General features: G+C 68.3%; 15 protein-coding genes (1 of these 15 running past the window's edge). 5 read left to right on the forward strand and 10 right to left on the reverse strand.

What is annotated here, in order from left to right; translation table 11 throughout:
- Positions 1-648: asparagine synthase-related protein (locus ACWDU4_RS13965; protein WP_450114505.1), on the forward strand; the 648-nt coding region annotated here is incomplete at its 5' end.
- Between the two features lie 74 nt (positions 649-722).
- Here ACWDU4_RS13965 and ACWDU4_RS13970 read toward each other — a convergent pair.
- From ACWDU4_RS13970 to ACWDU4_RS13995, 6 genes are all read right to left on the reverse strand, one after another.
- Positions 723-959, reverse strand: a complete 237-nt coding sequence (locus ACWDU4_RS13970; protein WP_450114506.1) for an MbtH family protein — start codon at positions 957-959, stop codon at positions 723-725.
- Positions 960-1,055: 96 nt separating this feature from the next.
- Positions 1,056-29,372: a non-ribosomal peptide synthase/polyketide synthase gene (locus tag ACWDU4_RS13975; RefSeq protein ID WP_450114507.1), complete on the reverse strand. Its 28,317-nt coding sequence runs from the start codon at positions 29,370-29,372 to the stop codon at positions 1,056-1,058.
- 173 nt (positions 29,373-29,545) lie between these two features.
- Complete coding sequence (locus ACWDU4_RS13980; RefSeq protein WP_450114508.1) at positions 29,546-47,242, reverse strand: non-ribosomal peptide synthase/polyketide synthase; 17,697 nt, start codon at positions 47,240-47,242, stop codon at positions 29,546-29,548.
- A 677-nt stretch (positions 47,243-47,919) separates the two neighbouring features.
- The gene (locus ACWDU4_RS13985; protein ID WP_450114509.1) at positions 47,920-48,660 is read right to left on the reverse strand and encodes an SDR family NAD(P)-dependent oxidoreductase; all 741 of its coding nucleotides are present in this window, start codon (positions 48,658-48,660) and stop codon (positions 47,920-47,922) included.
- Complete coding sequence (locus ACWDU4_RS13990; protein WP_450114565.1) at positions 48,657-49,664, reverse strand: phosphotransferase family protein; 1,008 nt, start codon at positions 49,662-49,664, stop codon at positions 48,657-48,659. The genes ACWDU4_RS13985 and ACWDU4_RS13990 overlap by 4 nt, the downstream gene beginning before the upstream one ends.
- Before the next feature lie 14 nt (positions 49,665-49,678).
- On the reverse strand, positions 49,679-50,884 hold the full coding sequence (locus ACWDU4_RS13995) for an acyl-CoA dehydrogenase family protein (protein ID WP_450114510.1): 1,206 nt from the start codon (positions 50,882-50,884) through the stop codon (positions 49,679-49,681).
- A 182-nt stretch (positions 50,885-51,066) separates the two neighbouring features.
- Between ACWDU4_RS13995 and ACWDU4_RS14000 the strand changes: the two genes are divergently transcribed.
- The gene (locus ACWDU4_RS14000; RefSeq protein WP_450114511.1) at positions 51,067-51,948 is read left to right on the forward strand and encodes a TetR family transcriptional regulator; all 882 of its coding nucleotides are present in this window, start codon (positions 51,067-51,069) and stop codon (positions 51,946-51,948) included.
- Between the two features lie 162 nt (positions 51,949-52,110).
- Here the strand turns inward: ACWDU4_RS14000 and ACWDU4_RS14005 are convergent, their stop codons facing one another.
- On the reverse strand, positions 52,111-53,004 hold the full coding sequence (locus ACWDU4_RS14005; protein WP_450114512.1) for an SDR family oxidoreductase: 894 nt from the start codon (positions 53,002-53,004) through the stop codon (positions 52,111-52,113).
- A gap of 196 nt (positions 53,005-53,200) precedes the next feature.
- Here ACWDU4_RS14005 and ACWDU4_RS14010 point away from each other — a divergent pair, with 196 nt between their 5' ends.
- The gene (locus tag ACWDU4_RS14010) at positions 53,201-53,485 is read left to right on the forward strand and encodes a DUF1496 domain-containing protein (protein ID WP_450114513.1); all 285 of its coding nucleotides are present in this window, start codon (positions 53,201-53,203) and stop codon (positions 53,483-53,485) included.
- A gap of 126 nt (positions 53,486-53,611) precedes the next feature.
- On the opposite strand, the gene ACWDU4_RS14015 is transcribed toward ACWDU4_RS14010, so the two are convergent.
- Positions 53,612-54,082, reverse strand: coding sequence for a MarR family winged helix-turn-helix transcriptional regulator (locus tag ACWDU4_RS14015; protein ID WP_450114514.1), 471 nt, complete (start codon positions 54,080-54,082; stop codon positions 53,612-53,614).
- Positions 54,083-54,154: 72 nt separating this feature from the next.
- Here ACWDU4_RS14015 and ACWDU4_RS14020 point away from each other — a divergent pair, with 72 nt between their 5' ends.
- Complete coding sequence (locus tag ACWDU4_RS14020; protein WP_450114515.1) at positions 54,155-55,657, forward strand: MFS transporter; 1,503 nt, start codon at positions 54,155-54,157, stop codon at positions 55,655-55,657.
- A 29-nt stretch (positions 55,658-55,686) separates the two neighbouring features.
- On the opposite strand, the gene ACWDU4_RS14025 is transcribed toward ACWDU4_RS14020, so the two are convergent.
- Entirely contained in the window at positions 55,687-56,436 is a 750-nt protein-coding gene (locus ACWDU4_RS14025; RefSeq protein ID WP_450114566.1) for an enoyl-CoA hydratase-related protein, read from the reverse strand.
- A 156-nt stretch (positions 56,437-56,592) separates the two neighbouring features.
- On the opposite strand from ACWDU4_RS14025, the gene ACWDU4_RS14030 reads away from it, so the two are divergent.
- Positions 56,593-57,645: a DUF6777 domain-containing protein gene (locus ACWDU4_RS14030; RefSeq protein WP_450114516.1), complete on the forward strand. Its 1,053-nt coding sequence runs from the start codon at positions 56,593-56,595 to the stop codon at positions 57,643-57,645.
- Positions 57,646-57,649: 4 nt separating this feature from the next.
- Here the strand turns inward: ACWDU4_RS14030 and ACWDU4_RS14035 are convergent, their stop codons facing one another.
- On the reverse strand, positions 57,650-57,671 hold the final stretch of the coding sequence (locus tag ACWDU4_RS14035) for a FadR/GntR family transcriptional regulator (RefSeq protein ID WP_450114517.1). Its footprint extends 734 nt past the window's final position; only the last 22 of its 756 coding nucleotides appear in the window; its start codon lies beyond the right edge, outside the window; it ends in the stop codon at positions 57,650-57,652.

Raw genomic sequence — 57,671 nt, forward strand, 5'->3', positions numbered from 1 at the left:
GGCGTGAAGATGGTCCTCTCCGGCGAGGGCGCCGACGAGATCTTCGGCGGCTACCTGTACTTCCACAAGGCGCCGTCGGCCGAGGCGTTCCACGAGGAGACGGTTCGCAAGATCGACGCCCTCCACTACTACGACTGCCTGCGCGCCAACAAGTCGATGATGGCCTGGGGCGTCGAGGCTCGCGTTCCGTTTCTCGACCTCGACTTCCTCGACACCGCAATGAGCGTGGACGCACGACACAAGATGGCCGGCGGCGGTCGCATCGAGAAGCACCTGATGCGCGAGGCCTTCGTCGGCGCCCTGCCCGACGAGATCCTCTGGCGACAGAAGGAACAGTTCAGCGACGGCGTCGGATACGGCTGGATCGACGGCCTCAAGGACCACGCCGAGATCATGGTGACCGACGAGGATTTCGCCACGGCCTCCGAACGCTTCCCCCACAACACCCCCGCCTCCAAGGAAGCGTTCCTCTACCGCACCATCTTCGAACGCCATTACGCCGGTGCCGCACCCGCCGCCACCGTCCCCGGCGGCAAGTCCATCGCCTGCTCCACCCCCGCAGCACTCGAATGGGACCCCGAGTTCGCAGCAATGGCCGACCCATCCGGACGCGCCGTCCGCGGCGTGCACGATCAGGCCCTCGCCTGACCACCCGGGGACCGTCAGCGAGAACGGGAAGGGGCTCCAGCCGAATGGCTGGAGCCCCTTCCCGTTCTCCGCGGTCAGCCGCCGAGGGCCACCTTGTCGGCATCGGCCGCCATCGCGGCGATCAGGCTCTTCGGACGCATGTCCGTCCAGTTGGCCTCGACATACTCGACACACGACTGGCGTGACGCCTCACCGTGCACGGTCGACCACCCCGCCGGCACGTCGGCGAACGCGGGCCACAGCGAATGCTGCCCCTCCTCGTTCACCAGCACGTAGAACGTTCCAGCCTCATCGTCGAACGGATTGCTCACTGCGGTACTGCCTTTCGTTTCACCGTACCGACTGTCGTGCCGGCACTGTCACGGTCTTCGCCCTCGTCACTTCACGATCCGCTACTGCGCCGGGCCTCACCCACGACCTTCGTCCGACGCCCACGTCTCGGTGAGAACAGCCGCGATCCGCGTCAACGCCGCCGGCGACGCCATCGTCCAGTGGGTGGTGTCGATGGGGTGATTGTGGATGCGACCACCGATCACCCGTTCCCAGGTCGACACCCCCCGCACTCCGGTCGGATCGTCCTGCATCGCGGTGAAGTACACGAGATCACCCTTGAACTGTGCGGGCTCGTAGGCCGCGGACAGCGCCATCGAGGTCTCCGCTGCCGCCATCGCCGCCGCAATCCGATCGGCGCCGAGCCCGTTGAAGGGCTCGGGCAGCCCGGCCACCAACTCCGCAACAGCGCCAGCGGTCAGGTCGCCCTCGACTGCGGGTCCGTCGAGGTCGACGCCCGGCAGCACCAGCGCAAACAGGTCCCGCGCGGTCGGGGCGGCCGGCTCGACGGCCGGATCCGCCTCGATCTCCGCGGCATGCTGGAGTCCCGCGGCAGCGAAGCTGTCCATCATCGACAGCAGGGCCACCTCCTCGCCCTCCGCCTGCAACTGCACCGCCATCGCGTGCGCGATGACGCCGCCGAGCGACCAACCGAGAATGTTGTACGGACCGGTCGGCTGCACCGCGCGGATCTCCCGGACGTACCGCTCCGCCCACGCCTCGATCGAATCGGGTACGGCTCCGTCGCCGCTCAGTGCGGGCGACTGCAGCCCGTAGACACCACGTGTCGGATCGAGGTTCTGCGCCAGCCCGGCGAAGGCCCACGAGAGGCCGACGACCGGATGGACGCAGAACAGCGGTCGATCGCGCCCCTCCCGGATCGGCAGCACGACTCCGAACGCATCCGCGCCGAGGAGCTCGATCTCGCCGGACCGCGCAGATGCGATTCGCGCCGCCAACGCTTCCGTCGTCGCCTCCGCGAACAGCCAGACCAGCGGCACCTCGAATCCGAGTTCCGAGGTCAGTCTGGACACGATCTTCGTGGCGATGAGCGAGTTGCCGCCGACGTCGAAGAAGTTGTCGTCGAGACCGACTCGCTCGATTCCCACGACCTCCGCGATCGCCGCGGCCACCAGCTGTTCCTCGGCGGTGGACGGTGCCCGGTACTCCGTCGCGACGAAGACCGGCGCCGGCAGCGCCTTCCGGTCCACCTTGCCGTTGGCGTTGAGCGGCAACTCGTCGAGAACCGTCACCACCGAGGGCACCATGTACGACGGCAACCGCGCGCCCATCCAGGACCGCAGGTCGAGTGCTTCGACCGCGACACCGGGCTCGGCGACGACATAGCCGACCAGCCGATCGCCGGTGTCGTCGCCGTGCACCAGAACGACGGCCCTGGCGACCGCGTCGTGAGCGAGCAGCACCGCCTCGATCTCGCCGAGCTCGATGCGCAGTCCACGCAGCTTCACCTGGAAGTCGGTGCGCCCGATGTACTCGAGTGCCCCTTCGCGGTTCCACCGCACCAGGTCACCGGTGCGGTACATCCGGTCGCCGGGCTCCCCGAACGGATTGGCGACGAATCGGTCGGATGTCAGGTCGAACCTTCCGCCGTAGCCGCGTCCGACGCCCACACCACCGACGTACAGCTCGCCCTCCACACCGGCCGGAACGATGTTCAACCGGCGATCGAGGACGAACAGGTCGAGGTTCGGCACCGGGCGTCCGATCGGTACTCCGGCAACATCGTCGACGGATGCGGCCTGGAACGACACCACGTCCGATGCCTCGGTGGGTCCGTAGCTGTTGACCACGCGCACACCGGATTCCATCAGTACCGCGAGTCTGCCGACGTTGATCGGCTCACCGCCGAGGAACACCACGTCGAGTGCCGCCAGCGCGCCGTCGGCATCTCCGTCGACGACCGCCTCGAAGGCACTGGGCGACATGTTCGCCACCCGGACACCGCCACCGGCGACGATCGCCAGGATCTCCCGGGGATCGAAACCGTCCGTGGCGAGATGCACCGACCGGCCTCCCGCCAGCGCCGCCCACACATTCTTCTGGGTCAGGTCGAAACTCGGCGACGACGCGATCAACAGTCCGCCCTCGGCGGGAAGCTCACCCTCGTACCACGCCACGGTGTTCTCGATACCCGCCATCGGAACGAGCGTCGGCTTCGGCTTGCCCGTCGAGCCCGACGTCGAGATGACGTAACCCAGCCGGCGGCCCGCGTGCTCGTCGCGCCACCGGTCGGTCGGGTGCGTCGCCGTGTGCCCGGTGACAGCGTCGGGTGCGATCACCGGAACCGCCAGTTCCCGATCGGCCGCGCCGATCACGCAGCGCGCCGCCGTGTCGATCAGGATCGACTCGACACGGTCTGCGGGGTGCGAGGGGTCGATCGGCGCGTAGGCTGCACCCGCCTTCCACACCGCGATCATCGACACGATCCACGACACCGACCTCGGCAGCATCACCCCGACGACGTCATCGACGCCGACGCCGCGTTCGATGAGCGTGCAGGCCAGCTCCGTCGAACGCCGGTCGAGCTCCGCGTAGGTGACCGACTCGTCGCCGCACACCACTGCCGCTGCGTCCGGAGCCACGTCGACCCGGGCGGCGAACCGCCCGAGCAGTGACGTCTCGGTCCCGGGGACACGGGGACCGCGCGACCACCCCAGAACCCGCTCGCGCTCGGCCTCGTCGAGCACCTCGACATCGCCGACCGCGGTGGACGTGTCCTCGACGATCGCCCGCAGGACCTGCTCGAACTGTTCCGCGAACGACGCGATCGTCGCCTCGTCGAACAGATCCGTCGCGTACGTGAACGCGGCACTCATGTCGCCCTCGCCGGCGCCCTCCACCAGCGTCAGCTGCAGGTCGAACTTCGCCAACGCGGCGTCGAAGTCGACCCCGGACATTGCCAGCCCCGGCAGTTCCAGACTCGTCGGCGCCAGGTTCTGGAAGGCCAGCATCACCTGGAACAGCGGATGGCGCGCCTGCGAACGAGCCGGGTTGAGCACCTCGACCAACCGTTCGAACGGCACGTCCGCGTGTGCGAACGCCTGCAGATCCGTGTCCCGGACCCGCGCCAGCAACCCGCCGAACGACTCCGCGGCGTCCACCTCGGTCCGCAGCACCAGCGTGTTCACGAACATGCCGACCACGTCGTCGAGTGCAGCGTCCGCTCGGCCGGCGATCGGCGTGCCGATCGCGATGTCGGATGTGCCGGACAGCCGCGCCAACAGCACCGCCAGCGCCGAGTGAACCACCATGAACAACGTCGACCGGTGCTCCCGGGCCACCCTGTTCAGTCCGGCCTCGACACTCGCGTCGATCGAGAACCCGTACGTCCGTCCGAGATTCGATGCGACGGCAGGCCGCGGCCGGTCGGCGGGCAGATCCAGCTGTTCGACAAGTCCGTCCAGCGCCCTCTGCCAGTGGGCGAGCTGCCGCGACACCTGCGACTCGGGGTCGTCCTCGGACCCGAGCACCTCACGCTGCCAGAGCGTGTAGTCGGCGTACTGCACCGCCAGGGGAGCCCATGCCGGCGCCTGCCCCGCGCTTCGCGCGGCGTACGCGACTGCGACGTCCCGGACCAGCGGCGCCACCGATGCGCCATCCGAGGCGATGTGGTGGACGACAACAACGAGGACGTAGTCGGCATCGTTTCCATCGCGCTGCGCGGTGCGCAGCAGCCTTGCACGGAACGGCACCTCGGTCGTGACGTCGAAGCCGACGGTCACCGTCTGGAGAACCTCCGCGAGCACCGCGTCATCGGCGACATCGACCGGAACGAGGTCGAGCGACACCCGGTCGGCAGGCAGCACGATCTGCTCCGGCCCGTCCACGCTGTCGGGATACACGGTGCGAAGCACCTCGTGCCTGCCGATGACGTCGGCGATCGCCGCCCCGAGGGCGTCGACGTCCAGCGCACCCGACAGCCGGATCGCCGCCGGAATGTTGTTGACCGCCGAGCCCGGTTCGAGTCGGTTGAGGAACCACATCCGTCGTTGCGCCAGCGACAGCGGAATCCGGTCGGGGCGGGGCCGCGCGATCAGCGCAACCCGCTGCCCCGCTCCCCCTCCGGCATCGATCCGCGCCGCAAGCGACTCGACCGCCGATGCCTCGAACAGCACGCGAAGCGGCACGGTGGCATCGAGCGCGACACCGAGCCGGGCGGTGACCTTCGCTGCGATCAGCGAGTTGCCGCCGAGGTCGAAGAAGTCGTCGTCGAGCCCGACCTGTTCGACTCCGAGGGTCTCGGCGAACACCATCGCGACGACGATCTCGGTCGTGGTGACCGGTGCCCGGAAGGTGCGCGCCTCGAACACCGGCTCCGGCAACGCCTTCCGGTCCAGCTTGCCCGACGAGTTCAGCGGGAACGCATCGAGGACGGTGAGCGCCGACGGAATCATGTAGGACGGCAGCGAGCGCGCGGCGTGGGTCTTGACCTCGTCGAGGTCGAGGGCCCCCTCCGGTGTGGGCACCAGATAGCCGACGAGGTGGTCGCCGTTCGGCGTCTCCACCACCGTCACGGCGGCCTGCAGGACCGACGGATGCGTCAGCAGCGCCGACTCGATGTCACCCAGCTCGATCCGCTGTCCGCGGAACTTCACCTGGAAGTCGGTGCGGCCGATGTAGCTCAGCGCACCGTCCTTGCCCCAGGCGACGAGGTCACCCGTCCGGTACATCCGCTCCCCCGCAGTGGAGAACGGGTTGGCCACGAACCGATCCGACGTCAGGTCCACCCGACCGTGGTAACCGCGTGCCAACTGGGCACCCGCCAGGTAGAGCTCACCCGGGACCCCGGCAGGTACCGGCTGCAGTCGCGAGTCGAGGACATACGTCTGCGAGTTCCACTGCGGACGACCGATCGACACCGCGCCGCCGGCCACCGTGTCGGTCACGTCGGCGTAGGTGATCGACACCGCGGCCTCCGTCGGGCCGTACAGGTTGTGGATGCGTGCCGACGACACCGCGGCGAAAGCGCGCACCGTTTCCGCGGGCAACGCCTCGCCGATGACGAACACGTCCCTCAGGGAACCGAGCGCGTCGGCAGGCGCGTACTCCGCGAAAACCGTCAGCATCGACGGCACGAAGTCGGTGAGTGTCACGCCGTGTCGGCCGATCGTCTCGGCCACGTACGCCGGATCGCGGTGTCCGTCATGGGTGGCGACGACCAGCGTGCCGCCCGCGCGGAGCGGCAGGAAGTAGCCCCACAACGACACGTCGAACGTCGTGGCCGTCTTCTGCAGGTACACGTCATCCGCGCACAGGCCGTATTCGGCTGCCATCCAGTGCATCTGGTTCACGATCGCACCGTGCGGGACCGCGACGCCCTTGGGCTTGCCCGTCGATCCCGAGGTGAAGATCACGTACGCCGGGTGGGTGGGCCACAGCGGCCGCACCCGGTCCACATCCGAAACCGGCGCATCCGACTCACCCGACACATCGACCGTGTCGATACACAGCACGGACCGGTCCCCCGCGACCGCGAACCCGTCCCTGGCGGTGGTCAGGACCACCACCGGATCCGCGGTGTCGAGGATGTGGCCGATCCGCTCCGCCGGGTGGTCCGGGTCGATCGGCACGTATGCGCCACCGGCCTCGACCACGGCGTACATTCCGACGACGAGGTCGAGCGACCGTCGGATTGCCAACGCCACAAGCGATTCCGGACCGACACCGGACGCGACCAGCCGGCGCGCGAGACGGTTGACGCGGCCTGCGAACTCGCCGTAGGTCAACGACTGTCCCTCGTACACGACCGCCACCGCGTCCGGAGTCGCCGCCGCCCGAGCACGGAACCGGTCGAGGAGCAGTTCATCGCCGGGCACCGCGTGCACCGAGTCGTTCCATTCCGTGATCACCTGTCGACGCTCGACCGCGTCGAGCATCTCGATATCGCCGACCACCACGTCCGGGTTCGCAACCACGGCCGTCAGCACCCGGACGAATCGGTCTGCGACGTCCTGCGCGGTCTCTCGGTCGAACAGCGCCGTCGCGTACGTCAGCGACGTCGTCATCCCATCCAGTTCACCGTCCGCTGCGCGCATGTCGGTCACCGACAGGTGCAGGTCGTACTGCGAGACCTCGACGTCGAACTCAACGGGGGCGATCCGCAGACCCGGCAAGGTGAACTCGCTCGCCGCCATGTTGTGGAACGAGAAGCCCACCTGGCAGAGCGGATGCCGCGCCGTGGACCGCGTCGGGTTGAGCACCTCCACGAGACGTTCGAACGGCACATCCGCATTGCCGAAGGCGCCGAGGTCCGTCTCGCGGACCTCCGAGAGCAGGTCGGTGAAGGCCGACGCCGGGTCGACGTGGGTCCGGAACACGAGGGTGTTTACGAACATGCCGATCAGGTCGTCGACTGCCGCCTCGTCACGACCGGCGAACGGGGTGCCGACGGCGATGTCCGAAGTCCCGGACAGTCGCGCCAGCAGCACCGCGAAGGCAGCGTGCACGACCATGAACATCGTCGAGCCGTGGGAGCGGGCGAGCTCGTCGAGAGCTCGGTGCAGTTCGGCGTCGACCGAGACCGTCACCCTCCCGCCCTGGTACGACTGCACCGACGGGCGCGGCCGGTCCGCCGGCAGGTCGAGCTGATCCGGCAACCCGTCGAGCGCCGACTTCCAGTAGTCGAGCTGCTGGTGCATCAGCGATTCCGGGTCGCTTTCCGCGCCCAGGACCCGATGCTGCCACAGCGCGTAGTCCGCGTACTGGATCGGAAGCGGCGCCCACTGCGGCGCCGATCCCGCGCTGCGCGCGAGGTAGGCAGTCATCAGGTCACGGGTCAGCGGCGCAACCGAGTAGCCGTCGCCGGAGATGTGGTGGATGGCGATGACGAGCACATGCTCGTCCTCCTCCACGCGATACAGACGCACCCGGATCGGGACAGTGGCGGTCACGTCGAACCCGGTCGACAGGAACTCGCCGACCGCCGGGATGACGTCCTCTTCGGAGAGCGGGACCGGATCGAGATCCGGAATCGCCTTGTCCGCGGGAAGGACCACCTGGACCGGGCCGTCGGCCGTGTCCGGGTACACCGTCCGCAGCACCTCGTGCCGAGCGATGAGATCGCCGACCGCGGCGCCGAGCAACTCGAGATCCAGTGCGCCGCTCAGCCGCAGCGCGATCGGGATGTTGTACGCGGCCGAGGAGGGGTCGAACCTGTTGAGGAACCACATCCGCTGCTGAGCCAGCGACAGCGGCACGGTCCGCTCCGAACGCGGCATCGCGACGAGCGCCTCCCGGCGCCCCGCGCCGCGGGCACGCTCGACCCGGGTGGCGAGACTTGCAACGGTCGGCGCATCGAACAGGTCACGCACCGACACCCGGCCGTCCACCCGTGCCGACAGCACGGACACCACCCGCATCGCGATGAGCGAGTTGCCTCCCAGCTCGAAGAAGTCGTCGTCCGCACCAACCCGACCGGCCTCGAGGACCTCCGTGAAGACCTCCGCGACCAGCTCCTCGGCCGGAGTCGCGGGGGCACGGAAGGCCCGGGTCTCGAAAATCGGAGCCGGCAGCTTCTTCCTGTCGAGCTTCCCACTGGTGTTGAGCGGGAACTCGGCGAGGACCATCACCGTCGACGGCACCATGTACGCGGGCAACGCCGCTGCCACCGCGGTCCGCAGGTCACCACCGACCAACTCGGCACCGGCGACCGGCACGACATACCCGACCAGCCGGTCGCCGGCCGAACCACTCGAGTCGAGCACCACCACGGCCTGCGAGACGCCGTCGATGCGTTCGAGCGCGGACTCGATCTCGCCCAGCTCGATCCGCTGACCACGCAGCTTCACCTGGAAGTCGGTGCGCCCCAGGTACTCCAGCTGTCCATCGCCGCGCCAGCGGGCGAGGTCACCGGTGCGGTACATCACCGAACCACCGTCACCGAACGGATTGGCGACGAACCGCTCCGCCGTCCGATCCGCCCGTCCGTGATAGCCGCGCGACACCTGGCCGCCGGCCAGGTACAACTCGCCGGCCACTCCGAGCGGAACCGGATGCAGACGCGTGTCCAGCACGTACGCCTGCATGTTCCACACCGGCACACCGATCGGCATCGTGTCCGACTCCGACCCGTCGCACCAATAGTGCACCGAAGTCAATGTCGTCTCCGCGGGACCGTACGCATTGTCGACCCCGACGCCCCACGCCTCGATCGTCCGGGCCGCCAGCTCCGGGCTCAACGCCTCACCGGCCAACTGCAGCGCCCGCACCGAGGGCGGCAGCGCGTTCTCACCGTCTGCCACCAACGCCGCCAGCATCGACGGCACGAACCCGAGGATCGTGACGCCGTACTCACGGCACACCTCGGTCAGGTACCGCGAGTCGCGGTGCCCGTCCGGCGCCGCGATCACCAGGTGTGCACCGGCGACGAACGGCACGAACAATTCCCACAGCGACGGGTCGAACACCACCGGAGTCTTCTGCAGCAGCACGTCGTCCGCGGTTACCCGGTACTCGTCGACGAACCAGCTCAACTGGTTCACGATCGCCGCGTGACTGACCGAAATACCCTTCGGCACACCGGTCGAACCGGACGTGAAGATCACGTACGCCGCATTCTCCGGCCGCAGCGGACCGACCCGCTCGGCATCGGTCACCACAGACCCGGCCCACGCGGACTCGACGAACCGATCCACCTCGACCACCGGGAGGCCGGGCGGCAGATCGACCGCGTCCCGCGCGGTGGTCAGCACACACACCGGTCGTGCGATGTCGAACACCGACTCGAGCCGTTCCACCGGCTGATCCGGATCCACCGGCACGTACGCCCCTCCGGCGGTCATCACCGCGTGCATCGCCACCAGCATCTCGGCCGAGCGCCGCGCCGCAACGACGACGGTGGACTCCGGACCGACACCGATCGAGATCAACTGCCGCGCGAGCGCGTTGACCCGACCGGAGAACTCCCCGAATGTCGCCGTCGCACCGTCGAAGGTCACTGCTGGCGCGTCCGCTCGGTCCTGCGCGGTCGCGACGAGCAGATCCACGAGAGTGCCCGCAGGCACCGCCGCATCCGTCGCGTTCCACGCCTCGAGCATCAACTCCGCATCCGCGGCCGGCACGATCTCGACATCACCGACCGGCAGGGCCGGATCGGCCGTCACCTGCCGCAGAATCTGCGCCAGCGCCTCCGCGAACCGCGCCGCGGTCGCCGCGTCGAACAGGTCCGTCGCGTACGTCAGCCGCGCACCGATCCCCGCGGGCCGACCGTCGTCGTAGGCGTCGGCGAACGCGAACTCGAGATCGAACCGGGCCGGAACCACATCGGGTTCCACCGGTGCGACCCGCAACCCGTCCAGCTCCAGCGCGCTGCCGCCGAGGTTCTGGAACGCCAGCGACACCTGGAACAACGGCGAGTGCGACTGCGAACGAACCGGATTGAGCGCCTCGACCAGCCGTTCGAACGGCACATCGGCGTTCGCGAACGCCGCCAGATCCGCCTCCCGCACCGAGTCGAGAACAGCCGTGAACGACTGCGCACCGTCGACCGGCGTCCGCAACACGAGAGTGTTGACGAACATGCCGACCAGGTCGTCGAGCGCCTGCTCACCACGGCCCGCGACCGGTGAACCGACGGCGATGTCACCGGTGCCGGTGAGCCGGGCCAGCAGCACCGCGACCGCGGCGTGCACCACCATGAACGCGGTGGCCCGCTGCTGCCGGGCGAGCGCATCCACCGCGGCGTGCAGCTCCCGGTCGATCTCGAAGTCGTGCACCGCACCCCGGTTCGACGCCAGCGCCGGCCGCGGACGATCCGTCGGCAACTCGAGCACATCGGGCAGATTGTCGAGCGCGTCCGTCCAGAACCCGAGCTGACGACTGATCAACGACGCGTCGTCGTCCTCGGAACCGAGCACCTCCCGCTGCCACAGCGCGTAGTCCGCGTACTGCACCGGCAGCGGATCCCAGCCCGGCGCCAGGCCGGCCTGTCGGGCCGCGTACGCCACCATCAGATCCTGCACCAGCAGCCTGGTAGACCAGCCGTCGGCACCGATGTGGTGCACCACCAGCGCCAACACGTGCTCGTCGCCGCCGAGCCGGTACAGCGCCACCCGCAGCGGCACCTCCGCCGTCAGGTCGAACGCCGTCCCGAACAGCCCGACGACCGCACCGAGCAGGTCCGCCTCGACCACATCGACCGGTTCCAACGCCACCGGGACCGACGAGACCGGCAGCACCACCTGGGTGCCGTTGCCCTCGAATTCCGGATACACCGTCCGCAACGCCTCGTGCCTCTCCAGCACGTCACCGATCGCAGACCGCAGTGCATCCACGTCCAGTGCCCCGGTCAACCGCACCGCCGCCGGAATGTTGTATGCCGACGACTCCGGGTCCAACTGTCCCAGGAACCACAACCGCTGCTGAGCCACCGACAACGGAATCCGCTCCGGCCGCGGACGCGCGACCAGCTCGACTCGGTCGCCGTCACCGGTCTCGGATTCGATTCGGGCGGCGAGGGTTTCGACGACCGGGGCCTCGAACAGCACCCGAACGTGCACCCGGGTGTCCAGTGCCGCGCTCAGCCGTGCGGCGACCTGCGTCGCGATCAGCGAGTTGCCACCCAGCTCGAAGAAGTCGTCGTCCAGGCCGACCCGGTCGACGCCGAGTACCTGCTCGATCACGGTGGCGACGACCGTCTCCGCCTCGGTCGACGGCGCCCGGTACTCCTTCGCCGCGAACTCCGGCGCCGGCAGTGCCCTCCGCTCCACCTTGCCGTTCACGCTCAACGGCATCGCGTCGAGCACCATCACCACCGCCGGCACCATGTACGACGGCACGGCGCCCGTGATCGCGCTGCGGATCTCGGATCCGTCGAGTCCGTCACCGACGACGTAGCCGACGAGCTGGGTGCCCCCGGGCGCGTCGTCCCGGGCCACCACGACCGCCTCGGTGACGCCGGGTCGGGCGCGGAGCGCGGACTCGATCTCCCCGAGCTCGATGCGGAATCCGCGCACCTTGACCTGGAAGTCGGCGCGCTCGAGGTACTCGAGGTTCCCGTCCGAGTTCCACCGCACGATGTCACCGGTGCGGTACATCCGCACGCCACCGGCGAACGGGTTGGCCACGAACCGATCCGAGGTCAGGTCGGGGCGGCCGAAGTAGCCGCGCGCGAGCTGCGCACCTGCCAGGTACAGCTCACCGGCGACGCCGGCCGGGACCGGGTGCAGCCGCGAATCGAGTACGAACACCTGGGTGTTCCACTCGGGGACACCGATCGGCACGGTGAGAGTGTCGGTTTCGCGAGTGCGATACGCGGTCACCGAGACCGCGGCCTCCGTCGGCCCGTACAGGTTGTCGAGCCGGGCACTGCTGGCCGCCCGGAGTCGCGCGGCGGTCTCCGCCGGCAACGCCTCGCCGATCGCCAGCACGCGGGTCACCGACTCGGGGAACCCGGCGCCGCTGTCGGACAACAGCATCGACAGCATCGACGGCACAGCGTGCAGGGTCGTCACCGACTCGCGGGTCATCAGATCGAGCAGGTAGCCCGGGTCCTGGTGTCCGTCGGGGCGGGCGATCACGAGCCGGGCACCGGTCTGCAGCGCCCACCAGAACTCCCACACCGACAGGTCGAAGGTGGCGGCGGTCTTGAGCAGCACCGCATCCTTCGTCCCGAGGGCGTATTCCGCCTGCTTCCACACCATCTGGTTGACGACGGCGGCGTGAGACACGGAGACGCCCTTGGGCCGTCCCGTCGAGCCCGACGTGAAGATCACGTACGCCGGGTTCCCGGTCCGCAACGGTGCGCGCCGGTCCGCGTCGGTGACCGGAGCCGCGTCGACGCCGGACAGGTCGACGGTGTCGATCGCGAGAGCCCGCACCTGCCCGGGCAGCGAGATCGCGTCCGCGGTGCGGGTGAGCACCACCGTCGGGGCTGCCGACTCGAGCACCAGCGCGATCCGGTCGGCCGGATGGTCGGGATCGATCGGCACATACGCGCCGCCGGCCTTGACGATGGCGTACATGCCGACCATCAGGTCGAACGACCGGCGCGCGGCCAGACCGACCAGAGATTCCGGGCCGACACCCTCACCTATCAACCTGCGCGCCAACCGGTTCACCCGCGCGTCGAACTGCGCGTAGGTCAGCGTCTCACCCTCGAACACCAACGCCGGAGCATCGGGCGTCCGCGCCACCTGGGCGTCGAACAACTCCACCAGGGACACATCCGGAACCGATTCGTCCGTCGCGTTCCAGTCTCCCAGCATCCGGCCGGACTCGGCCTCGTCGAGCAACTCGACGTCGCCGACCACCGCCGACGGATCAGCGACGATCGCCTCGAGTAGGCGGACGAACCGGGCCGCCAGCTTCTCGACCGTCTCCGGGTCGAACAGGGCTGTGGCGTAGGAGATACCGGCCGACATTCCCACCGGGCTCCCGGTGCCGTCGTACGCGTCGGCGACGATCAGGTGCAGATCGAACTGTGAGATCTCGGACTCGAAGTCGACCGCGGAGATGGACAGGCCCGGCAGTTCGAAACTCGTCGCGGCGATGTTCTGGAACGAGAAGCCCACCTGGCACAGCGGATGCCGTGCCGTGGACCGGGTCGGGTTGATCACCTCCACCAGACGCTCGAACGGCACGTCCGCGTTACCGAAGGCGCCCAGATCGGTGTCGCGGACACTCCCGAGCAGATCGGTGAACGTCATCGCCGCGTCCACCTCGGTGCGGAGGACGAGGGTGTTGACGAACATGCCGATCATCTCGTCGAGCGCGGCCTCGCCACGGCCGGCGAACGGGGTGCCGACCGCGATGTCACCGGTGCCGGAGACCCGGGCCAGCAGGGCCGCGTAGGCGGCGTGGACCACCATGAACAGCGTCGTGCCCTGGGTTCGGGCGAACTCGGCGAGCCGGCGATGCAGGTCCGCGTCGACGTCGAAGTGCACCCGGCCACCGTGATACGACTGCACCGGGGGCCGCGGCCGGTCCGTCGGCAGGTCGAGCTGGTCGGGCAGGCCGGCGAGCGCCGCCTTCCAGTAGTCCAGCTGGGTCGAGATCAGCGACTGCGGGTCCGATTCGGAGCCGAGTACGTCCCGCTGCCACAACGCGAAGTCCGCGTACTGCACCGGCAGCGGCGCCCACTCCGGGGCCTGCCCCGCCGAGTGGGCCGCGTAGGCCACCATCAGGTCCCGGGTGAAGGGCGCCATCGACGCGCCGTCCGCCGAGATGTGGTGGACCACCACCGCCAGCACGTGTTCGATCTCCGTGTCCGGACGATCGATCCGAAGCAGGAGCGCACGAACCGGCACGTCGGTGGTCACGTCGAACCCGCCCTGCAGGAACGCACCGACAACGGCGGTCACCTCGGACTCGGGCACGGTGACGGGAACCAGGTCCGGCATCGCGTCCGCTGCGGGGACGACCACCTGGACCGGCCCGTCGGCCGACTCGGGGTACACGGTGCGCAGCACCTCGTGCCGTGCGACCACGTCGGCGACAGCGGTGCGAAGCACATCCGCGTCCAACTCACCGGAGAGCCGGATCGCCGCAGGAATGTTGTACGCAGCGGAATCCGAATCGAACCGGTTGAGGAACCACATCCGGGACTGCGCGAGGGACAGCGGAATCCGCTCGGGGCGCTCCTGTGCGACCAGCTCCGGCCGACGACCTCGCCCGGCCAGATGCCCGACCCGAGCGGCCAGGCCGGCGACGGTGGCGTCGTCGAAGATCGCCCGAACCGGCACCGTGGTGTCGAGCGCGGCGCCGAGCCGCGAAGCGACCTGCATCGCGATCAGCGAGTTGCCGCCGAGGTCGAAGAAGTCGTCGTCGAGGCCGACCCGACCTGCGCCGAGCACGTCGGCGAACACGTCGGCGACGGTCTGTTCGACCGGTGTCGTCGGCGCCCTGAACTCCTTCGCTTCGAACGCCGGTGCGGGCAGCGCCTTCCGGTCGACCTTGCCGGACGAGTTCACGGGGAACTCGTCGAGAACCATGATCCGGGTCGGCACCATGTATGCAGGCAACTGTGCGGCCGCGGCGGCGGTCACCTCTGTGACGTCCACGTCGGAGCCGGGGGTCACCGTCACGTAGCCGACCAGATGCGTTCCCGCGGCGGTGTCGACCACTGCGGCGACGGACTGCCGCACGTCCGGATGCGCGGCGAGTGCGGCCTCGACCTCGCCCAGTTCGATCCGCAGGCCGTGCAGCTTGACCTGGAAGTCGGTGCGGCCCAGGAACTCCAGCTCACCCGACGGACTCCAGCGAACCAGGTCGCCGGTTCGGTACATCCGCTCACCGCCGCCGAACGGGCTCGCCACGAACCGCTCCGCGGTCAGGTCGGGGCGGGCCTCGTAGCCGCGGGCCAACTGGGCACCGGTCAGGTACAGCTCGCCCGGCACGCCCACCGGCACCGGATGCATGCGGGTGTCGAGCACGTACACCCGAGTGCCTTCGACGGGGCCGCCGATCGGCACGATCGCCGGGTCGCCGGCCTTCGCCTCACGACGGGTGACCTGCATGGCGGCCTCGGTCGGACCGTACAGGTTGTGCACCCGGGCACCGGTGACGCGGCTGAACTCGGCCGCGACGGTCGCCGGAAGCGGCTCGCCGCCCGCGAACAGGCGCCGCAGTGGCGACGTCCGGGACTCGGACAGCTCGGCGAGGACCATCGGAACCATCGACGGCACGAACTGGACGGTCGTCACCGACTGCTCGACCAGCACCCGCGCAAGGTACTGGGGGTCCCGGTGTCCGTCCGCGGTCGCCAGCACCAGCCGGGCACCGCTCTGCAACGGCCAGAAGAACTCCCACACCGAGGCGTCGAAGGTGGCCGGTGTCTTCTGCAGCACCGAATCGTGTTCGTCGAGAACGTATTCGCGCTGCATCGAGGCCAACTGATTGGCCGCCGCGGCGTGCGAGACGGCGACGCCCTTCGGCCTACCGGTCGACCCGGAGGTGAACAGCACGTACGCGGTGTTCTCCGCGTGGAGTTCGCCGATCCGATCCGCGTCGGTGACCGGGCGGTCGTCCGTGCCGTCGACGAGGCCCAACACCTCGATGACCGGGCCGGACCAGTCGACGGCGGTGTTCGGATCGACCAGGACGCACACCGGATCCACGGTGTCCAGGACGTACCGGATCCGTTCGGCGGGCTGGTCCGGATCGACCGGAACGCAGGCACCGCCGGCACGCACGATCGCGTACATCGCCGTCACCTGGTCGATGGAGCGGCGCACCGCGAGCGCCACCCGGGACTCCACCCCGACTCCCCGCCCGATCAGGTGCCGCGCGGCCGCGTTGACCCGGCTGTCGAACTCACGGTAGGTGAGGGTGTCGGTGCCGGAGACGATCGCCACGGCGTCCGGCGTCGCCGCGACCTGGGCCGCGAACATCGAGTCCAGCGTCGTGGACGACACCGGCGCCCCGGTGTCGTTCCAATCCACCAACATCCGGTCGCGCTCCGCCTCGCCGAGGAGGTCGATGTCACCGACCGGGGCGGCCGGGTCCGCGACCACGGCATGCAGGACCCGCAGCAGCGCCTCACCGAGTCGCTGTGCACCCGACTCGTCGTAGAGCGCGCGGGAGTAGGTCAGCACGCCGGTCATGCCCGCGGGCGTGCCCGCGTTGTCGTATGCGTCGACGAAGCCGAAGTTGAGGTCGAACTTGGCCGGCGACACGTCCGTCTCCACGGCGGCGATCGACAGCTCTCCGAGATCGATCTGCCCGCCGTCCTGGCTCTCGAACGACATCGCCACCTGGAACAGCGGCGAGTACGCCTGCGACCGAGCGGGATTGAGTGCCTCGACGATCTGCTCGAAGGGCACGTCCACATGACCGAACGCGCCCAGGTCGGTCTCCCTGGCCTGTGCCAGCACCTCGTCGAAGGAGTTTCCGCCGTCCACCGCGGTGCGCAGCGCCAGCGTGTTGACGAACATGCCCACCAGGTCGTCGAGCGCGGCGTCGCCGCGGCCCGCCACCGGCGTTCCGATCACGATGTCGCCGGTACCGGACAGCCGTGCGAGCAGGACCGCGAGTGCCGCGTGCATCGTCATGAACTGTGTCGCGCCGTGGCGTCGCGCCATGGCGTCGAGCGCCGCATGCAGTTCGGCGTCGATCGTGAATTCGTGCCGCGCACCGATATTCGACATCACCGCCGGCCGCGGCCGGTCGGTCGGCAACTCCAGGACATCGGGTACGCCACGCAGGGCGTCGACCCAGAAGTCCAGCTGCTTCGACATCAGCGACTGCGGATCACGCTCGGAGCCGAGCACCTCGCGCTGCCACAACGTGTAGTCGACGTACTGCACCGGAAGCGGATCCCACCCCGGCGCGGTACCGGCGCTGCGGGCTCCGTACGCCAGCATCATGTCGCGCATGAGCAGGCCTGCGGACCACCCGTCGGCGCTGATGTGGTGAACGACCAATGCCAACACGTGATCACCGTCGCCGAGGCGGTACAACGCCATTCGCAGCGGCACCTCGGCGGTCAGATCGAACGCCGTCCCGAACAACCCGACCACCGCACCGAGCAGGTCTGCCTCGGCCACATCGACCGGCTCCACCGCCACCGGCACCGAATCGGCAGGAAGGACCACCTGGGTGCCGTTGCCGTCGACATCCGGGAACACGGTCCGCAGCGACTCGTGCCGCTCGAGCACGTCACCGATGGCCAGGCGCAGCGCCTCCACGTCCAGTGCACCGGTCAACCGCACGGCCGCCGGAACGTTGTACGCGGTCGATTCCGGATCGAACCGGTTCAGGAACCACAGCCGCTGCTGCGCCACCGACAACGGAACCCGCTCCGGACGAGACCGAGCCACCAGAACCGGCCGCGCACCCGTACCCGCGATCCCCGCCACAGCCGATGCCAACGCAGCCACCGACGAGGCCTCGAACAGCACCCGCACAGGCACAGTCGCGTCGAGTGCGGCACCGATCCGGGCGACGACCTGCGTCGCGATCAGCGAGTTGCCACCCAACTCGAAGAAATCATCGTCCGCACCGACCCGATCCACACCGAGCACCTCGGCGAACACAGCCGCCACCGCCACCTCGACCGGAGTCGACGGCGCACGGAACGGCCGAGCCTCGAACACAGGCTCCGGCAACGCCTTCCGATCCAACTTGCCCACCGGCGTCCGCGGAATCGCATCCAACCGCATGATCGACGCAGGCACCATGTGCGACGGCAGCGACCCCGCCAGCGCCACCTTCAACACCGCAGGATCGAGCTCGATCCCATCCGCACCGAGCACGTACGACACCAACGACGTCGTCCCGCCCACACCGTCGTGCCCGACCGTGACCGCGAACTCCACCCCCGGCAACGCCGACAGCGCCGCATCGATCTCACCGAGCTCGATCCGGAAGCCACGCACCTTCACCTGGAAGTCACCACGACCCAGGTAGTCCAGCTCCCCGTCCGCGGTCCACCGCACCAGATCACCCGTGCGATACATACGCTCACCCGACGGCGAGAACGGATCGGCAACGAACCGCTCCGCCGTCAAATCGGGCCGACCCCGATAACCGCGGGCCAACGCCGGACCCGCCAGATACAACTCACCCGTCACACCGACCGGAACCGGCCCGAGCCGGTTGTCGAGCACCATCGCCCGCACCCCGGACACCGGAGCGCCCACCGTCACCGGCTGTCCCGGCACCAGCGGGTCGGTGCTCGTGACGACGATCGTGGTCTCGGTGGGGCCGTAGGCGTTGACGAACTCTCGGTCGCCGGCCCAGCGCGCCACCAGCTCCGGCGGGCACGCCTCGCCGCCGGTGACGACGACACGCAGATCCGGGAGGTCGGTCGGGTCGACCGACGCGAGCGCCGCCGGGGTGATCACCATGTGCGTCACCCGTTCGCGGCGCAGCAGGTCTGCCAGCTCGGCGCCGCCGAACACGTTCGGCGGGGCGATCACCAGGGTGCCGCCGGCCGCACCGGCCAGCAGCATCTCGTTGATCGAGATGTCGAAGCTCGGCGACGCGACATGCAGGGTGCGGTCGGCGGCAGTGATTCGGTAGTCCGCCTGCTGGTGATCGACGAAGTTCGCGAGACCGGTGTGGGTGACGACGACGCCCTTGGGCAGGCCCGTCGAACCCGACGTGTAGATGACGTAGGCCGGATTCTCCAGCCGCAGCGGACGGATCCGGTCGGCATCGCTCACTGCAGCCGCGGACATAGCGTCGCGGCGCACCGTGAGATCGGGATCGTCCAGCGCCAGCCAGCTGACTCCGCCGGGCAGCTCGTCGAGGAAGCGCGCGATCGTGACACCGGCCACGGCTCCGCTGTCGGCGACCATGTGAGCAACCCGGTCCGCGGGGTAGTTCGGGTCAACCGGCACGAACGCCGCACCCGACTTGGCGACGGCCCACACCGCCAGAACGGACTCGATCGACCGTGGCACTGCCACGGCCACGGCCGTCTCCGGCCCTGCGCCTGCTTCGATCAGCACTCGGGCCAGTCGCGAGGACCGCTCGTCGAGTTCGCGGTAGGTCACCTCGCGGCCGTCGTCGCCCACCACGGCGACCCGGTCCGCACCGGAGTCGGGTCCGGTCGTGAGGAGCTGCGCGAGGGTGCGCGGCACCGGCATCATGTCCGGCGTGTCGGCATGACCCCGTCCGCGCCGCTCGGTGAGGTCGGCACGCTCGGCCGGTTCGAGGATTCCGATGTCACCGACCGCGGTCGACGGATCCGTGGCCACCTCGTCGAGAACCCGGAGGAACCTCGACCCGAACTCGCGAGCGGTCGACTCGTCGAACAGGTCCCGCGCGTAGGTGAGATGCACCAGCGCCCCCGCGGGAGCACCGTCGACACCCGTCTTCTCCACGACCGTGATCTGCAGGTCGAACATCGCGATGGTGGTCTCGGCATCGAGACCGCTGATGGTCAGCCCGTCGAGTTCAAGGGTCGGCTGCGAGTGGTTCTGGAAGGCGAGAGCCACCTGGAACAGTGGATGCCGCCCCTGTGATCGTGCCGGGTTCACCGCCTCGACGAGCCGCTCGAACGGCAGGTCTGCGTGCCCGAACGCGCCGAGATCGACGTCGCGCACTCCACCGAGGAATTCGGCGAAGGGCGCACCCGCCGGCACCTCGGTCCGCAGCACCAGGGTGTTGACGAACATGCCGACGAGGTCGTCGAGTGCGGCCTCGCCGCGACCGGCGACCGGAGTACCGATCGCGATGTCGCCGGTGCCCGACAACCGCGCCAGCAGCACGGCGAGCGCTGCATGCACGACCATGAACGGAGTCGAGTTGTGTTCGCGGGCAACCGAGGTCACCGCTCGGTGCAGGCGCTCGTCGATCGCGAGTTCGACCGCACCTCCGAGATGCGAGAGGACGGCGGGGCGGGGCCGATCTCCTGGCAGATCCAGCTGTTCGGGGAGTCCGGCCAGAGTCGTCGTCCAGTAGTCGAGTTGCGCACTGATGAGGGAGCCGGCGTCCGATTCCGATCCCAGGACCTGGCGCTGCCACAGGGTGTAGTCCGCGTACTGGACGGGCAGCGGCGTCCAGCCCGGTGCCTCGCCCGCCGAGCGAGCCGCGTAGGCGATCATGACGTCTCGCACCAACGGGCCCGTCGAGAAGCCGTCTGCCGCGATGTGGTGGACGACGATCATCAGCACGTGTTCGGTCTGGGAAATCCGGAAGATGCGCATTCGCAGCGGTACTTCCGATGTGACGTCGAATCCCTTGAGCGCGGTCTCGGTGGCCACGGCGAGGAGCTGGTCCTCGGAGATCTCGATCGGATCGAGGTCGGGAACGGACGTACCGGCAGGCAAGACCACCTGAACCCCGACACCGTCCGACGACACCGGGTAGATCGTGCGCAGGACCTCATGACGCGCAATGACATCCGCGATCGCCGCCTGGAGAGCCGGCAGGTCGAGCGCGCCGGACAGCCGGATCCCGGCCGGCAGGTTGTTCCGGGCCGAATCGCTGTCGAACCGGCTGAGGAACCACATCCGCTGCTGTGCGAGCGACAGCGGGATCTCGTCCGGCCGATCCATCGCGGTCAGCGCCGGTCGACGTCCCCCACCGGCGAGCGCACCGACACGGACCGCGAGCGCTGCGACGGTCGGCGCCTCGAACAGCGCGCGTACCTCGACGGTCGCGTCGAGTGCCGCGCCGAGCCGCGCGACCGCCTGGGTGGCGATCAGCGAGTTGCCGCCGAGTTCGAAGAAGTCGTCATCGGCGCCGACCCGCTCGACACCGAGCAACTGACCGAACAGCCCGGCGACGATCTCCTCGACCGGCGTCGAGGGCGCGCGGAACTCCTTCGCCTCGAACACCGGGGCCGGCAGCGCCTTGCGATCGAGTTTGCCCGACGCGTTGAGGGGGAACTCGTCGAGCACGACGAACGCCGCCGGAACCATGTACGACGGCAGGGTCGCCCGCAGCGCCTCCTTCAGCGCCCCGAGGTCGAGGGCGGTGTCGGCAGACGGGACCAGATATCCGACCAGGGCATCGCCAGTCCGCTCGTCGCGGTGCAACGTCACCACCGCCAGCGCAACCGAGGCCTCCGCCAGCAGCGCCGCCTCGATCTCCCCGAGTTCGATTCGCTGGCCGCGCAACTTCACCTGGAAGTCCGTACGACCCAGGTACGCCAGTTCACCCGACCGCGACCATTCCACGAGGTCACCGGTCCGGTACATCCGCTCACCCGACCGGAACGGGTTCGCGACGAACCGGTCCGCCGTCAGATCCACCCGGCCGTGGTAACCGCGCGCCAATTGCACACCCGACAGGTACAGCTCGCCGGGAACACCCACCGGCACCGGATGCATGCGTGCGTCCAGCACGAACGCCTGGGTGTTCGACACGGGCGCTCCCATCGGAACCGACACCGTCTCGGTTCCGTCGACCTGACGATGCGTCGAGTGCACCGCGGCTTCGGTCGGGCCGTACAGGTTGTGCAGTTGCGCCGCACTGGTCGAGCCGAAGCGGACCGCCGTCTCGGCAGGCAACCCCTCACCCGCCGCGAAGACGTGGCGCAACGCACCATTCGACGCCGTGGTCCCGGTCTGCGCGTCGAGGTACACCGACAGCATCGACGGGACGAAGGAGGTGGCGGTGATGCCGCGCTCGGCAATGACCGACGCCAGGTACTCGGGGTCACGGTGACCGTCCGGCCGAGCGACGTGCACCTCACCACCGGTGATCAGCGGCACGAACAGTTCCCACACCGACACGTCGAACGTGAACGGCGTCTTCTGCAGCACCACGTCCGTGGTGCCGAAGGCGTACCGAGAGGCCAGCCAGGCCACCTGGTTCACGACCGCCGCGTGGCTCACGGCGACACCCTTGGGCCTACCCGTCGAGCCGGACGTGAAGATCACGTACGCCGTGTTCTCCGGACGCAGCGGCGCGAGTCGCTCCCCGTCCGACACCGGCACGTCCGGATACCCCGACAGGTCCGTCTCGTCCAGGAGCAGGACAGACCTGTCCCCTGCGCCGTCGATACCGTCTCGGGCGGTGGACAACACGCAGACCGGTGCCGCGGTGTCGAGGATGTGACCCGTGCGTTCCGCCGGCTGATCGGGATCGATCGGCACGTACGCGCCACCCGCGGCCTGCACCGCGTAGATCCCGACCATCATCTCGAGCGAACGACGCATCGCGACCGCCACCAGGGACTCCGGACCCACCCCGGACGCAATCAGGTGCCGCGCAAGGCGATTGACTCGAGATGCGAACTCCGCATAGGTCATCGACGCGCCGTCGAACGACACTGCCACCGCATCCGGCGACGCCGCCACCTGAGCCTCGAACAGCGACACCAGCGTGCCCTTGGGCAGCTCGAACTCGGTCGCGTTCCAGGTGTCGACCACGAGCTCACGCTCGACGTCGTCGAGCAGGTCGATGTCGCCGACCGGCTGCAGGGGCTGTTCGACGACGGCCTCGAGGATTCGCACGAGGCGAGTCCCGATCGCCTCGACCGTGGATCGGTCGAACAGGTCGGTGGCGTATCGGAGACCGGCCGTCATCCCGGCGACGATGCCGTCGGAGTCGACGTCCTCCGTGATGCCGAGAGCGAGGTCGAACTGGGTGGTTCCGTAGTCGTAGTCGAAGGCGGACAGCGTGACGCCCGGCAGTTCGAATGTGGTCTCGCGCCGCGGGTCGAAGGTGAGCGAGACCTGGAACAGTGGCGAATGCGACTGTGAGCGAACTGGGTTGAGGATCTCGACGAGCCGTTCGAACGGCAGGTCGGCGTTGCCGAATCCGGCAAGGTCGTCGTCACGGACGTGACCGAGCAGGTCCGAGAAGCTGCCCGAGGCGTCGACCGCGGTCCGCAGGACCAGCGTGTTGACGAACATGCCGACCTGGTCGTCGAGGGCGGCTTCGCCGCGTCCTGCGACCGGGGTGCCGATGGCGATGTCGTCGGTTCCCGACATCCGCGCGAGTAGGATGCTCAGCGCCGCCTGCACGACCATGAAGGTGGACGCACGGTGTGTCCGAGCGAGCTCGCCGATGCGCGACACCAGGTTCTGGTCGATGTCGAAGTGGACGATGTCGCCACGACCGGATGCGACCGTGGGCCGGGGCCGGTCGGTCGGCAGGTTGAGCAGTTCCGGTAGGCCGGCCAGCGCCTCGCGCCAGTATCGGATCTGGCTCGACACGACCGAATCCGGATCGTCCTCGGATCCGAGGTGTTCACGCTGCCAGAGGGTGAAGTCCGCATACTGCACCGGCAGCGGGGTCCAGACGGGCGCCTGACCGAGAGTCCGCGCGGTGTACGCGATCATCACGTCGCGCGCCAGGACGCCCATGGACACGCCGTCGGCGCTGATGTGGTGGACAGCCATCACCAACACGTAGTCGTCGGTTCCGGTGCGCAACAACCGTCCACGCACGGGCGGAGCGGCGGTGACGTCGAATCCGGCGGTGAGAATCTCGAGCGCCAGTGTGCGGAGGGAATTCTCGTCGACGTCGACGGGAGCGAGGTCGAGTTCGACCTCGCCGGCGGGCAGGACCACCTGAACCGGCGCGACTCCGTCGTTCGGGTAGACGGTCCGAAGCGATTCGTGGCGGCCGAGGACGTCCCTCACTGCGGAGGCGATCGCGTCGGTGTCCAACTCCCCCGACAACCGGATCGCCAACGGAATATTGTACGCAGCCGACGACGTGTCAAAACGATTCAAAAACCACATCCGCTGCTGCGCCAACGACAACGGCACCCGCTCCGGACGAGGCCCCGCCACCAACGCAACCCGACCACCACTACCAGCCTGCGAACCCAACCGCGCCGCCAACGCAACAACAGTCGACGCCTCGAACAAATCCCGAACCGGCACCCGCATGTCCAACGCAGCCCCGAGCCGAGCCGCCAACTGCGTCGCCACCAACGAATTACCACCGAGCTCGAAGAAGTCGTCATCCAAACCGACCTGCCCGACCCCGAGCACCTCCCCGAACGCCTCAGCAACAGCCCGCTCGACAGGCGACGCCGGCGCCCGAAACTCCCTCGCCTCGAAAGTCGGATCCGGCAAAGCCTTACGATCCAACTTCCCCGACGAGTTCAACGGGAACTCATCCAACACAACCAACGCCGACGGAATCATGTACGACGGCAACCGATCACCGAGACCAGCCCGCACCGCAGCGACATCGAACTCCGCACCAGCAGACGGCACCACATAACCGACCAACTGATCACCAGTCGCCGTCGCCACCACCAGCACGACCGCCTGGCTCACCGCACCATCCGCCAGCAACGCCGTCTCGATCTCACCGAGCTCGATCCGCTGACCACGGAACTTCACCTGGAAATCCGTACGCCCGATGTAGTTCAACTCACCCGACGCACTCCACGTGACAAGGTCACCGGTCCGATACATCCGCTCACCCGACAACGAGAACGGATTCGCCACGAACCGATCCGACGTCAGATCCACCCGCCGGTAATACCCCCGCGCCAACTGCGCACCCGCCAGATACAACTCACCCGGAACCCCCACCGGCACCGCATGCAACCGCGAATCGAGCACATACATCTGCGAATTCCACTGCGGACGCCCGATCGACACCACCCCACCGGCAACCACGTCCGTCACATCGGCATACGTGATCGACACCGCCGCCTCCGTCGGCCCGTACAGATTCTGCACCCGCGCCGACGACACCGACCCGAACGCCCGCACCGTCTCCGCCGGCAACGCCTCACCGATCACGAACACATCCCGCAACGACACCAACGACGACGCAGGCGCGTACTCGGCGAACACCGTCAACATCGACGGCACGAAGTCGGTCAACGTCACCCCGTGCGCCGCAATCACATCCGCCACATACACCGGATCCCGATGACCGTCATGCGTCGCGACAACCAACGTCGCACCCACCCGCAACGGCAGGAAATACCCCCACAACGACACATCGAACGTCGTCGCCGTCTTCTGCAGGTACACGTCCTCCGCAGCGAACGAGTACTCGTCCTCCATCCACCGCATCTGGTTGACAATCGCACCGTGCGGAACCGCAACACCCTTCGGCTTACCCGTCGACCCCGACGTGAAGATCACATACGCCGGATGCCCCGGCCGCAACGGAGCAGCCCGGTCCACATCGGTCACCGGAGCATCCGACAACCCCAACACATCCACCGTGTCGATGCACAGGACAGACCTGTCCCCTGCCGCATCGAAACCATCCCGCCCGGTGGTCAGCACACACACCGGATCAGCCGTATCGAGAACGTGACCGATCCGCTCCGCAGGATGATCCGGATCGATCGGCACATACGCGCCACCAGCCTCGAGCACCGCATACATGCCCACAACCAGATCCAACGACCGCCGAACAGCCAACGCCACCAACGACTCCGGCCCCACACCCGACGCAATCAACACCCGCGCCAACCGGTTCACCCGCGACGCGAACTCCCCATACGTCAGCGACTCACCCTCGAACACCACCGCCGTCGCATCCGGCACCGCCGCCGCCCGCGCCCGGAACGCATCCAACAGCAACTCACCGGCCGGCAACACATGCGCCGAATCGTTCCACCGATCCAACACCCGAACCCGCTCGGCACCATCGAACAAATCCACGTCACCGACAGCAACCCCAGGATCCGCCGTCACCGCAGACAGAATCCGAACGAACCGACGCCCGAACTCCGCAACCGAACCCTCATCGAACAAATCCGTCGCATAGGTGACGAGGACCGTCAGGCCCTGCGAGTCGGTGCTGGGATCGCTCGACTCGAGAACTTCGAGCTGGAGGTCGAACTTCGCCACACCCGCGTCGAAGTCGACGGCACTCACGGTGAGATCGGGAAGCGCGATCTCGGTCTGGGCGAGGTTCTGGAAGAACAGCGCGACCTGGAACAGCGGGTGCCGTGCCTGCGAGCGAGCCGGGTTGAGCACCTCCACCAACCGCTCGAACGGCACGTCGGCGTGCGCGAATGCCGCCAGATCGTCCTCGCGCACCTGCGCGAGCAGGTCCTCGAAGGATTGCGCCGACTCGACCTCGGCGCGCAGCACCAGGGTGTTGACGAACATGCCGACCACGTCATCGAGCGCGGCAGCGCCGCGACCTGCGACCGGGCTGCCGATGGCGATGTCGGTGGTGTTCGACAGTCGGGCAAGCAGCACGGCCAGCGCCGCGTGCACGACCATGAAGGGCGTCGTGCCCTGAGCCTGGGCGAGAGACTCGATGGACTGCTTCAGGTCGGCATCGATGGCGAAGCGGTAGCCGGCGCCGCGGTTGGACGCCACCGCAGGCCGCGGCCGGTCGGACGGCAGATCCAGCTGTTCCGGCAGGCCCGCCAAAGCCTGCTTCCAGTATCCGAGCTGCGCCGAGATCAGCGACTCCGGATCGTCCTCCGAGCCCAGGTGGGCGCGCTGCCACACGCTGAAGTCGGCGTACTGGACCTCGAGCGGATCCCAGCCGGGAGCAGTACCGGCCGAGCGTGCCATGTACGAGGTGACGAGGTCCCGCACCAGCGGTCCCATCGAGAACCCGTCCGCCGCAATGTGATGCACCACGATGACGAGCACGTGATCCGAGTCGCCGGTGGTCAGCAACGCCGCCCGCACGGGTACCTCGGCGGTGACGTCGAAGCCGGCGCCCGCCAGTGCGACCACCTTGCTGACGAGCTCCGACTCCTCCACCCTCGTCGGCACGAGTTCCGGAACCGGTTGGTCTGTCGACAGAACCAGCTGGATCGGACCGTTCTCGGTCTCCGGATAGATCGTGCGCAGCACCTCGTGCCTGCCCACCACGTCCGCCACGGCCGCCCGCATGGCGTCCTCGTCGACGCGACCCGAGAGGCGCACCGCGATCGGAATGTTGTTCACGCCCGACTCGGTGTCGAACCGGTTCAGGAACCACATCCGGGACTGGGCCAGCGACAACGGAATTCGGTCGGGGCGGTCGAGCGACCCGAGCAGAGGGCCGGTCGACGCGACCGCAGCACCGTCGATGACGACGGCGAGCTCGGCGACCGTCGGCGCGTCGAAGAACTCGCGCACGTCGATCCGGACGCGGAAGTCCGCATTGGCCCTCGCGATCGCCCGAGTCGCGATCAGGGAATTGCCACCGAGTTCGAAGAAGTCGTCGTCCACGCCGATCCGCTCGAGACCGAGCAGGTCGGCAAACAGCTCCGCGAGGGTTTCCTCGGTGGGGGTGCTCGGTGCCCGGTACTCACGGGCGAGCGACGAGAAGTCCGGCGCAGGCAGCGCCTTGCGATCGAGTTTGCCGCTGGAATTGATCGGGAACGCGTCCAGCACCACGAACAACGACGGCACCATGTAGTCGGGCAGCCGCTGCTTGAGGTCCGCGGTCAGCTCTCGATGGTCGGGGGCGGCACCCGGTTCGGCGACCAGGTAGGCGACGAGATGGTCGCCGAGATTCGGGTCGTTGTGGACGACGACCACCGCCTGCGCGACCTCGCTCCGCGCGAGGAGCGCCGACTCGATCTCGCCGAGCTCGATGCGCAGACCACGGAGTTTGACCTGGAAGTCGATCCGTCCCAGGTAGTCCAGCGAGCCACCGACGCCACCTGCGGTGCTCCACCGCACCAGGTCACCGGTGCGGTACATCCGGGCGCCGGGCTCGCCGTACGGGTTCGCGACGAACCTGTCCGCGGTCAGTTCCGGTCGCCGCACGTAGCCCCGCGCGAGCTGGACACCCGCCAGGTACAGCTCGCCCGGCACGCCGGCAGGCACCGGACGCAGCCCGTCGTCGAGGACGAGGAGCTCGGTCTCCGCGACCGCGGATCCGATCGGGATCGCAGTGCCGTCCCGTTCGCTCGTCCGGTGGTAGGTGACATCGACGGCGGCCTCGGTCGGTCCGTACAGGTTGTGCAGGTCCGCCGCGACAGTTGCCCTGAATCTGGCCGCTGCGTCGGCAGGCAGCGCCTCTCCGGAGGCGAACACCATCCGCAGGCAATCGACCTGTCGCACAGCCGGTTCCGCGAGGAAGACCGACAGCATCGAAGGAACGAAGTGAGCGACGGTCACTCCGTGTTCGATCATGGTGCGGGCCAGGTAGGCCGGGTCGCGATGCCCCTCGTGGGTGGCGATGACCAACTTGGCGCCGACCAACAACGGCAGGAACAGTTCCCAGACCGACACGTCGAAGGTGAAAGGCGTCTTCTGCAGGAAGACGTCGTCGGCGGTGAAGCCGTACTCGGACTGCCGCCACAGCAGGTTGTTGACGATGGCACGGTGACCGACGGCAACGCCCTTCGGCCGTCCGGTCGAACCGGACGTGAAGATGACGTAGGCGACGCCGTCCGCCGACAGCGGGGAGCGTCGGTCCGCATCGGTGACGGTGGCGCCCGAGTATCCGGATACGTCGAGGGTGTCGATCTCGAACACGGTCCCCGTCGGGGGCAGGGACACATTGTCTCGGGCAGTTGTCAGGACCGCGGTCGGCTGGGCGACGTCGAGCACGTATCCGATGCGATCCGCCGGGTGGTCGGGATCGAGTGGCACGTAGGCACCGCCGGCCTTGACAATTGCGTACATGCCGACCAACAGGTCGAACGAGCGCCGCATGGCAAGTCCGACCATCGACTCGGGACCGACTCCGGACTCGATGAGCTTGCGCGCCAGGGAATTAGCACGGGCATCGAATTCCGCGTAGGTCATCGCGGCTCCGTCGAACTCGAGCGCGATCGCGTCCGGCGTGCGCGCGACCTGCTCGTCGAACAGGGTCGCGAGGGTGCGCGGTGCGACGGCGCGCGTGCCGGTTGCCTCGCTCACGTCCAGGAACAGTCGGTCCAGGACGGTCGCGATGCCGTCGTCCACGGTCTCGTCGAGCCCCGGCAGCAGCGTCGAGAGGACCACCGGGATCAGCGCATCGGGCCCGAGCGCGCCTCCCATGGCCGCATCGAGACTCTCGAGCTCCGCGTGCAGTGTTCGGTAGCTGACACCGGTGCCGGCGTGCTCGATCGCGGAGCGATCGGGTTCGAGCCGGACAACCTCCGCAATCAACCGTGGCAAATCTTCGACAGCAAGGGAGTGCCCCCGCGGCTCAACACCCGACATCTAGCCCAAACCTCCCGTAAAACAACTGCGAACCGGCACGACGAACCGGCATTGACGAACCGGCGATGCGCATGCCAACAGGTCCGGTGCGACCCGGCTCCGTCCGCTGAACTATAGGGTCACGACCCGGTATCGAACTGCGCTTTCTGAACAATTGACCGAGACGCACTGATCAGCGATTCGAGTGCCCTGGCGTGGCCTTCCGGACCGAGTGCGGGCAGGATTCCGGGCAGCAATCCGGACAGCGACACGGTGACCAACGCCTCCGGCTTGAGGGTCGCCCCCATGGCCTTCGTGACCGCCGCGAGCTTGGCCCCGAGTTGCCCGTAGGTGACGTCGGTGCCGTCGTGGCTCAGGGCGATCGCATGCGGTTCCGCAGCCGCCGCCGCGGCCACCAGTTCCGGCAGATCCCGCACTGTCAGCGCCGGCTTCTGGGCGAGCCGGGACCGTTCCTCGTCGGTGAGGATGTCGATGCTCCGGAGGACGACGGAAGGGTCGACCACCGCCTCCAGGATGCGAACGAACCGGCCGGCGAACAGTCGGACGGTCTCCGGGAGGAACAGGTCGGTCGCGTACGTGAACTGCATGTGCAGCCCGACGAGTCGGCCGAGGTCGTCGAACTGTTCCGAACCGGTCAGTTGCAGGTCGAACTTCGCCTGTTCGAAGCCGCTCTCCATCAGCGCCACCTCGAGGCCCGGGAGCTGCAGCGACGTCACCGCCATGTTCTGGAACGCGAACAGCACCTGGAACAGCGGCGAGTAGGCGGAGGACCGTTCCCGGCCGACGACGTCGACGACGCGCTCGAACGGCACGTCCGCATGCGCAAAGGCGGCGAGGTCCTTCTTCCGTGCCTGCGCGAGCAGTTCCGCGAAGGACATCGACGATCCGACCTCGGTCCGCAACACCACGGTGTTGACGAACATCCCGACCAGGTCGTCGAGAACCTGTTCGCCGCGGCCGGCAACCGGGGTGCCGATCGCAATATCCGTCGACCCGGACAGCTTCGCCAACAGCACCGCGAATGCGCTGTGCACGACCATGAACACGGTCGAGTTGTGGTCACGCGCCAGCTGTGCCAGCTTCCCGGTGAGCTCGGGATCGACGTCGAAGTGGAAAGCCGCTCCCTGCATCGACTGCCGGGCAGGCCGCCGATGATCGGTCGGAAGTTCGAGCTGCTCGGGCAGACCTGCGAGCTCGTCGTGCCAGTAGCCGATCTGCCGCATCAACGGGCTGTCCGGATCGTCCTCTGAGCCGAGGACCAGTCGCTGCCACAGGCTGTAGTCGGCGTACTGGACGGCGAGCGGCGCCCACCCCGGTTCCCGCCTGTCCACCCGAGCGGAGTAGGCGACCATGACGTCCCGGGTGAGGGGACCCATCGAGAACCCGTCCGCGCTGATGTGATGCACCATCACGACGAAGACGTGCTCGGTGGGGCTGAGCTCGAACAGCCTTGCACGCACCGGCAGGTCGACCGTCACGTCGAATCCCGACGTCACCATCTCCAGAACCAGGCCAGGCAGCGACTGCTCCGTGGCTGCGACCCGCGTCAGCGTCGGGGTCGCCTCGGACGGCGGAAGCACCAGCTGCTCCGGGCCGGCGGTGCCGTCCGGGTAGACCGTCCGCAACACCTCGTGCCTGCTGATGACATCGGCGAGGGCGGCCTCGAGTGCAGGCACGTCCAGCAGACCGGACAACCGGATCGCCGCAGGAACGTTGTAGGCCGCCGAGTCCGGCGCCATCCGGTTGAGCACCCACATCCGTTGCTGTGCGAGCGACAGCGGAATGCTGTCGGGACGCGGCATCGGCTGCAGGGGAACCCGGGCCCCGGATCCCGCGGTCTCCGCGACCCGGGACGCCAGGTCACCCACCGTCGGCGTCTCGAACAGCCAGAGCACGGGCACCTGGGTGTCCAGCGCCGCTCCCAGCCGTGCAGTGACCTGGGTGGCGATCAGCGAGTTGCCGCCGAGCGCGAAGAAGTCGTCGTCCAGACCGATCACGTCGACCCCGAGCACCTCGGCGAAGGTTCCGGCCACCAGTCGTTCCGTCTCCGTGGTCGGCTCCCGGAACTCGGCAGCCTCGAACTCGGGATCCGGCAGCGCCTTCCGGTCGATCTTTCCGTTGATGTTCAGCGGAAGTGCTTCGAGAACCACGAAGGCGGCGGGAACCATGTAGCTCGGTAGCACCCGTGTGGCCGCCGCCTTGAGCTCGGCGGTGTCCACCGAGGCCCCGTCGGCGGGCACCACGTATGCCACCAGGCGATCACCCGAACGCTCGTCGGAGCGGGCGGCCACCACCGCAGCGGCAACAGATGTTTCGCGCGCGAGGGCGGCCTCGATCTCACCGAGCTCGATCCGGAATCCACGCACCTTGACCTGGAAGTCGCGGCGCTCGAGGTACTCGAGTCCGCCGTCCGGTCGCCAGCTCACCAGGTCGCCGGTCCGGTACATCCGCTCGCCCGGCGCACCGAACGGGTTGGCCACGAAGCGGTCGGCCGTCAGATCCGCCCGCCCGTGGTAGCCCCGCGCGAGCTGGGTGCCGGCCAGGTAGAGCTCCCCTGCGACGCCCACGGGAACGACGTTGAGTCGATCGTCGAGTACGTGCACCCGCGTGTTCCACTCCGGGACACCGATCGGCACCGAGACGACATCGGCGTCGGTCACCTCGTGTGCCGTCACCGACACCGCGGCCTCGGTCGGTCCGTACAGGTTGAACAGGCGGCCGCAGTTCACCGCACGGAAGTCCTGTGCCGAGGCGGCGGGGAGGGCCTCGCCGATCGCCAGCACGCGACGCAGTGAACTCGAGAGCGCCGCACCGGACGCCGTGGCCGAGAGCATCCCAACCGTGGACGGGACCGCGTGCAACGTGGTCACCCGCTGAGCCCGCAGCAGGTCGAGCAGGTACTCGGGGTCCTGCTGCCCGCCGGGCCGGGCGATGACCATCCGGCCGCCGGAGACCAACGGTGACCAGAACTCCCACACCGACAGGTCGAATGTCGCCGCGGTCTTGAGCAGCGCCGAGTCCGAGCCGTCGAGCCCGAACGCGGCGGTCTTCCACTCCAGCTGGTTCACGATCGCCGCATGGCTCACGGCGACACCCTTGGGCCTGCCCGTCGAGCCGGAAGTGAAGATCACGTAGGCCGGGTTCTCCGGCCGCAACGGCCGCACCCGCTCGGAGTCCTGCACCGGCCCGGTCGCGAAACCGGTGAGGTCGTCGGAGTCCAGGAGAAGCACAGACCTGTTCCCTGCGCCGTCGAAACCGTCTCGGGCGGTGGACAACACGCAGACCGGTGCCGCCGTGTCGAGAATGTGACCCGTCCGTTCCGCCGGCTGATCGGGATCGATCGGCACGTACGCGCCACCTGCCTGGACCACCGCGTACATGCCGACGACGAGGTCGATCGAGCGACGCATGGCCAGCGCGACAAGGGATTCCGGTCCGACACCGCGTTCGATCAGCGCGCGGGCAAGCCTGTTGACCCGGGTGTCGAACTCCCGGTAGCTCAGTTCCGTTCCCTCGAACCACAATGCCGGCGCGTTCGGGGTGGCGGAGGCCTGCGCGCGGAACAGGTCTGCCAGGGTCCGGTCCGCAACGTCGGCCCGAGTCTCGTTCCAGTCCACCATCAGTCGGTCACGCTCGACGCTGTCGAGCAGGTCGATGTCACCGACCACGACATCCGGGTTCGCGACGGCGGCCTCGACGATCCGCACGAATCGATCCGCAAAACGCTCGACCGTCGACTGATCGAACAGGTCGGTGGCGAAATGGAACATCGCCTCCACGCCGTCGGGGGCGCCGTCGGCGTCGAACCGTTCGACGAGGAAAAGCTGCAGATCGAACTGGGTGATGCCGTTGTCCACCTCGAGCGCGGACACGGCCAGACCAGGCAGTTCGAGGCTCGTCTTCGCGAGGTTCTGGAACGAGAAACCGACCTGGAACAACGGGTGCCGGGCGGTGGACCGAGTGGGGTTGAGCACTTCGACGAGGCGCTCGAACGGCACATCGGCGTGACCGAACGCCGAGAGGTCGGCATCCTTCACCGCGGCGAGCAGCTCGGCGAAGGAGGCGGCTCCGTCGACAGCGGTGCGCAGGACGAGGGTGTTGACGAACATGCCGATCAACCCGTCCATCGCGGCGTCTCCACGTCCGGCGACAGGAGTACCGACGGAGATGTCGTCGGTACCGGACAGCCGGGCCAGCAGCACCGCGAGTGCCGTGTGGCTGGCCATGAACACGGTCGCCCCTGCGGAACGAGCGAACTCTGCCAGCTCACGGTGCAGGCGCGCGTCGAGCTCGAAAGCGACCCGACCTCCCCGGTTGGACCGAACCGCAGGCCGGGGCCGGTCGCTCGGGAGGTTCAGCTGGTCGGGGATACCGGCGAGGGTGCGCCGCCAGAAATCGATCTGCTGCCCCGCGACGGAGCTGGGATCACCCTCGTCTCCGAGCATCCGACGTTGCCAGATCGCATAGTCGGCGTACTGCACCGGCAGCGGCGCCCATGCCGGCGCGGCGCCGCCGAGGCGCGACGTGTAGGCGGTCATGATGTCGGTGACGAACGGCGCCATGGATGCGCCGTCGGCGGCGACGTGGTGCACGACGGCGGCGAGCACGTACTCGGTCGGAGCGAGTTGGAACAGGGTGACGCGCAGCGGAACCTCGGCGGTCACGTCGAACCGGGTGGTTGCGAGCTCGAACAACCGCTGCCGCAGTTCGTCGGCATCCACCACTACCCGCCCCAGCGTCGGGACCGCGTCCACGGGCGCCGCGATGACCTGGATCGGCCCTTCCGCGGTCTCGGGATAGTGGGTGCGCAGCGTCTCGTGCCTGCTGGCCACGTCCGCGAGTGCGATCTCCAGCACCTCGGTGTCGAGGGTGCCCGACAACCGGATCGCCAACGGAATATTGTACGCAGCCGACGACGTGTCAAAACGATTCAAAAACCACATCCGCTGCTGCGCCAACGACAACGGCACCCGCTCCGGACGAGGCCCCGCCACCAACGCAACCCGACCACCACTACCAGCCTGCGAACCCAACCGCGCCGCCAACGCAACAACAGTCGACGCCTCGAACAAATCCCGAACCGGCACCCGCATGTCCAACGCAGCCCCGAGCCGAGCCGCCAACTGCGTCGCCACCAACGAATTACCACCGAGCTCGAAGAAGTCGTCATCCAAACCGACCTGCCCGACCCCGAGCACCTCCCCGAACGCCTCAGCAACAGCCCGCTCGACAGGCGACGCCGGCGCCCGAAACTCCCTCGCCTCGAAAGTCGGATCCGGCAAAGCCTTACGATCCAACTTCCCCGACGAGTTCAACGGGAACTCATCCAACACAACCAACGCCGACGGAATCATGTACGACGGCAACCGATCACCGAGACCAGCCCGCACCGCAGCGACATCGAACTCCGCACCAGCAGACGGCACCACATAACCGACCAACTGATCACCAGTCGCCGTCGCCACCACCAGCACGACCGCCTGGCTCACCGCACCATCCGCCAGCAACGCCGTCTCGATCTCACCGAGCTCGATCCGCTGACCACGGAACTTCACCTGGAAATCCGTACGCCCGATGTAGTTCAACTCACCCGACGCACTCCACGTGACAAGGTCACCGGTCCGATACATCCGCTCACCCGACAACGAGAACGGATTCGCCACGAACCGATCCGACGTCAGATCCACCCGCCGGTAATACCCCCGCGCCAACTGCGCACCCGCCAGATACAACTCACCCGGAACCCCCACCGGCACCGCATGCAACCGCGAATCGAGCACATACATCTGCGAATTCCACTGCGGACGCCCGATCGACACCACCCCACCGGCAACCACGTCCGTCACATCGGCATACGTGATCGACACCGCCGCCTCCGTCGGCCCGTACAGATTCTGCACCCGCGCCGACGACACCGACCCGAACGCCCGCACCGTCTCCGCCGGCAACGCCTCACCGATCACGAACACATCCCGCAACGACACCAACGACGACGCAGGCGCGTACTCGGCGAACACCGTCAACATCGACGGCACGAAGTCGGTCAACGTCACCCCGTGCGCCGCAATCACATCCGCCACATACACCGGATCCCGATGACCGTCATGCGTCGCGACAACCAACGTCGCACCCACCCGCAACGGCAGGAAATACCCCCACAACGACACATCGAACGTCGTCGCCGTCTTCTGCAGGTACACGTCCTCCGCAGCGAACGAGTACTCGTCCTCCATCCACCGCATCTGGTTGACAATCGCACCGTGCGGAACCGCAACACCCTTCGGCTTACCCGTCGACCCCGACGTGAAGATCACATACGCCGGATGCCCCGGCCGCAACGGAGCAGCCCGGTCCACATCGGTCACCGGAGCATCCGACAACCCCAACACATCCACCGTGTCGATGCACAGGACAGACCTGTCCCCTGCCGCATCGAAACCATCCCGCCCGGTGGTCAGCACACACACCGGATCAGCCGTATCGAGAACGTGACCGATCCGCTCCGCAGGATGATCCGGATCGATCGGCACATACGCGCCACCAGCCTCGAGCACCGCATACATGCCCACAACCAGATCCAACGACCGCCGAACAGCCAACGCCACCAACGACTCCGGCCCCACACCCGACGCAATCAACACCCGCGCCAACCGGTTCACCCGCGACGCGAACTCCCCATACGTCAGCGACTCACCCTCGAACACCACCGCCGTCGCATCCGGCACCGCCGCCGCCCGCGCCCGGAACGCATCCAACAGCAACTCACCGGCCGGCAACACATGCGCCGAATCGTTCCACCGATCCAACACCCGAACCCGCTCGGCACCATCGAACAAATCCACGTCACCGACAGCAACCCCAGGATCCGCCGTCACCGCAGACAGAATCCGAACGAACCGACGCCCGAACTCCGCAACCGAACCCTCATCGAACAAATCCGTCGCATAGGTGAGATCGATCGCCAGACCGGCGACGGCTCCGGTCTCGTCGGCGGATTCCGCCACCGTCACCTGCAGGTCGAACTTCGCCACCTGCGCATCAACTTCGAGTGGTGCCACGCGGAGCCCGGGCAGTTCGAGGTCCGTTCGGCCGAGGTTCTGGAAGAACAGCGCGACCTGGAACAGCGGGTGCCGTGCCTGCGAGCGAGCCGGGTTGAGCACCTCCACCAACCGCTCGAACGGAGCATCCGCATGAGCGAACGCACCCAGATCGACCTCGCGCGCATGAGCCAACACATCGACGAACGAGGACGACGAATCAACCTGCATCCGCAACACCAACGTGTTGACGAACATCCCCACCAGATCGTCGAGCGCCGCGTCACCACGACCGGCCACCGGCGCACCCACCGCGATGTCATCCGTGCTCGACAACCGAGCCAACAACACCGACAACGCCGCATGCACAACCATGAACAACGACGCACCCTGCTGCCGCGCCAACGCGTCCAGAGCCTGATGCAACCCCGAATCGAGCACGAACGAATACGTCGCACCACGATTCGACGCCACCGCCGGCCGCGGCCGATCGGACGGCAGATCCAACTGCTCCGGCAACCCCGCCAAGGCCTGCTTCCAGTAACCCAGCTGCGCCGAGATCAACGACTCCGGATCATCCTCGGAGCCGAGCACCTCACGCTGCCAGAGCGTGTAGTCCGCGTACTGCACCGGCAACGGAGCCCATGCCGGCGCGACACCCGCAGACCTCGACACGTACGCCGCCATCACGTCCCGCGCCAACGGCCTCATCGAGAAGCCGTCCGCCGCAATGTGATGCACAACCATCACCAGGACGAACTCGGTCTCCGCAGTCTGGAACAGCTGTGCCCGTACCGGCACCTGGTCGGTGACGTCGAATCCCGCCAACGCCAACTCGGCAGCCCGGGCGAACAGATCCGCTTCGGACACCGACACCGGCGTCAGGTCCGGAAGGACCTGATCGGCGGCCACGATCACCTGCGACGGACCCTCGTTCGTTGCAGGGTAGAGCGTCCGCAGAACCTCATGACGCTCGAGCAGATCCCGCACGGCAGCCTGTAGAGCGGGCACATCCACTTCGCCGGACAGTCGCACGGCGAACGGAATGTTGTTGACCCCGGACGCGGTGTCGAATCGGTTGAGGAACCACATCCGCGCCTGTGCGGTGGACAGTGGAATGCGTTCGGGGCGAGGTGCTGCGACCAGCGGAGTTCTTTCTGCACCCTGGTCGTCGATCCCGTCAACCGCGAGCGCGAGCGCCGCGACCGACGGCGTGTCGAAGAGCATGCGGACGGCGATCTTGGTACCGAGAACAGCCCCGAGCCGTGCCACCACCTGGGTGGCGATCAACGAGTTGCCACCGAGTTCGAAGAAGTCGTCGTCGGCACCAACGCGCTCGACACCGAGTACCTGCTCGAACACCCCGGCCACGATCTCCTCGAGCGGGGTTGACGGAGCGCGGAACTCCCGCGCCTCGAACATCGGTTCCGGCAACGCCTTCCGGTCGAGCTTGCCGGACGCGTTCAACGGGAAGGCGTCGAGCATGACGAACGCGGCCGGAACCATGTACGACGGCAACGTTGCCCGCAACGCGCCATCGAGCACCCGAGCCTCGGCCGGTGCGTCACCCGCCGACACGATGTAGGCGACGAGTCGCTGACCGGACCCGGCATCCTCGCGCACCAGCGCAACCGCCTGCGACACGGTCGGCTGGGCGAGCAGTGCCGCTTCGATCTCGCCGAGTTCGATGCGCTGGCCTCGCAGCTTCACCTGGAAGTCCGTGCGACCGATGTACTCCAGCTCGCCCGACGTGGTCCACCGAACCAGGTCACCGGTGCGGTACATCCGCTCACCGTCACCGAATGGACCGGCCACGAACCGATCGGCCGTGAGGTCCACTCGACCGTGGTACCCACGCGCAAGCTGCGCGCCCGACAGGTACAACTCGCCGGGCACACCAACCGGAACCGGATGCAGGCGCGCGTCGAGCACGTACACCTGGGTGTTCGACACCGGCGCACCCATCGGAACCGACACGGACTCGGTGCCGTCGACGTGGCGGTGCGTCGAATGCACCGCCGCCTCCGTCGGTCCGTACAGGTTGTGCAGCTGCGCCGAGAAGACAGCGGCGAAACGGGCCGCCGTCTCCGCGGGCAACGCTTCACCAGCCGCGAACACGTGCCGCAGCGCACCCGGCGACGACACACCGATCGCCGACTGCACGTCGAGGAACACCGACAGCATCGACGGCACGAACGACGTCGCCGTGATGCCACGCTCGGCGATCACGCCGGCGAGGTACTCGGGATCGCGATGGCCGTCCGGCTCGGCAATGTGCACGGAGCCACCGGTCACCAACGGCACGAAGAGCTCCCACACGGACACGTCGAACGTGAAGGGCGTCTTCAGCAGCACAATGTCCGAGACGCCGAACTCGTAGCGAGACGCCATCCAGTCGACCTGGTTGACGATCGCGGCATGACTGACCGACACGCCCTTCGGTCGACCCGTCGAGCCCGACGTGAAGATCACGTACGCCGTGCTCTCCGGGCGCAGCCGCCCGAGCCGATCCGCATCCGACACCGGTGCATCCGACAGCCCCGACAACTCGAGCGCGTCCACACACAGCACGGACCTGTCCCCGGCGCCGGCAAACCCGTCACGAGCCGTCGTCAACACGCACACCGGGTCCGCTGAATCGAGAATGTGGCCGGCGCGCTCCACCGGCTGATCCGGATCCACGGGTACGTACGCACCACCGGCAGCCTGCACCGCATAGATCCCGACCAGCATCTCCAACGACCGGCGCATCGCAACCGCAACCAGCGACTCCGGACCCACACCCACCGAGATCAGGTATCGGGCGAGACGATTCACCCGCGATGCGAACTCGCCGTACGTCACCGACTCACCGTCGAACGACAGTGCCGCCCCACCGGGCGTCCGCGCCACTTGCTCCTCGAACAACGAGACCAACGTCGCTTCGGCGAACGGCTGTGCCGTTGCGTTCCACCTGTCGACCACAAGGCCGCGCTCGACATCGGTCAGCAGGTCGATGTCTCCCACTGCGGTGGCCGGTGCGGACACGACCGCGTCGAGCACACGTACGAAGCGCTGGGCGAACTCCTCGACGGTCGAGCGGTCGAAAAGGTCCGTGGCGTAGGTCAGCTCACTCTGGATTCCGGACAACTCACCGCCGGGACCCACCTGATCGGTGAGGGTGAGATGGAGGTCGAACTTCGACACCTGCTCGTCGTAGTCGAGCACCCGGACACTCAGGCCAGGGAGTTCCAGGTCGGTCTGCGCCTGGTTCTGCAACGAGAGCATCACTTGGAACAGCGGGTGCCGTGCCTGCGACCGCGCAGGCGCCAACACCTCGACCAACCGCTCGAACGGAGCATCGGCATGAGCAAACGCACCCAGGTCGACCTCACGCGCCTGAGCCAACACATCAACAAACGACGACGACGACTCCACCTGCATCCGCAACACCAACGTGTTGACGAACATCCCCACCAGATCATCGAGCGCCGCGTCACCACGACCCGCCACCGGCGCACCCACCGCGATGTCACCGGTGTCCGACAACCGAGCCAGCAGCACCGACAGCGCCGCATGCACAACCATGAACAAGGACGCGCCCTGCTGCCGAGCCAGCGCGTCAAGACGCCGATGCAGGTCCGCATCGACCGAGAACGAGTATGTGGCACCACGATTCGACGCCACCGCCGGCCGCGGCCGATCGGACGGGAGGTCCAACTGCTCGGGTAGCCCCGTCAGTGTCTGCCGCCAATAGTCGAGCTGCGCGGACACGAGCGAGTCCGGATCCTCCTCCGAACCCAACACCTCACGCTGCCAGAGCGTGTAATCCGCGTACTGCACCGGCAACGGAGCCCATGCCGGCGCGACACCCGCAGACCTCGACACGTACGCCGCCATCACGTCCCGCACCAGCGGGCCCATCGAGAGACCGTCCGCCGCAATGTGATGCACAACCATCACCAGGACGTAGTCACGGTTCGCGGTCTGGAACAGCCTGATTCGCAGGGGGACCTGTGTGGTGACGTCGAACCCGACGGCGAATTCCTCGACCAGGGCGGGGTAGAGGTCGGCCGCGTCCACGGGTGCCGGCGTCAGCGCGGGAGCGGCATCCGCCACGGGCACCACCACCTGCCATGCCTGGCCGTCGAGTTCGGGATAAACGGTCCGCAACGCCTCGTGCCGCTCGAGCACGTCCCTGACAGCCAGCCCCAGTGCCGCGACATCCAGGTCGCCGGTCAATGAGATCGCTGCGGGGAGGTTGTAAGCGACAGATTCCGGATCGAACCGGTTCAGGAACCACAACCGCTGCTGCGCCACCGACAACGGAACCCGCTCCGGACGCGACCGCGCCACCAGAACCGGCCGAGCACCCGTACCCGCAATCCCGGCCACCGCCGATGCCAACGCACCGACTGTCGACGCCTCGAACAGCACCCGCACCGGCACCGACGCATCGAGCGCGGCACCCAGTCGAGCAACCACCTGCGTGGCGATCAACGAGTTGCCACCCAACTCGAAGAAGTCGTCGTCTGCGCCGACCCGCTCGACACCGAGCACCTCGGCGAACACACCCGCCACCGTCTCCTCCACCGGAGTCGACGGAGCACGGAACGGCCGCGACTCGAACACCGGCTCCGGCAACGCCTTCCGGTCCAGCTTGCCCACCGGCGTGAGTGGGATGGCTTCCAACGGCATGATCGCCGCGGGCACCATGTGCGACGGCAACGACTCCGCCAGCGCCACCTTCAACGCCGCCGGATCGAGATCGGCCCCGTCCGCACCGAGCACGTACGACACCAACGACGTGGTCCCGCCCGCGCCGTCGTGCCCGACCGTGACCGCGAACTCCACCCCCGGCAACGCCGACAGCGCCGAATCGATCTCACCGAGCTCGATCCGGAAGCCCCGCACCTTCACCTGGAAGTCGCCGCGCCCCAGGTAGTCCAGCTCCCCGTCCGCGGTCCACCGCACCAGGTCACCCGTGCGGTACATCCGCTCACCCGACGGCGAGAACGGATCGGCGACGAACCGCTCCGCCGTCAGCTCCGGCCGACCCCGATACCCGCGGGCCAACGCAGGACCCGCCAGATACAGCTCACCGGTCACACCGACCGGCACCGGCCCGAGCCGGTTGTCGAGCACCATCGCCCGCACCCCGCACACCGGAGGACCCACCGTCACCGGCTGTCCCGGCACCAGCGGGGCGGTGCTCGTGACGACGATCGTGGTCTCGGTAGGGCCGTAGCCGTTGACGAACACCCGGTCGCCGGCCCAGCGCGCCACCAACTCCGGCGGGCACGCCTCGCCGCCGACCCCGACGAACCGCAGATCCGGCAGACCGTTCGGATCCACCGACGCGAGCGCGGCCGGGGTGATCAACACATGGGTCACCCGCTCACGGCGCAGCAGGTCCGTGAGCTCGTCGCCGCCGAAGACCGTGGTCGGAGCGATCACCAGCGTCGCGCCGGAGGCTCCCGCCAGCAGCATCTCGTTGATCGAGATGTCGAAACTCGGCGACGCGACATGCAGTGTTCGGTCGGCGGCAGAGATCCGGTAGTCCGACCGCTGGTACTCCACGAAGTTCGCGAGGCCGGTGTGCGTGACGACGACACCCTTGGGCAGGCCGGTGGACCCCGACGTGTAGATGACGTACGCCGGATTCTCCAGCCGCAACGGACGAATCCGGTCGACATCGACGATCGGCGCCGCTGCTTCAGCAGCGCAACGTGATTCGATCTCCTCGGTGTCGAGCGCCAGCCATGGAACCACTGCGGGCAACCGATCCGCGTGCGCGCCGACCGTGACTCCGAGCACCGCACCACAATCGGTGACCATGTGCGTCACTCGGTCCGCGGGATAGTTCGGATCCACGGGAACGAACGCGGCACCCGACTTCGCGACGGCCCACACCGCAAGCACGGACTCGATCGAGCGCGGAACTGCCACCGCCACGGCGGTCTCGGGACCCACACCCAACCCGATCAGAACCCTGGCCAGCCGCGAGGAACGCTCGTCGAGCTCACGGTAGGTCAGCTCCCGACCGCCGTCCCCGACCACCGCGACACGGTCCGGATCCGACTCGGGACCGGTTCGGAGGATCTGTGCGAGAGTGCGCTGCACCGGTAGCGCGGCCCGGGCCCCGGGAAGCCCGCGTCCCCACCGCTCGGTCAGATCGGCCCGCTCGCAGGGGTCGAGGATCTCGACGTCACCCACGGCCATCGCCGGGTCCGCGAGCACCGAATCGACGATGCGAAGGAACCGAGCCGCGAATCCGGCGATGGTGGACTCGTCGAACAGGTCCCGCGCATAGACGAACTCCGCGGCCACGCCCTCGGACACGGAAGCGCCGCGTGGTCGGTCGGCGATCGTCAACTGCAGATCGAACTTCGACAGGTCGACGCGGACCTCGTCGGCCGTCACGGTGAGCCCGGGCAGTGCCACCTCGGCGCGTTCCATGTTCTCGAAGGACAGGCCAACCTGGAACAGCGGGTGACGAGCCGTGGAACGCGCCGGGTTGAGCGCCTGAACCAACTGCTCGAACGGCACGTCGGCATGTCCGAAAGCAGCGAGGTCGCGATCGCGCACCTGCTTCAGCAGGTCGAGGAACGACGACCCACCGTCCACCTCCGTGCGGAGCACCAGCGTGTTGACGAACATGCCGATCAGGTTGTCGAGGGCCTGCTCACCGCGACCCGCAACGACGGTACCCACCGCGATGTCGGACGTGCCGCTCAGTCGCGACAGCAACACCGCCAGCGCCGCGTGCGTCACCATGAACGGTGTGACACCCTGCGCCCGGGCGAAGCCGGCCAGCGACTCGTAGGTCTGCGCCGGAATCTCGAAGCGCAACCGCCCTCCGCGGAAGGACTGCACCATCGGACGCGGGCGGTCCGTTGGCAGATCCAGTTGGTCGGGCACACCGGAAAGCTCGGCACGCCAGAATTCGATCTGCTTGGAAGACAACGAATCCTGGTCTTCCGCGGTGCCGATCCGCTCGCGCTGCCAGAGCGTGTAATCGGCGTACTGAACCGCCAGCGGCTGCCACGCAGTCGCTTCTCCGCTGAGTCGTGCGGTGTATGCCGCCACCAGGTCCCTGGCCAGCACAGCGAGCGAGACACCGTCCGCCGCAATGTGGTGAACGACGATCCCGACCGCGAACTCACGGGATCCGTCGGCTCCGTCGTGGGAGTCCGTCAGCTCGAAGACACGGATCCGGATCGGGATCTCCGTGCTGATGTCGAAGCCGCCGCCGGCGAAGCCGGCGAGGCGCGTCAGGAGCTCTTCTTCGGTCACCCGCTCGGTCGGACCGAGCAGGGTGATGTCCCCAGCGGGAATCACGACCTGGTGCGGTCCGCCGGGCGAGTCGGGGAACACCGTGCGCAGCGTCTCGTGCCGCTCGACCACGTCGGCGAGGGCCGCTGCGAGCATCGCGCTGTCCACCTGCCCCGACAGCCGGACCACGAAGGGCAGGTTGTAGGTGCCCGCCGACGGGTCGAACTGGTTGAGGAACCACATCCGCTGTTGGGCGAGCGAGAGCGGAACGATCTCGGGTCGCGGACGCCGCACCAGTTCGAGCCGGTTCTCGTCGGTCCCGGACTGCGTATCGATTCGAGAGGCGAGTCCGGACACCGTCGGCGCCTCGAAGAGCGCCCGCACGCCGAGCCGGATACCGAAAGCCGCGCCGATCCGGGACACGACCTGGTTGGCGATCAGCGAGTCACCACCGAGTTCGAAGAAGCTGTCATCGGCACCGACGCGCTCGAGGCCAAGCACGTCTGCGAAGATTCCGGCCACTATCTCCTCGGAGAGGGTTCGAGCCGCCCGGAAGTCGGCGGCTCCGGTGGTGATCACCGGAGCCGGCAGCGCCTTGCGGTCCAACTTGCCCGACGCGTTCAACGGGAGTTCCGTGAGCACCACCACTGCCGAGGGCACCATGTACGCCGGCAGGACCGATCCCAACCCGGAACGCAGCGCTTCACCGTCGAGCACCGCTCCGGCCACCGGCACCACGTACGCAACCAGGTGATCACCCGCACCCAGGTCGGACCGCACCATCGCCACCGACTGAGCGATTCGCACATCGGCGACCAGCGCCGCCTCGATCTCGCCCAACTCGATCCGCTGGCCGCGCAGTTTCACCTGGAAGTCCGTACGCGCCAGGTACTCCAGCTCACCCGACTCGTTCCACCGGACAAGATCTCCGGTCCGGTACATTCGCGCACCCGGCTCGAACACGTTGGCCACGAATCGGTCCGCGGTCAGATCGACGCGGCCGACGTAGCCCCGCGCGAGCTGTGCACCGGCGAGGTAGAGCTCGCCGGGAACACCCACCGGCACCGGTCGCAGTCGGGCGTCGAGAACGTACAGCGCCGTGTTCCAGACCGGAGCACCGATCGGCACGGTGACCTCGTCCGCAGCCGTGACCTCGTGATAGGTCACGTCGACCGCGGCTTCGGTCGGCCCGTACAGGTTGTGCAGCCGCGCCTGCGGCGCCACCTCGCGCAGTGCCGCAGCGGTCGACCCTGGCAGCGCCTCGCCGGAGGCGAACACACGGACCAGCGACTTCGCCTGCACAGCAAACGATTCGGTGCCACCTTCCAGCTCACCAGCAGCAGTGACGAACACCGCCAGCATCGACGGCACGAAGTGGATCGTGGTCACCGATTCGTCGGCGATGGTCTGGGCGAGGTAGAGCGGATCACGATGCCCGTCCGGCACCGCGATCACCAACCGCGCTCCGATCTGCAACGGCCAGAACAACTCCCACACCGAAACGTCGAACGTTACCGGGGTCTTCTGCAGCACGACGTCGGTGCCGGCAAGCCCGTACTCGGCCTGCATCCACTCCAGGCGGTTGACGATCGCGTCGTGACCGACCGCGACGCCCTTCGGTCGGCCGGTCGAACCCGAGGTGAAGATGACGTACGCGTTGTTGGACGACCGAAGCGGCGAAATGCGTTCCGAATCCTGGACCGGTGTCGGATCGCAGTCCGACAGGTCCACCGCGTCGATGCACAGCACCGTTCGCCCCTCCGGCGCCGTGAACTCGTCGCGGGTCGTGGAGAGCACGCAGACCGCGTCGGCGGTGTCGAGGATGTGCCCGATCCGATCGGCCGGCTGGTCGGGATCCACGGGAACGTACGCACCGCCGGCCTTCACGACGGCGTAGATGCCCACGAGCATCTCGAGAGAACGCCTCATACCCACGGCCACCAGCGACTCGGGCCCGACCCCCATCGAGATCAGCTTCCGCGCGAGCCGGTTGACCCGGGAATCGAACTCCCGGTAGGTGAGCGATTCGCCCTGGAACGACAGCGCCACCGCGTCCGGCGTCCGCGCCACCTGGGCGTCGAACAGCGAGACCAGCGTGCCATCCGCGACGTCGTGCGTCGTGTCGTTCCAGGTCTCGAGGACCTGCTCCTGCTCGGCGGCCGTGAGGAGATCGATCTCCCACACCCGCCGGTCGGACGCGGACCGGACGAACGCGTCGAAGAAGGCGAGGAACCGCGCATGGTGTGCGCCGGCCTCACGGTCGGTGTAGAGGTTGGGGTTGGTCTCGAAGTCGATGTGGGTCCGTGTGCCCGCGACGCTCTGGTAGAAGTTCACGGCCAGGTCCTCGACGATGCCCGTCGAGAGAATGTTGAACGCACCGACGACCGATCCGAGCGTGACCTCCTCGTGGAACAACATGATGTTGACGAGCGGGCCGAGGAGGTCGCGCTGCATGTTGGTGGCATCCGAGTCGCGGCGGATGTCCTCGTGGCGGTAGCGCTGGTGCCGCAGTGCACCGGTAACCGCGGATCCGACCACGGCCAGCAGACCTGCAACGGTGGTGTCGCCGGCAACCTTCACCCGCAGCGGCACCACATTCGACAGCATGCCGCCCGAGTTGCGCATGATCGCCGTGGTTCGCGCAGTCACGGGGAGGCTGAGGACGACGTCCTCCTTGCCGGTGGTCTGCGCGAGGTAGGCCGCGAAGGCGGCAATCAGCAGCGCGGACGGCGAGGACCCGTGCCGTCCCGCGGCGGCGCCGAGCGCCGACTCGGACTCGTCCGAAAGGGCGGCGGAGGTGATGCCGTTGACCGCCGCGGGCGCCGCGGTGCGGGAGACGAGACTGGTCCCCTCCTCCATGCCGGCGATCTGCTGTGCCCAGTACTCTCGATCGGTGGCGAATCGCGCGCTCTCGCGATAGGCCATCTCCGATTCGTACAGATTGCGCAGTGTCCACACCTTGCCGGGCCGGATGTCCTGGTCCTCGAGCAGCGCCGTGTAGACCTCGGCGACGCGGTTCATGTAGGTCATCGCGCCGAATCCGTCGAGCGCGATGTGGTGGACCCGCGAGTACCAGAAGTACCGGTTGTCCTCGACACGAATCGACGCGCCGGCGATGAGTCGATCCGTGAGCAGATCGACGGGGGCCGCGAGGTCGGCGCGCATCCACTCCATCGCGGCACCGATCGGATCGCACTCGCCCCGCAGGTCCAGAATCTGCACGTGGTCGACGATGGTCCGGTCGACGATCTGCTGCGGAACGCTGTCGAATTCGGCCAGCCGCAGGTAGCCGGTCTCCATTTCCTGGGAGGCGATGATGCACGCCTGCTCGAGCACCGCGGCGTTCAGGGGTCCGCGCAGGTCGACATACTGGCCGATGTTGATCGGAACCTCGGGGTCGACGTGCTGCGCGTACCAGATGCCCAGTTGCGCGGCTGACAGCGGGAACACATCCACCGGTTCGACACCGTCGGCCTGGATGGTGCTGTCGAAATCCGTGCTGTCGAAACCTTCGATGGCGGTCAACTGATACCCCTAATTCCGGAACACTTCACGAGTTCCCACAGCCATCTCGGCATCGCGGGCCCGGCGCACCGCCGGCATGGCTCGCGCGACCACAGACATGGCGAGCCGAGATGGATTTTTCGTCAAGAAGGAAGCCGATCGCGGCTGAATGTGTGCGCCGACGGCGCGAAATCGCGGTCAGCGGGCCTGACTATGCCCCCACGCCCGAATCGGCGAATCCCGCCGGGGGTACGCCACCGCGGCGGAACCATTCGCGACGGTGGTGGAACACAGCACACGGTGTCCGACGCTCCATTGTGTGCTCACAGATCGCCCTCCCGAAAGACAATCACCCCGCCGATTCGGCGGTCTTACCGACCACGACGGAAGCGGTTGCCACCCGTCGCACGAGGCAACTTACCGCGTTCACCACGTCTGGCGAGGTGGTTTGGCGAGTTCCCCCGACAAGCGTCCAACTTCTGACCGCTCAACCGAACCCGAACCGCCCTCCGGCGAGGTCCAGCAGCTGGAACCTACGCCGTTTGCGCAGGTCATGGCAGTTTGCCCGCAATGAACCAGGCAGTCATTTCTGGTCACAGAATGATTGTGGCCGGGTCACAGATCGTGACCCGGCCACACCAAATGAAAGTTGTCTGGCTATTTGCCAGGTTTCGAACCCGTCGACGACGCGCCCGGCGTCACGCCCGCAGCCCGTCGGTACCCGCCCGCGTCACCACCACATTGGGCACGACAGCGCGCGCCGACAGGCGCAGCAGGGAATCGACCAACTCGACGATGTCGTCCACCTCTAGCATCTCGTCGGCGGGGATCCGGTCGCGAATCCAGGCACTCATGTCGGTGTCCACGTAGGCGGGCGAGATGGCGGTCGCACTGACCCCGTTGCCCGACTCCTCGGAGTTGAGCGTGGCCACCAGTGAGATCAGAGCCGCCTTGGTGGCGCCGTAGACGGCCAGGCCCGATTCGGCGTAGACCCCGGTGACGGAGGACAGCGCGATCACCTTCGCACCACGCCCGGGATCCGCGGCCGCTCCGGCCCGCAGCATCGGCAGGCACTGTTGCAGGAGCAGGAACGGCGCCCGGAGATTGACGTCGAGAGTCTTGTCGAACCGGCGCATCGGGAAGTCCGCGACGGTACCCGCCGTCCCCACGCCGGCGTTGACGATCAGCGCCTTCATCGGACCGAGGTCGTCGGCGTGCCGGGCGGTCAGCCGCTCGATCGCCTCGGGGTCGGCAAGGTCGCCTGCGACAGCGACGACGCGTGGTGCACCTGCCGCCCGAAGCGAGTCCGCGACCTCCCCCAGACGCTGCTCGTCCCGCGCGCTGATGGTGAGCGAATACCCCTGGGCGGCAAGCCGGTTCGCGATACCGAGGCCGATCCCCCGGGATGCGCCCGTGACGAGCGCAGTCCGGCCGCTCACGCGGATGCTCCCGCGAGGGCACGCAGGCCGGCCGCCATGAACTCGCCGGTCGCCTCCGCGGCGCGGGCGGCACCACTGCCGGCGTCCGAGCCCTGCAACGCCCGGTGCGTGATGCCCTCCCCGATGATGCCGAGCTTGAAGTTGGCGAGGGCAAGGTAGAAGTTCCAGTCCCCGAGGTCGCGCCCCGATGCGGTCGCGTAGGTCTGCGCGAGGTCGTCCGCCGACGGCAGCCGTGGGCTCGTCCAGGCCGCCCGCGAGCCGAGCACCAGATCGAACACCGGCGCGCGGTACACACACATCAGGGCCGCGTCGGTCAGCGGGTCACCGAGGGTGGACATCTCCCAGTCCACGACGGCCCGGACCATCGTCGGATCCTCCGCGTCGAGGATGGTGTTGTCGATCCGGAAGTCGCCGTGCACGATCGACGCCTCCGAAGCCTGCGGGATCGCGTCGGCGAGCCTGCTGTGCAGCGTCGCGACGTCGGGCAGGTCGCGGGTCTTGACCCGCTCCCACTGCCCGGCCCAGAGCTTGACCTGCCTGGCCACGAACCCGTCCGGTCGGCCGAACTCACCGAGCCCGACGGTCCGATAGTCCACCGAGTGCAGGTCCGCGAGCACCCCCACGAGCGCGTGCGCGGAGTCGCGGACCTCGGCGTCGGTCAGCGCGGCGAGGTCGTCCTGGTCCCGGACCACGCGGCCGTCGACGAACTCGACAACCGTCATCTGGGCACCGAGCACGGTTCCCGCCTCGTCGAACGCGACCGTGCGCGCCACCGGCACCGGCGAGTCCTGCAGTGCGCTGGTCACCCGGAACTCGCGCGCCATGTCGTGCGCCGAGGGCGTCAGCCCGCTGATCGGGGGCCGGCGCACGATCCAGGTGCTGCGGCCGTCGGATGCCGTGAAGGTCAGGTTCGAGCGGCCACCGCTGAGCAGTTCGACGTCGAGGTTCCCTGCGACCTCGACGCCGCTGTCGATCAGAAACCGCCGCAGCGCGGCGACATCCATGCCGGGCAGGCTCATCAGGACTCCTTCAGGGCGCGCTTGGCGGCACCGACGACGCGCTTGGCCAGTGCCCACCGGTGTACCTCGGACGGGCCGTCGTACACGCGGAACGGACGTACCTCTCGGGAGAGTCGAGCGAGCGGAAGATCGCCGGAAACGCCCATGCCACCGCACATCTGGACGCTGCGGTCGACGATCCGGAAGATCGCCTCCGCCGCGTAGGTCTTGGCGATCGCGGTCGCGTCCGACGCCTTGCCACCCTGGTCGAGTTCCCAGCAGGCGCGGGTGAGCAGTGCGCGGGTGGCGGCGATGTCGATCTCGTTGTCCGCGACCATCTGCTGCACCATGCCGAGATCACCGAGTCTGGCGCCGAACGCTTCTCGCTTCGCCACGTACTCGACCGCGATGTCGTGGCCGCGCCGAGCGGCGCCGAGCCAGCGCATCACGTGCGTCATCCGCGCCGGGCCGAGCCGCACCTGCGCGTACTCGAAGCCGCGGTCCACCTCGCCGAGCACAGCGGAGTCGGGGACCAGCACGTCCTCGAAGAACACCTCGCAGTGTCCGCCGAGCATCGACTTGTCGAGGGTGTCGATGTGCCGACCGACCCGGATCCCCGGGGTGTCCGCGGGCGCGAGGAACATCGTGGCGCCACCGCGATCGCCGGGCTCGCCGGCGGTACGGGCGAAGATGATGAAGAAGCCGGCGCCGTCGGCTCCCGTGATGAACCACTTGTGCCCGTTGATTCGCCAGCCGCCGTCGGCCCTGACCGCCCGCGTGGTCAGCGCCGAGGGATCGGAACCCGCGCCGGGCGCGGGCTCGGTCATCGCGAAGGCGGATCGGACGTCACCCTGCGCGAGCGGCGCGAGGTACTGCTCGCGCTGTTCCGGATTGGCGATGTGGGCGAGCATGTGCACGTTGCCCTCGTCCGGCGCGGCGATGTTCAGTGCCGTGGGACCGAACAGCGAGTACCCGGCCTCCTCGAACACCGGCGCCCGATCGGACATGTTCAGGCCGTGGCCGCCGAACTCGACGGGCGCGTGCGGGGCGAACACCCCGGCGTCCCTTGCGGCCTTCTGCAGTTGCACCCGCATCTCGTCACCCCCCGCGACAGCGATGTCCCCACCGTGTTCGTCCTCGATGGGCAGCACGTGGTCACGGGTGAAGGCGCGGGTGCGCTCGATCAGCGCCTCCACCTCGGACGAGTGGGTCAGGTCGATCGCCACGATCAGCTCTCCTCAGTCACACGATGCCGAGCGATCGCTCGGGATTCCATCTCAGGGTGACATACCGACAAATCAGGGGTCAATACTGCTATTGCGCGGCGTGAACCGTTCTTCGTTCGTTCAGCTCTGCTGATACCATTTCCAATGTTCAGTAATTCTGAACATCACGATCAGGGGGCCTCATGAGCGATCACACGACCACCACCGCGGCGGCCATCAGGTCCGTCCGGAACGAACGCGGAATGTCCGTGCGCGAGCTGGCGAGACGCCTCGACGTCAGCCCCGCGACGATCAGCGCCATCGAGAACGGCAGGACCGGCGTGAGCGTCGAGCGGATCCGCGACATCGCCGTCATCCTGGGCACCACCGTGGCGAGACTGGTCGGCGAGCAGCCGGACTCCCCCGGCGTCCCCACACCACGTCCGCCGGTGCCCGAGCACCGGACGACAGCACGACCCGAATCCGATTGGCGCGCCTTCCCCCCGCTGCGGATCGATCCGGTGCTCGCCGCAGCCATCGACGCGTTCGTCGAGACGGGATACCACGGCGCCACCGTGCGAGCCCTCGCGCAGCGCGCCGGAATGAGCGTGCCCGGCGTCTACCACCACTACAGGGACAAACAAGCCCTCCTGGTGCGTGCGCTCGACCTCACCATGGACGAACTGCACTGGCGGGTACGCGCGGCACGAGACGAGGGCGGAACGGCGGTCGAACGGGTCGCCCTGGTCGTGGAGGCCCTCGCGCTCTTCCACACCCACCGCCGGGCACTCGCCTTCATCGGAGCCAGCGAGATGCGCAGCCTCGAGGAGCCCGACCGATCACGGATCACCGACTCCCGCAACCAGATCCAGTACCTACTCGACGAGCAGATCGATGCGGCCGTCCGCGACGGCGCACTGACCACCACCCATCCGCGCGACGCGGGCCGGGCCATCGCGACGATGTGCACCTCGCTGCCGCAGTGGTTCCGCGCCGACGGGCCGTCGACGCCGGAGCAGATCGCCTCCGAGTACGCGGGTTTCGCACTCGGCCTGCTCGGCCGGGCAGACCCCCGGAATCACTGAACGGAGTGCCGAAACACCGAACGGGAGTGCCGAAACACCGAACGGGAGTGCCGAAACACCGAACGGGAGTGCCGAAACACCGAACGGGAGTGCCGAAACACCGAACGGGAGTTCAGCGGCGGCTTCGAGGAGCCTGCCACCGAACTCCCGTTCATTCGGCGGTCAGGAGCGGGGATTGCCCGCCATGTTCGAGTTCGGCCGAGCCTGCGCGACGAGCGCCGGGATGACCTCGCCGAGTTCCGCCGGATCCCACCGCTCGTTCTTCGAGACACCGGGACCGGCCACCCAGGTCTCGGCGACGCTGATCGAGCCGCCGTGCACGTTGAAGACCCGACCGGTGACACCGTCGGACTCGGGCGAACCGAGCCAGACCACCGTCGGGGAGATGTTCCCGGGCGCGGAGGCATCGAACCCGGTGCGCTCCTTCTCCGCCTCGGCGGCCGCAACGAAGCCCTCCAGACCCGCCGTCATCTGGGTGAGCGCGGTCGGGGCGATCGCATTGACCGTGACGCCGAGCCGTGCCAGCTCGTCGGCGAGGATCACCGTGAACGCCGCGATCCCGGCCTTCGCCGCACCGTAGTTCGTCTGACCGAGGTTGCCGTACAGGCCCGACGGCGACGAGGTGTTGATGATCCGAGGGTGCGCGACCGGCGTCCCCGCCTTGCTCTGCTCCCGCCAGTACGAGGCGGCGTGCTGCGACGGGGCGAACGTGCCGCGCAGGTGCACGCGCATGATGTCGTCCCACTGGTCGACGGTCATGTTGACGAACATCTTGTCGCGGAGGATGCCCGCGTTGTTCACGAGCACGTGCAGCGTGCCGAACTCCTCGATCGCGGTCCGCACCAGCCGGCCTGCGCCCTCGAAGTCGGAGATGTCGTCCTTGTTCGCGACGGCCTCGCCGCCGAGCGCCTTGATCTCCTCGACCACGGCCTCCGCGGGACCGAGGTCGTTCACGACGACCTTGGCTCCCTGCCTGGCGAATTCGAGCGCATGCTCTCGGCCGATGCCGCCCGCAGCACCGGTCACGATGACCACGCGTCCGTCGTTGATGCCCATCCCTGCCACTCCCCTGCTCGCTCGTTCTGTGACCGAGGTCTCGGCCGGGAGCCACGGTACAAGAGCGCGACCGCGTGAACCGGAGTGCAGGGTGGAGCGGTTCGCCACCCAGGGTGCCTGTCAGCCCTGCCGCCGCGCCCGAATAGTTGGTGACACCCCGACCCCGGGGCAACACATCCACACAAGGAGGACAGACATGATCTCGCGCACCACCAAGACCCTCGCCGCGTCCGCACTCGTCGCCCTCGGCCTGATCGGCGCGTCGGCGGCGACCGCGGCCGCCGACACGGTCTTCGACCCCGACGACTCCACGACCACGGTGTGCGTCTACAACGGCCGGGACTACAGCGTCGGCGCGAAGATCTATTACGAGGACGGCACATATCAGCGCTGCCGGGCGGACGGGACGTGGCTGCGAACCACGTCGCAGAACGATGTGCGTCCCGAACCGGCTCCGATGATGCCGTTGTTCCAGAGCTGAAGGCCCGTTGCAGTGTCGACGGCCTGATCCGGAGCCGACGAATCGGGGCGCGACCACGGCCGGCCCGCCGCGCTCCGGCGGGCCACCGCCGTGTTCCGGTCCCGGGGTGGTTCGGTCGAGGGTGGTTCAGTCTCGGGGCCAGTGCACGCCCTGACGGCGTTCGATCTCCTCGTTCAGTCGCCGCAGCAACGCGACCAGCGTGTGGCGGTCGTCGTCGGTCCAGGTTCCGGTCAGGTCGTCGATGCCCGCGACGTTCCGGCCCCGGTCGCGCCGGAGGGCGGCGAGCCCCGTCTCGGTCGGCCGCAGCCTGCGCGCCGTGCCACCGCCCGGGTCGGCGATCTTCTCCGCGAGCCCGGCCCGGATCAGCGCGGCCGTCTGCCGGTTGACAGTGGAGATGTCGAGGCCGAACGAGTCGGCGAGTTCCTTCAGCGTCATCGGATCGCTGATCTCGAGCCGACTGAGCAGCAGGTAGGCCGAGCGATCGAGTTCCTGCGAGACGGTCCGAACCTTGGTCACCAGCGCGGTGTGCCGGGCCAGGAGTGCAATCTCGCGTTCGAGGTCCAGCCCTGCGCTGCGCCCGTTGTCGTCACTGTTCATCGCGGACATTGTGGCATCACGAAGCACCCAAGCCGCAGTGCACCATACACATTGTGTGTATGGTGCACATTCATGTGCCGCGACGCCCGTCCCCGGCCGGAGCAGGAGGCCACGTTGACCGCCGTCGATCATTCCGCCGGACGGAGCACCGGAGCCGCTGCTCTGATGCTGCCGACACTCGCGTTCGCGGGCATCGTGGTCTCGCTGATGCAGACCCTGGTGGTCCCCCTGATCCACGTGCTGCCCGACCTCCTCCACACGTCTCCGTCGACCGCCTCCTGGGCGGTGACCTCGACGCTGCTCGCCGCGGCGGTCGTCACGCCCATCGCCGGACGCCTCGGCGACATGGTGGGCAAACGACGAATGATCCTGATCTCCATGGGATTTCTCGTCGCCGGCTCGGTCATCTGTGCGGTCAGCTCGAGCGTGGCACCGGTGATCATCGGCCGTGCCCTGCAGGGCGCGGCCACCGGCACCATCGCACTCGGCATCAGCATCATGCGTGACGAGCTGCCCCGAGAGAAGATGGCCGCCGCGGTGTCGCTGATGAGCTCGACCATGGGGATCGGCGGCGCAATCGGGCTGCCGCTGGCCGCGTGGACCGCACAGAACTACAGCTGGCACGCCCTGTTCTGGGCCGCGGCGATCCTCGGCGTCGCAGTCGCGGCCGCGGTTGCGGCCTTCGTGCCCGAGTCCCCGATCCGCAAACCGGGCCGCTTCGACTACGTGGGTGCTGCCGGGCTCGCCGCAGGTCTGGTCACGCTGTTGCTGGCCCTGACGAAAGGCGGACAGTGGGGCTGGACCAGCCCGCTCACCCTCGGCCTGATCGCAGCCTCGGCAGTGGTCTTCCTGCTCTGGGGCGCGTTCGAACTCCGAACCGCCGAACCACTGGTCGACCTCCGGGTGTCCTCGTCCCGCCCCGTGCTGCTGACGAACGTGGCGTCGGTGCTGGCGGGCTTCGCGATGTACGCGACGGCATTGACGGTGCCCCAACTTCTGCAGTCGCCGCCCGAGACCGGTTACGGGCTGGGGCAGTCGATGGTCGTGGCCGGCCTGTGCATGGCCCCGGGCGGCATCGTGATGATGCTGCTGTCCCCGGTCTCGGCACGGATCACCGGCAGGCACGGGCCCCGGATCACGCTGATGGTCGGCACGGTCGTGATCGCGGCGGGCTATCTGATCGGCGCCGTGGCGATGAACGCGCTCTGGCAGATCGCGATGGTGAACATCGTGATCACGGCGGGCATCGCCATCGCCTACGCGGCGATGCCCGCCCTGATCATGGGCTCGGTCCCGCTGCACGAAACCGGCGCGGCGAACGGACTCAACTCCCTGATGCGACTGGTCGGCACGTCGTTCGCTGCCGCGGTGATGACGGCCGTGCTCGCCACCATGACGAAGCCGTTCGGATCAGCAGAGGTGCCCACCCACGAGGCCTTCGTGACGACCTTCCTGATCGGAGCCGGAGCCGCTCTGCTCGCCCTGTTGGTGGCCGCCTTCGTCCCGCGCTCGTCCACCGCGCCGGAGGCCATCACCGTCGACGAGACGGACCGGGAACCCACCGCGGCACACTGACCGGTCGGCACTTCGCCGGCGCCGGCCCCTCAGCACCCGGTCCAGCGGGGTTCGCGTCGCTCGAAGAACGCGCCGATGCCCTCGCGCATGTCGGCGGACGAGGTGACGACGTCCTTGGCCCGCGACGTGACCTCCCAGCCCAGGGCATCGTCGTCGGCCGTGAGTTCCCTTACCGCGCGCAGACTTTCGCGCACAGACGTCGGCGAGGATGCACAGATCTTCGCTGCCGTCGCGAGTGCACCCTCGAGCGCGCCGCCCGTCGCGGTGACCTCGTTGACCACGCCGAGGTCGTAGGCGCGGCGCGCGGTGAGGGTGTTGCCGGTGATGAGCAGTTCGCGGGCGACGTTGACGGGCAGGGCCCGGGGCGCGCGGAACAGCGCGCCGGACGTGGCGACCAGTCCGCGTAGCGACTCCGGCAGCCCGAACACAGCCGACTCGGCGGCCACGATCAGGTCGCAGGCGAGGGCGATCTCGAAGCCACCACCGAGCGCCTGCCCCTCCACCGCCGCGATCAGCGGTGTCTCGCGCTGCCGCCGGATGATGCCGTACTCGCCGCCTCTCGGCGTGAGGTCACCCGAGCCCTCCTTGATGTCGGTGCCGGCGCAGAACACGACGGGCGTCCCGGTGAGCACCCCCACCCACAGGTCGGGGTCGTCGTCGAGCCGGTTGAGCGCGGCGTCGATACCCTGCGCCATCGCTCCGTTGATCGCGTTGCGCTTGTCCTCCCGCTCGAGGTGGATCACCAGCACCCTGTCCCGAACTTCCTGCCGCACCTGCACCACGTGATCCCCTTCCCTGCCAGGAACAACCCTGCCGACGGGTCACCATGGTGACACGGGCGGGTACGACCGCTCCGTCACCGCACCCCCGGCGAGCGCCGACCACCGCGCCGCGATCACCGAGCACGGGGCGGGCGACGCGCTTACGATGGCCGGGTGGCCCCCGACAACGGCGGGCGGTCCGCACACCGGGACCGACGCCGCGCCGTCGCAACCACCGGCCCTCCCCACGGGTGGCCGGTCGGCTTGCTCGTGGTCGCGTGCGTCGCGCTCGCGACGGTCTCGACCGGATGCGCCCAGCGTGGACCGGCCACCCACACCGTCGCCATGCTCGCGACGACGCAGGACGGCGATCAGCCCTGGACGGACCGGCTGCTGCCGCCGCAGACCCCGACCGTCGTTCCGCCCGGCCCGCCGGGCAGCGACCTGTCGGTCGAGGCGACACCGGTGGTCGACGGTGACCGTGGCGGCCTGTACGGCGGCAGCCCCAACCGTCCGCTGTGCGACAGCGCTCGCCTCGTCGACGAACTCGAACGCGATCCGACGAAACTGACCGCGTGGGCGAAGGTTCAGGGCGTGTCCGACGTCCGCGGCTTCGTGAGCACGCTGACCCCGGTGCTGCTCCGCGCGGACACCCGGGTCACGAACTACGGCTACGACGAGGGCCGCGCGGTCCCGCGGGAGTCGGTGCTCGAGTCGGGGACGATCGTCCTGATCGACGAACACGGCGCGCCGAAGGTGCGGTGCGCACACGGTGCGCCGTTGGACACCCCGACGACGACCGTCGACCCCGATCCCCGTGCGGTGCCCTGGCCCGGATTCGACGCCGGTCGTGTCCTGACTATTCGGCCGGCCCTCGATGCGATGGGCGCCGTGTCGGTGGTGGACCTGGCAACCGGCACCCTGACCGCGGTTCCGGTCGGGTCGGGACCGGCCGAGCCTGCGCCGACCACGACGAGAGTGACCACCCCGGCACCGGCTCCGGTGGTGTCCGCGCCGGCGGATCAGGCTCCGCGCCGCGCGCTGGCGGAGGCACCTGCGCCGCCGCCCGCACCGGAACCACCACCCCCACCGCCCGCACCGGAACCACCGCCCGCACCGGAGCCTGCCCCCGTGGTGGTCCCGCAGCCCCCACCGGTGGCACCGCCGGCGGAGATCCGGGTGGAGGTGCCCGGGCTGCCCCCGCTGGTAATCCCGATCCCGAGGTGACGGGTCAGGACAGCACCTCGACGAGG

Source organism: Rhodococcus sp. NPDC003348, assembly GCF_053589375.1.

What these genes read in the sequence shown, in the direction of transcription:
- ACWDU4_RS14000 (WP_450114511.1), top strand. Translation starts at nt 51,067, where the DNA reads ATGAGCGATCACACGACCACCACCGCGGCGGCCATCAGGTCCGTCCGG.
- ACWDU4_RS14010 (WP_450114513.1), top strand. Translation starts at nt 53,201, where the DNA reads ATGATCTCGCGCACCACCAAGACCCTCGCCGCGTCCGCACTCGTCGCC.
- ACWDU4_RS14005 (WP_450114512.1), bottom strand. Translation starts at nt 53,004, where the DNA reads ATGGGCATCAACGACGGACGCGTGGTCATCGTGACCGGTGCTGCGGGC.
- ACWDU4_RS13990 (WP_450114565.1), bottom strand. Translation starts at nt 49,664, where the DNA reads ATGGATGTCGCCGCGCTGCGGCGGTTTCTGATCGACAGCGGCGTCGAG.
- ACWDU4_RS14015 (WP_450114514.1), bottom strand. Translation starts at nt 54,082, where the DNA reads ATGAACAGTGACGACAACGGGCGCAGCGCAGGGCTGGACCTCGAACGC.
- ACWDU4_RS14020 (WP_450114515.1), top strand. Translation starts at nt 54,155, where the DNA reads ATGTGCCGCGACGCCCGTCCCCGGCCGGAGCAGGAGGCCACGTTGACC.